At 62.0% G+C, this 54,370-nt stretch carries 47 protein-coding genes; 21 read left to right on the plus strand and 26 right to left on the minus strand.

Going from position 1 to position 54,370, the window contains the following annotated elements:
* Positions 1-160 precede the first annotated feature (160 nt).
* The gene (gene hemE / locus ACEK02_RS20080; protein WP_371423327.1) at positions 161-1,207 is read right to left on the minus strand and encodes a uroporphyrinogen decarboxylase; all 1,047 of its coding nucleotides are present in this window, start codon (positions 1,205-1,207) and stop codon (positions 161-163) included.
* 176 nt (positions 1,208-1,383) lie between these two features.
* On the opposite strand from hemE, the gene hemF reads away from it, so the two are divergent.
* Positions 1,384-2,292 carry an oxygen-dependent coproporphyrinogen oxidase gene (hemF, locus tag ACEK02_RS20085; protein ID WP_371423328.1) on the plus strand — a complete coding sequence of 303 codons (909 nt, stop codon included), beginning with the start codon at positions 1,384-1,386 and terminating at the stop codon, positions 2,290-2,292.
* 42 nt (positions 2,293-2,334) lie between these two features.
* Here the strand turns inward: hemF and ACEK02_RS20090 are convergent, their stop codons facing one another.
* Both ACEK02_RS20090 and ACEK02_RS20095 read right to left on the minus strand, forming a co-directional pair.
* Positions 2,335-3,009: a heme oxygenase (biliverdin-producing) gene (locus tag ACEK02_RS20090; protein WP_371423329.1), complete on the minus strand. Its 675-nt coding sequence runs from the start codon at positions 3,007-3,009 to the stop codon at positions 2,335-2,337.
* A 98-nt stretch (positions 3,010-3,107) separates the two neighbouring features.
* Entirely contained in the window at positions 3,108-4,082 is a 975-nt protein-coding gene (locus ACEK02_RS20095; RefSeq protein WP_371423330.1) for a LysR family transcriptional regulator, read from the minus strand.
* A 156-nt stretch (positions 4,083-4,238) separates the two neighbouring features.
* Here ACEK02_RS20095 and ACEK02_RS20100 point away from each other — a divergent pair, with 156 nt between their 5' ends.
* The 3 genes from ACEK02_RS20100 (at position 4,239) to ACEK02_RS20110 (ending at position 7,621) form a co-directional block, all read left to right on the plus strand.
* Entirely contained in the window at positions 4,239-5,249 is a 1,011-nt protein-coding gene (locus tag ACEK02_RS20100; protein WP_371423331.1) for a class 1 fructose-bisphosphatase, read from the plus strand.
* A gap of 142 nt (positions 5,250-5,391) precedes the next feature.
* Entirely contained in the window at positions 5,392-5,715 is a 324-nt protein-coding gene (locus tag ACEK02_RS20105) for a hypothetical protein (RefSeq protein WP_371423332.1), read from the plus strand.
* A gap of 208 nt (positions 5,716-5,923) precedes the next feature.
* Positions 5,924-7,621, plus strand: a complete 1,698-nt coding sequence (locus tag ACEK02_RS20110; protein WP_371423333.1) for a thiamine pyrophosphate-binding protein — start codon at positions 5,924-5,926, stop codon at positions 7,619-7,621.
* Positions 7,622-7,666: 45 nt separating this feature from the next.
* Here the strand turns inward: ACEK02_RS20110 and ACEK02_RS20115 are convergent, their stop codons facing one another.
* Both ACEK02_RS20115 and ACEK02_RS20120 read right to left on the minus strand, forming a co-directional pair.
* The gene (locus ACEK02_RS20115) at positions 7,667-8,311 is read right to left on the minus strand and encodes an alpha/beta hydrolase (protein WP_371423334.1); all 645 of its coding nucleotides are present in this window, start codon (positions 8,309-8,311) and stop codon (positions 7,667-7,669) included.
* Positions 8,308-9,249: a ring-cleaving dioxygenase gene (locus ACEK02_RS20120; protein WP_371423335.1), complete on the minus strand. Its 942-nt coding sequence runs from the start codon at positions 9,247-9,249 to the stop codon at positions 8,308-8,310. Before ACEK02_RS20120 ends, ACEK02_RS20115 begins: the two co-directional genes overlap by 4 nt.
* Before the next feature lie 128 nt (positions 9,250-9,377).
* Between ACEK02_RS20120 and ACEK02_RS20125 the strand changes: the two genes are divergently transcribed.
* Positions 9,378-10,289: a LysR substrate-binding domain-containing protein gene (locus ACEK02_RS20125; RefSeq protein WP_371423336.1), complete on the plus strand. Its 912-nt coding sequence runs from the start codon at positions 9,378-9,380 to the stop codon at positions 10,287-10,289.
* On the opposite strand, the gene ACEK02_RS20130 is transcribed toward ACEK02_RS20125, so the two are convergent.
* From ACEK02_RS20130 to ACEK02_RS20145, 4 genes are all read right to left on the minus strand, one after another.
* Positions 10,286-12,370, minus strand: a complete 2,085-nt coding sequence (locus ACEK02_RS20130) for an ATP-dependent helicase (RefSeq protein WP_371423337.1) — start codon at positions 12,368-12,370, stop codon at positions 10,286-10,288. The two genes, ACEK02_RS20125 and ACEK02_RS20130, sit on opposite strands and share 4 nt — an antisense overlap.
* Positions 12,371-12,460: 90 nt before the next feature.
* Positions 12,461-14,422, minus strand: coding sequence for a methyl-accepting chemotaxis protein (locus tag ACEK02_RS20135; RefSeq protein ID WP_371423338.1), 1,962 nt, complete (start codon positions 14,420-14,422; stop codon positions 12,461-12,463).
* A gap of 196 nt (positions 14,423-14,618) precedes the next feature.
* The gene (locus ACEK02_RS20140; RefSeq protein WP_371423339.1) at positions 14,619-15,023 is read right to left on the minus strand and encodes a response regulator; all 405 of its coding nucleotides are present in this window, start codon (positions 15,021-15,023) and stop codon (positions 14,619-14,621) included.
* Between the two features lie 68 nt (positions 15,024-15,091).
* On the minus strand, positions 15,092-15,781 hold the full coding sequence (locus ACEK02_RS20145; protein WP_371423340.1) for a Crp/Fnr family transcriptional regulator: 690 nt from the start codon (positions 15,779-15,781) through the stop codon (positions 15,092-15,094).
* Positions 15,782-16,058: 277 nt separating this feature from the next.
* Here ACEK02_RS20145 and ACEK02_RS20150 point away from each other — a divergent pair, with 277 nt between their 5' ends.
* Together ACEK02_RS20150 and ACEK02_RS20155 are read left to right on the plus strand one after the other, a co-directional pair.
* On the plus strand, positions 16,059-16,811 hold the full coding sequence (locus ACEK02_RS20150) for an ABC transporter ATP-binding protein (protein WP_371423341.1): 753 nt from the start codon (positions 16,059-16,061) through the stop codon (positions 16,809-16,811).
* Positions 16,808-18,331, plus strand: a complete 1,524-nt coding sequence (locus ACEK02_RS20155) for a permease (RefSeq protein WP_371423342.1) — start codon at positions 16,808-16,810, stop codon at positions 18,329-18,331. The genes ACEK02_RS20150 and ACEK02_RS20155 overlap by 4 nt, the downstream gene beginning before the upstream one ends.
* A 62-nt stretch (positions 18,332-18,393) precedes the next feature.
* Here the strand turns inward: ACEK02_RS20155 and ACEK02_RS20160 are convergent, their stop codons facing one another.
* Both ACEK02_RS20160 and glgX read right to left on the minus strand, forming a co-directional pair.
* Positions 18,394-19,242: a transglutaminase family protein gene (locus tag ACEK02_RS20160; protein WP_371423343.1), complete on the minus strand. Its 849-nt coding sequence runs from the start codon at positions 19,240-19,242 to the stop codon at positions 18,394-18,396.
* A gap of 139 nt (positions 19,243-19,381) precedes the next feature.
* Complete coding sequence (glgX, locus tag ACEK02_RS20165; protein ID WP_371423344.1) at positions 19,382-21,487, minus strand: glycogen debranching protein GlgX; 2,106 nt, start codon at positions 21,485-21,487, stop codon at positions 19,382-19,384.
* 127 nt (positions 21,488-21,614) lie between these two features.
* Between glgX and rocF the strand changes: the two genes are divergently transcribed.
* The 3 genes from rocF to ACEK02_RS20180 all read left to right on the plus strand — a co-directional run bounded on the left by rocF (position 21,615) and on the right by ACEK02_RS20180 (position 24,671).
* Positions 21,615-22,583 carry an arginase gene (rocF, locus tag ACEK02_RS20170; protein WP_371423345.1) on the plus strand — a complete coding sequence of 323 codons (969 nt, stop codon included), beginning with the start codon at positions 21,615-21,617 and terminating at the stop codon, positions 22,581-22,583.
* A gap of 135 nt (positions 22,584-22,718) precedes the next feature.
* Complete coding sequence (locus ACEK02_RS20175) at positions 22,719-22,991, plus strand: hypothetical protein (protein WP_371423346.1); 273 nt, start codon at positions 22,719-22,721, stop codon at positions 22,989-22,991.
* Between the two features lie 87 nt (positions 22,992-23,078).
* Positions 23,079-24,671 carry an alpha-amylase family glycosyl hydrolase gene (locus tag ACEK02_RS20180; RefSeq protein ID WP_371423347.1) on the plus strand — a complete coding sequence of 531 codons (1,593 nt, stop codon included), beginning with the start codon at positions 23,079-23,081 and terminating at the stop codon, positions 24,669-24,671.
* A gap of 125 nt (positions 24,672-24,796) precedes the next feature.
* On the opposite strand, the gene ACEK02_RS20185 is transcribed toward ACEK02_RS20180, so the two are convergent.
* Entirely contained in the window at positions 24,797-26,395 is a 1,599-nt protein-coding gene (locus ACEK02_RS20185; protein ID WP_371423348.1) for an ABC transporter substrate-binding protein, read from the minus strand.
* A gap of 234 nt (positions 26,396-26,629) precedes the next feature.
* Between ACEK02_RS20185 and ACEK02_RS20190 the strand changes: the two genes are divergently transcribed.
* The 7 genes from ACEK02_RS20190 (at position 26,630) to ACEK02_RS20220 (ending at position 33,919) form a co-directional block, all read left to right on the plus strand.
* A complete protein-coding gene (locus ACEK02_RS20190; protein ID WP_371423349.1) occupies positions 26,630-28,297 on the plus strand; it encodes an ABC transporter substrate-binding protein in 1,668 nt (555 codons plus the stop codon).
* A gap of 104 nt (positions 28,298-28,401) precedes the next feature.
* Complete coding sequence (locus ACEK02_RS20195; RefSeq protein WP_175365626.1) at positions 28,402-29,355, plus strand: ABC transporter permease; 954 nt, start codon at positions 28,402-28,404, stop codon at positions 29,353-29,355.
* Positions 29,356-29,383: 28 nt separating this feature from the next.
* Positions 29,384-30,262 carry an ABC transporter permease gene (locus ACEK02_RS20200; protein WP_371423371.1) on the plus strand — a complete coding sequence of 293 codons (879 nt, stop codon included), beginning with the start codon at positions 29,384-29,386 and terminating at the stop codon, positions 30,260-30,262.
* Positions 30,263-30,266: 4 nt separating this feature from the next.
* Positions 30,267-31,328, plus strand: a complete 1,062-nt coding sequence (locus ACEK02_RS20205; RefSeq protein WP_371423350.1) for an ABC transporter ATP-binding protein — start codon at positions 30,267-30,269, stop codon at positions 31,326-31,328.
* A 1-nt stretch (position 31,329) separates the two neighbouring features.
* Positions 31,330-31,527: a hypothetical protein gene (locus ACEK02_RS20210; protein WP_371423351.1), complete on the plus strand. Its 198-nt coding sequence runs from the start codon at positions 31,330-31,332 to the stop codon at positions 31,525-31,527.
* The gene (locus ACEK02_RS20215; RefSeq protein WP_371423352.1) at positions 31,524-32,939 is read left to right on the plus strand and encodes an amidase; all 1,416 of its coding nucleotides are present in this window, start codon (positions 31,524-31,526) and stop codon (positions 32,937-32,939) included. The genes ACEK02_RS20210 and ACEK02_RS20215 overlap by 4 nt, the downstream gene beginning before the upstream one ends.
* A complete protein-coding gene (locus ACEK02_RS20220; protein WP_371423353.1) occupies positions 32,936-33,919 on the plus strand; it encodes an ABC transporter ATP-binding protein in 984 nt (327 codons plus the stop codon). The genes ACEK02_RS20215 and ACEK02_RS20220 overlap by 4 nt, the downstream gene beginning before the upstream one ends.
* Before the next feature lie 7 nt (positions 33,920-33,926).
* Here ACEK02_RS20220 and ACEK02_RS20225 read toward each other — a convergent pair whose 3' ends face one another.
* The 4 genes from ACEK02_RS20225 to ACEK02_RS20240 all read right to left on the minus strand — a co-directional run bounded on the left by ACEK02_RS20225 (position 33,927) and on the right by ACEK02_RS20240 (position 37,789).
* A complete protein-coding gene (locus ACEK02_RS20225) occupies positions 33,927-34,409 on the minus strand; it encodes a CinA family protein (protein WP_371423354.1) in 483 nt (160 codons plus the stop codon).
* The gene (locus tag ACEK02_RS20230) at positions 34,406-35,362 is read right to left on the minus strand and encodes an MBL fold metallo-hydrolase (protein WP_371423355.1); all 957 of its coding nucleotides are present in this window, start codon (positions 35,360-35,362) and stop codon (positions 34,406-34,408) included. The genes ACEK02_RS20225 and ACEK02_RS20230 overlap by 4 nt, the downstream gene beginning before the upstream one ends.
* A 95-nt stretch (positions 35,363-35,457) precedes the next feature.
* Positions 35,458-36,777, minus strand: a complete 1,320-nt coding sequence (locus ACEK02_RS20235) for an MFS transporter (protein ID WP_371423356.1) — start codon at positions 36,775-36,777, stop codon at positions 35,458-35,460.
* Positions 36,778-36,889: 112 nt separating this feature from the next.
* The gene (locus tag ACEK02_RS20240; protein WP_371423357.1) at positions 36,890-37,789 is read right to left on the minus strand and encodes a transcriptional regulator GcvA; all 900 of its coding nucleotides are present in this window, start codon (positions 37,787-37,789) and stop codon (positions 36,890-36,892) included.
* 136 nt (positions 37,790-37,925) lie between these two features.
* Here ACEK02_RS20240 and ACEK02_RS20245 point away from each other — a divergent pair, with 136 nt between their 5' ends.
* Together ACEK02_RS20245 and ACEK02_RS20250 are read left to right on the plus strand one after the other, a co-directional pair.
* On the plus strand, positions 37,926-38,129 hold the full coding sequence (locus tag ACEK02_RS20245) for a DUF1127 domain-containing protein (protein WP_371423358.1): 204 nt from the start codon (positions 37,926-37,928) through the stop codon (positions 38,127-38,129).
* A gap of 30 nt (positions 38,130-38,159) precedes the next feature.
* Positions 38,160-38,774: an N-acetyltransferase family protein gene (locus ACEK02_RS20250; protein ID WP_371423359.1), complete on the plus strand. Its 615-nt coding sequence runs from the start codon at positions 38,160-38,162 to the stop codon at positions 38,772-38,774.
* 234 nt (positions 38,775-39,008) lie between these two features.
* Here ACEK02_RS20250 and ACEK02_RS20255 read toward each other — a convergent pair whose 3' ends face one another.
* Together ACEK02_RS20255 and ACEK02_RS20260 are read right to left on the minus strand one after the other, a co-directional pair.
* Positions 39,009-39,842: an enoyl-CoA hydratase gene (locus tag ACEK02_RS20255; protein ID WP_371423360.1), complete on the minus strand. Its 834-nt coding sequence runs from the start codon at positions 39,840-39,842 to the stop codon at positions 39,009-39,011.
* Between the two features lie 22 nt (positions 39,843-39,864).
* Positions 39,865-40,566 carry an SDR family NAD(P)-dependent oxidoreductase gene (locus ACEK02_RS20260; RefSeq protein ID WP_371423361.1) on the minus strand — a complete coding sequence of 234 codons (702 nt, stop codon included), beginning with the start codon at positions 40,564-40,566 and terminating at the stop codon, positions 39,865-39,867.
* A gap of 90 nt (positions 40,567-40,656) precedes the next feature.
* On the opposite strand from ACEK02_RS20260, the gene ACEK02_RS20265 reads away from it, so the two are divergent.
* Positions 40,657-42,414: an acyl-CoA dehydrogenase family protein gene (locus ACEK02_RS20265; RefSeq protein WP_371423362.1), complete on the plus strand. Its 1,758-nt coding sequence runs from the start codon at positions 40,657-40,659 to the stop codon at positions 42,412-42,414.
* 14 nt (positions 42,415-42,428) lie between these two features.
* On the opposite strand, the gene ACEK02_RS20270 is transcribed toward ACEK02_RS20265, so the two are convergent.
* From ACEK02_RS20270 to ACEK02_RS20305, 8 genes are all read right to left on the minus strand, one after another.
* A complete protein-coding gene (locus tag ACEK02_RS20270; RefSeq protein WP_371423363.1) occupies positions 42,429-43,583 on the minus strand; it encodes an alpha/beta fold hydrolase in 1,155 nt (384 codons plus the stop codon).
* 67 nt (positions 43,584-43,650) lie between these two features.
* Positions 43,651-44,889 carry a class I SAM-dependent RNA methyltransferase gene (locus ACEK02_RS20275; RefSeq protein WP_371423364.1) on the minus strand — a complete coding sequence of 413 codons (1,239 nt, stop codon included), beginning with the start codon at positions 44,887-44,889 and terminating at the stop codon, positions 43,651-43,653.
* Complete coding sequence (locus ACEK02_RS20280) at positions 44,882-45,637, minus strand: TlyA family RNA methyltransferase (RefSeq protein WP_371423365.1); 756 nt, start codon at positions 45,635-45,637, stop codon at positions 44,882-44,884. Before ACEK02_RS20280 ends, ACEK02_RS20275 begins: the two co-directional genes overlap by 8 nt.
* A 2-nt stretch (positions 45,638-45,639) precedes the next feature.
* Complete coding sequence (locus tag ACEK02_RS20285) at positions 45,640-46,182, minus strand: nucleoside 2-deoxyribosyltransferase (protein WP_371423366.1); 543 nt, start codon at positions 46,180-46,182, stop codon at positions 45,640-45,642.
* Between the two features lie 201 nt (positions 46,183-46,383).
* On the minus strand, positions 46,384-48,309 hold the full coding sequence (gene dxs, locus ACEK02_RS20290; protein WP_371423367.1) for a 1-deoxy-D-xylulose-5-phosphate synthase: 1,926 nt from the start codon (positions 48,307-48,309) through the stop codon (positions 46,384-46,386).
* A gap of 343 nt (positions 48,310-48,652) precedes the next feature.
* Positions 48,653-49,960: a hypothetical protein gene (locus tag ACEK02_RS20295; RefSeq protein ID WP_371423368.1), complete on the minus strand. Its 1,308-nt coding sequence runs from the start codon at positions 49,958-49,960 to the stop codon at positions 48,653-48,655.
* A gap of 101 nt (positions 49,961-50,061) precedes the next feature.
* Positions 50,062-50,313, minus strand: a complete 252-nt coding sequence (locus tag ACEK02_RS20300) for an exodeoxyribonuclease VII small subunit (protein WP_089265989.1) — start codon at positions 50,311-50,313, stop codon at positions 50,062-50,064.
* A gap of 92 nt (positions 50,314-50,405) precedes the next feature.
* Positions 50,406-51,341, minus strand: a complete 936-nt coding sequence (locus tag ACEK02_RS20305) for a histone deacetylase family protein (protein WP_371423369.1) — start codon at positions 51,339-51,341, stop codon at positions 50,406-50,408.
* Positions 51,342-51,714: 373 nt separating this feature from the next.
* On the opposite strand from ACEK02_RS20305, the gene ACEK02_RS20310 reads away from it, so the two are divergent.
* On the plus strand, positions 51,715-53,781 hold the full coding sequence (locus ACEK02_RS20310; RefSeq protein WP_371423370.1) for a putative bifunctional diguanylate cyclase/phosphodiesterase: 2,067 nt from the start codon (positions 51,715-51,717) through the stop codon (positions 53,779-53,781).
* The last annotated feature ends 589 nt before the right edge of the window (positions 53,782-54,370 follow it).

The following is a 54,370-nucleotide window of genomic DNA, read 5'->3' on the forward strand; positions in this document are numbered from 1 at the left end:
GTCATGACGACTGAGAGCGTTACGCAAGATCGTAGGATGGGCAGAGAGCAGGCGCGAAACCCATCAACTGCAGACGAAGAAAGCGATGGATTTCGCGGAGTTTATCATCACGCGCGCTTTGCGCGACCCGCTGGTTCACCCCAACAAGTTGCGCGGGGTGTTATCCGCGATAGTCCCGCACCCGCTTCACCATCTGCTCCACATGGGCGATTGGCGTTTCCGGCTGGATGCCGTGGCCGAGATTGAAGATGAAGCGGCCTGCAGCATAGTTCGCCAATACGTCATCGACAGCGCGGTCGAGTGCCGCGCCGCCGGCGATCAACACCAGCGGATCGAGATTGCCCTGCACGGCGACGTGGCTCTGTACACGTTCACGAATGAACGATGGCTCTGCGGCCCAGTCGATGCTCACGGCATCGACACCGGTGGCGCCGACATAGCTTGGCAGCAGCGCGCCCGCGCCGCGGGGGAAGCCGATGATCTTCGCATCCGGCACCTTGGCGCGCACGCCGGCGATGATGCGTTTGGTCGGCTCGACCGACCAGCGCTGGAATTCGGCAGCGGGCAGCACGCCGGCCCAGGTATCGAAAATCTGCAGCACATCGGCGCCGGCCTCGAGCTGATGGAGCAGATAGGTGATCGAGTTCTCGACGATGGTGTCGATGATTTTTGCGAAGGCTTCGGGATGCCGATAGGCCATCATCCGCGCCGGCGCCTGATCCGGCGTGCCGCGGCCGGCGACCATGTAAGTTGCGACCGTCCACGGCGCACCACAGAAGCCGATCAGCGTAATCTTCGGATCAAGTTCGGCACGCACGCGGCGCAGCGCCTCGAACACCGGTTCGAGCTTGCTGAAATCCGCTTCGGGCGAGAGTGTCGCGACCTTTTCCGGCGTATCCAGCGGATCGAGCCGCGGACCTTCGCCGACCTCGAAACGCACGGAGCGGCCGAGCGCATAGGGAATCACCAGGATGTCCGAGAAGATGATCGCGGCATCGAAGCCGAAGCGCCGGATCGGCTGCAGCGTCACTTCGGTGGCGAAGTCCGGGTTGAAGCACAGGTCGAGGAAGCCGCCGGCCTGTGCGCGGACCTCGCGATATTCAGGCAGGTAACGCCCGGCCTGTCGCATCATCCAGAGCGGCGGCACCGCCTGGCGCTGGCCGGCGAGGACATCGAGGAAGGGCTTGCGGGGCGTGGACTGGGTCAAATGCTTGGGTTCCGGAAGGTGACGCCGAAAGGCATGATTTTGCCGCCTCTGATACACCGCCGCTGCGCTCTTGGCGAGGCGCGGCAATCTCGCAAAAGCGGGCGATTCGCCTCACGTTTTTGACGCATCTCAAGGTGCCATCGCGCTGCAAGCGGCATATAGACTGTACGAACATCATGAGCGAAAAGACCATGAACATCATGACCCCGATCGTCAGTCCCGAAATCGAGCAGAACCGCACCCGCACCAAGGTCTGGTTCGAATCCCTCCGCGACCGCATCTGCGCCGAGATCGAGGCGCTGGAGCGCGAGGCGCCGCAGGCGCTGTTCCCGGGCGCGCCCGCCACCTTCACCTACAGGCCGTGGACCCGTGCGACGGGCACCGGTGGCGGCGTCGGTGGCTTCCTCTCGGGCGGTCGCCTGTTCGAGAAGATCGGCATCCACACCTCAAGCGCGAATGGCAAGCTGTCGCCGGAGATGGCGCGGCAAATGCCCGGCGGCGGATCGCAGCTCGATTACGTCTCCAGCAGCATCAGCCTGATCATGCATCCACGCAGCCCGCGCGTGCCGACCGTGCACATGAACACGCGCTTCTTGTCGACGGCCGTCGGCTGGTTCGGCGGCGGCGCGGATCTGACGCCGATGCTGCCCGAGCAGCGCAAGGTTGATGCGCCGGATACGATCACGTTTCACGACGCGATGCGCAGCGCCTGCGATGCGCATGACCCCGCTTACTACAAGAAGTTCAAGGCCTGGGCCGACGACTACTTCTTCCTGCCACATCGCGGCGTGGCGCGCGGCGTCGGCGGCATTTTCTACGACCAGCTCAATACCGGCGACTTCGAGAAGGACTTCGCCTTCACGCGTGATGTCGGCTCGGCCTTCCTCGATGTCTATCCGCGCATCGTGCGTGCACGGATGCAGGAAGCGTGGACCGAGGAAGAGCGCGCACAGCAGCTCGAAACGCGCGGGCTCTATGTCGAGTTCAATCTCCTATACGACAAGGGCACGATGTTCGGCCTGCAGACCGGCGGCAACGTCGAGAACATTCTGAGCTCGATGCCGCCGCTGGTCAGCTGGAAGTGATTTCCCTCTCCCCGCTTGCGGGGAGAGGCTAAGTAAAAAAGCTCACGCCACCTGCTCCGCTTCGAGCGCGGCCTGCACGGCCCAGGACAGATCGGTGTTGAGCTGGAACGCCACCGAGCCTTCATCGATGATCGCCTGCGGATTTGTCGCGCGCTTGCCGGCTTCATCGAGCGCGTTGCGATAGTCCGATTTCAGCACGGCCAGATCGGCATAGGCCGGGAAGTCGTAGAACGACAATTCCTCGGGCGCGAGGCCGGGTTTCTTGGCGAGAAGGCGCTTGAGAATCTGGCCGCCCGAGAGGTCGCCGAGATAGCGCGTATAGGCATGGGCGATCAGCAATTCGCCGTCGCCCTTGGCGGCATCCTCGATCCGCTTGGCATAGGCTTCGCCGGCAGGCAACATCGGCACGTCAGAGAAGTCGCCATCGCACAGCACATTGAGATCGGCCTGCATGGCCGATGTGCGATCGAGCCGATACTGGGCGAGTGCGGCGAGCACAGGCGTGTCGCGATGGCTCTCAAGTCCCGCTTCCAGCGCCTGATAGGCGGTCAGCAGATTCCGCTGCAGCAGGACATAGCCCTTGCGGCTGACGTCGCCGCGCAACATGTCCTTGATGATGCCGGAGCGCTCGGCTTCGGTGTGAAGCACCTTGGTGCCGAGATAGAGGGCGGTCACGACGCTGACGGGCGCAGTGCTATCTGCCGAGGCAGCAGGCATTGAATTCTCCGATGACTGATGAAGGGATGTGTTGGCGCTCGGGCTGATGTCATCATATCACCCTCGCCGGATGCCACAAGGCGAGGCCTGGCCTGTCGCTACAGCATCGCCTGGCTGCGGGACTTGCGGCGGACCGGCGCAGATTTTCCGGTTTCCGTCGCAGGCAGGAACTGCGCGCCCTGTGCGGCGAGGAATGCGCGCATTGCCTGCGCCGGCGGCAGCAACACCTTGTCCTTGCGGTTGAGCACGAACCATTGCCGGATGATCGGCAGGCCGGTGACATCCAGCATCACCAGTCGCTGTTGCTCCAGTTCGGTGGCCACCGTATGCGCGGAGATGAAGGCGATGCCGAGTCCGGCCATCACGGCCTGTTTGATGGTCTCGTTGCTGTCCATCTCCATGCCGATCGTAGCGCGCAGATCTGCGCTCTCGAACAGTTGCTCCATCAATCCGCGCGTGCCCGAGCCGGGTTCGCGCGTCAGGAACGTCTCGCTTGCGAGATCGCTCATGGAGAGGCGCGCCCTGCCTGCGAGGCGATGGTCGCTCGGCGCGATGATCACATGCGGATGATCGCCGATCAGGTTCACATCCATGTCGATCCCGGCCGGTGGCCGGCCCATGATTGCGATATCGAGATCGTAGCTGCGCAGACCTGCGATGGTCTCCTCGCGATTGCCCACCGTCAGCAAGATTTCGATCTTGGGATGGAGCTTCGCGAAGGCCGAGATCGTGAAGGGCACGAAGTATTTCGCGGTACTGACGGCGCCGATGGAGATGCGCCCACCGGTCTTGCCGGCCATCATGTCCAGCGAGGTCGCGCAGGCCGCCATCGCCGCCTCGATCCGTTCCGACAGCGCGAGCACCTCGCGGCCGGCATCGGTCAGGACCATCCCGTCGCCGGTGCGCTGGGTCAGCGGCAGGCCGGCGAGGCCCTGCAGGTTGCGCAGTTGCAAGGTGACAGCCGGTTGCGTCAGGCGCAGCTTCAAAGCTGCCGCCGTGATGCTGCCGCTGGCGGCCACCGCGGCCAGTGCACGCAGCTGGCGGATCGAGATGTCGCGGAACCGCTTCGTCATATAAGAAAAACTTTCCCCATCTCTCCTTTACAAAAATTCCTTTATTTGGCCCCGGAGGTCAATATCTGTGGGCAAAATGCGCCGTTTCTGCCATTCCCGGGCACTCCGGACGCGGCCATGTGCCAGAAGGAGCCCGGTATTTTTGGAGAGATTGCGATGACCGACCACATGCCCCTGTCCCGATACACGGCTGACTATGCCGGACAGGACCCGCTGCGGCTGGCTGTTGCTGCTGCGGTCGATGCCTTCGCCAAGGCGTCCATCGAAATCTCCGAGCTGATCGGCTGCGGCGCTCTGGCCGGGATCACCGGAGAGGCGCAGGGCGCACAGAATGCCGACGGCGATGTGCAGAAGGATCTTGATGTGCGCGCCGACGAGATCGTTCGCGCTGCATTGAAGCCGGTGTCCTGGTCCGCGCTGGCCTCCGAGGAAGCCGAGACCGCCGATATCCGTGACAGCGGCGGCTTGCTCGACATTGCCTATGACCCGCTGGACGGCTCGTCGAATATCGAAACCAATATGACGGTCGGTACGATCTTCTCGATCATGCCGACGTCGAAGGGCGCTGTGCCGTTCACACAGAAAGGCAGCGCACAGATCGCCGCCGGATTCGTGGTCTATGGTCCGCAGACCTCGCTGGTGCTCACGCTCGGCAACGGCGTCGACATCTTCACGCTCGATCGCGCCGTGGGGAGCTACAAGCGCATTCGGGCGCGTGTGCAAATCCCGGCCGAGTGTTCGGAATATGCGATCAACGCGTCCAACCATCGCCACTGGGAAGCGCCGGTGCGTGACTTCGTTGAGGAATGCCTCGCAGGTGCCGATGGCCCGCGTGGCAAGAATTTCAACATGCGCTGGATCGCAGCCTTGGTCGCCGAGGCCTATCGCATCCTGATCCGCGGCGGCGTGTTTCTCTATCCCTCCGATGCGCGCAAGGGCTATGCCGATGGCCGGCTGCGTCTCGTTTATGAAGCGCATCCCATGGCCTTCATCGTCGAACAGGCCGGCGGCGGCGCGACCACGGGTCGTGCCCGCATTCTCGACATCGCGCCGACGGCGATCCATCAGCGCGTGCCGTTGATCATGGGCTCGATCAGCAAGGTGAAGCGCATCGAGACCATGCATCTCGATACGAGCGCGGGACAGGCGCAAGCTGCCGCCGAGTAGCGAATGTGCGCACGACACATCCTGTTTTGACGGCTTCAAAACATGACAGGCTTGAGGGCTTCTAAGACAAGTCGGCCTGAAACCGGTTGAGCATGGCGTGACCGCGGCCTAGACAATCGCAGGGGTCGCAAAGGATACGCGCATGCTTCCGCAGCAGGTCAAGGTCTCCGATATCACCGACGAGAATTCGGCGCAGACCTATCTCAACCAGGCCATCATGACGACGTTCTGCCGCGTGCTCGACAGTTCGCGTTTGTCTCCCGATGTGGTGATGCGTCTTCTGGCAACCGCGATCGGCGCGACCTATCGCGAAGTCGCCGCGGCCCATCAGGACGGCGGGTGTCCTTGCGGATGGCGCCCGGTACCGCATGCCGATATCGAGGCTCTGCGGTCGTCGCTGGAAGACGCTGCTGCGCCGAAGATTGCCGACGATCTGCGCAGTATGGTGATCGCCGGACGGGCGTAGCCGTCAGTCGATCTGCCATGAAATAAGGCTGTATTTGCGCGAAATGGGCCACTGCGGATCACCGCAGATGGCAATTTTGCGTCTGTTCCGCTCTCCCGACCACGTGATCGGGCCAGCGCGATCAGCATATGGCAATTCCTTTAGACCTAAACTACCTTGGCCCGATCCTTGAATGTCGAGGAGATCGCGATCGGTGCAAAGTGACCTCATGACATCTTCATCCGCTGCAGTTCTCGACCACACCCCCGACAATTCGACCGTCTGGCGCGAAGTCGCACGTGCGATCGCCGATATCGGCGCCAAGCGCTGTTTCGGTCTCGTCGGCGGCGCAAATTTCAAGGTGACGCTCGGCCTCACCGAATTCGGTCTCGACTTTATTGCTGCGCGCCATGAAGGCGGCGCGGTGAGCATGGCCGATGTCGCAGCGCGGCTGACGCGCGATCTGACGATTGTCAGCGTAACGGCGGGGCCGGGGCTGACGAATGCGATCACCGGCATCGGCGAAGCCGCCAAGAGCGACACGCCATTGCTTGTTCTCGCAGGCGATGTGGTGCTTGGCGACAAGCAGTCGGCATTTGCCTTCAATCAATCCGAACTCGTTCACGCGGTCGGCGGCGAATGGCATCAGATCGCCGATGCACAGTGCGCCTACGCGGACACCTGGAAAGCAGCCTCGATCGCTCTGCGTGAGCGCAAGCCCGTCGTGCTCAGCCTGCCGATCAATGTGCAGGAGATGCAGGTGGCGGCGACGATGGGCAAGAAGCATCCGCCGATCACGCCGCGGATCGCGGTCAACCCTGCGAAGCTGGACGAACTCGTTGCGGCGATCCGGACCTCGAAACGGCCGCTGATCCTGGCGGGGCATGGTGCTGTCGTGGCCGATGCACAGCCGCTGCTGGTGCAACTGGCCGACAGGCTCGGTGCGCTGCTGGCGACGTCGTTGCAGGCGCACGGGATGTTTTCCGGCCATCCATGGAATCTCGGCGTTGCCGGCGGCTTTTCATCGAAGGCCACGGCTGAGTTGATCGCGCAGAGCGACATGATCCTCGCTTTCGGCATGTCGCTGAACATGTGGACCACGAAAAAGGGCAAACTGATTTCCGACTATGCCCAGCTCGTGCAGATCGATGTCGAGAAAGGCCGCATCGGGGTGCATCGTCCGGTCGATCTTGAACTCGAGGGCGATGCATCGGCTGTGGCGACGGCCGTGCTACAGGCGCTCGACAAGGCGCCGCCAAGCGAGGCCGGCTGGCGCACGCCAGAGGTTGCTGCAGTGATGACCGCGCGAGGCAATCACAATCTGGCCTATGATGACACCAGCACTGCCGAGCACATCGATCCGCGCACGCTGAGCAAGGCGATGGACGATATCCTACCCAGAGATCGCACCGTCGTTGTCGACGGTGGACATTTCGTCGGCTGGGTGACGCGCTATATTTCCGCGCCCGATCATCGGGGCTGGTGCATTCCCATCGCGTTCCAGTCCATCGGCCTCGGTCTTGCTGGCGCGATCGGCGCGGCAGTGACGCAGCCGGAGCGGCTGACCGTGTTGGCCGTCGGCGATGGCGGTTTCCTGATGTCGATTGCGGAACTTGAAACGGCCGTGCGGCTGAAGAAGCGCATGTGCATCTTCATCTATAACGACAGCGCCTATAGCGCCGAGGTGCATCACTTCGGCCCCGAGGGCTACAATGCCGGCATGGCGCAATTCCCGGTGACCGACTTTGCGGCCATAGCGCGTGGATATGGCGCCGATGGCGTCGTGGTGCGGACGCTCGCTGATCTCGACGCGGTGAAGGTTTGGGTCGCCGATGGCGCGCAGGGTGTGTTCATTGTCGATGGCCGGATCAATCCGAAGCTGATTGCGGACTGGTATAGCGAGATGTTTAGCGGCGCGAATTTGTAACGTAGTCGTCTTCCCTCTCCCACAACGGGAGAGGGAAGATTGAGATCAGACCGCCACGCTTTCGCGTCTTGCCGTCTCAACATTGGCCAACCACTCCTTCGCAATCGTCAGATCCGCCTGTGACAACTGATGGCCTACCGGCAACGTGCGGTGCTGCACATCGGCACCGGCTTTGGTCAGCATCACGGCCAGCCGCTGCGAATTGCTCGGCGGGATGATCGGATCGGACTGGCCCGACACGATCAGTACCGGCTTGCCAGCGAGATCTGCCGCCGGTGGTTCACGTAGAGGGACCATCGCGCGCAGCAATATCCCGCCGGCCAGCGCCTCGGGCCGCAGCAGCATCATTGCCGCGGCGATGTTGGCGCCGTTGGAATAGCCGAGCGCGATGGGCGCCGCGATGCCGTAGCGCTTGCGGGCTTCGATCACGAAGTCCGCGAGCTCATTGGCGCGTCTGATCACATCGTCCTCGTCGAACACGCCTTCGGCGAGCCGGCGGAAGAAGCGCGGCATGCCGTGCTCCAGCACCTGACCGCGCGGCGACAGCAGTGCTGCCCCTGGCGCAATGGCTTCGCCGAGCGGCAGCAGATCGCTTTCGTCCCCACCGGTGCCATGCAGCAGCAGGAGCGGCGCTGCCTCGCGCCGGTTGCCCGGCACGAAGCGATGGATGTGGGACAGGTCGTTACTCATGACGTCACCTTGTTAGTTTCGAGAACGGGCAGCACCCGTTCGATCTCGCCGCGATGCTTCTCGAGGAACGCAGGCAGTTTCAGATGCTCGCCGAGGGATTCGACGGGCTCATCCACGGCGAAGCCGGGGATGTCGGTGGCGATTTCGAACAGCACGCCGCCGGGTTCGCGGAAATAGACCGACCGGAAGTAGTTGCGGTCCTTCTGTTCCGTCGGCTGCTGGCCATGGGTCTTCACCAGTTTGTTGGCCATCACCTGCTGATCGGCATCATCGACGGCGCGGAAGGCGACGTGATGCACCGAACCGCGGCCCTGACGGCCCGGCAGGAAACCGCCGGCCTCGTAGATATCGACGATGCCGCCTTCGACACTGTCGGCGCTCAGGCGAATGATCGAGCCTTCGCGGGCGGTTTCCTTGAAGCCGAACACATCGGTGAGGATGGCGCTGGTCTTCTCGGCCTTCTCGAGCAGCAGCGTCACGCCGTGGAAGCCGCGGATCGCGTGCTCCGCCGGGACGTCGCCATTGCTCCAGCCGGGCTCGTCCTCCGCGCCGCTGATACCGACCAGTGCGAGGCTCATGCCGTCCGGATCGGTGAAGGGCAGCACCGCTTCGCCGAAGCGCTTTTCGAGCGCCTCATGGGCAATGCCCTTCTCGATGAAGCGATGCGTCCAGTAGCCGAGCGAGCGGGCCGGGACCCGGAACGAGGTCTGCTGGGTCTGACCCACGCCGCCGCGGCCGGGGGCGGCATGCTCCCACGGGAAGAAGGTCAGAATGGTGCCCGGCTTGCCGGTCTCATCGCCGTAATAGAAGTGGTAGGTGCCCGGATCGTCGAAATTGACGGTCTTCTTGACGAAGCGCATGCCCAGCGCGCGGGTGTAGAAGTCGAAGTTCCGCAAGGCGTTACCGGCGATTGCGGTCACATGGTGGATGCCTGACATGGTCTGTCTCCTGGTTGGGAAGGCGTCTCGTCTTCCGTTGCCGGGATAATTGGGCGATCCCACATCAAAGACAATCTGGCCATTTGTGACATTACTGTCTATGTTTTGAGGACAGTCAGGACGATCCCATGGACAAGCTCAACAGCCTGCGCGCCTTCGTCAAAGTGGTCGAACTCGGCTCCTTCTCGGAAGCCGGGCGGCAATTGCGGCTGTCGCGCTCGGTGATCTCGAAATATGTCGGCGAGCTCGAACAGGACCTCGGCGTTCAATTGCTCAACCGCACGACGCGTCACGCCAGCGCCACCGAGAATGGGCAAGCCTATTTCGAGCGGGCGCTGAGTATTCTCGCCGATCTCGATGCCGCCGATCAGGCGGTGGCGCAGGCGCAATCGACGCCGCGCGGACTGCTGCGCGTCAATGCGCCGATGTCGTTCGGCACGCTGCAGCTCGGCCCGGCCATCGCCGATTTCATGGCGCAGTGTCCGGAGCTGCAGATCCAGCTCGTGCTGTCGGACGACCAGGTCGATCCGATGCAGGGCGGCTTCGATGTGACCTTGCGCATCGCCGATCTGGAATCCTCCAGCCTCATCGCGCGAAAAATCGTCGCCATTGATCGCGTGGTCTGCGCGTCACCGGACTATCTCAAGCAGCACGGCACGCCGAAACTGCCGGAAGATCTGCGCAGCCACGCGCTGCTGACCTACGGTTTCCTGCTCACCGGCAATCAGTGGAAGCTGACCGGCAAGAATGGCGACGATCACTGGATCCAGCCGAGCTGGACGCTATGCGTCAACAATGCCGAGGTGCTGCGCGATGCTGCCATCAAGGGCAGGGGCGTCGCGCTGCTGCCGACGTTCATTGCCGGCGATGCATTGCGTGCGGGCTCTCTGCGCAGCATGCTCAATGCCTATAAGGCACCGCCGCTGACGCTCTATGCGATCTATCCGCCGACGCGGCACCTTGCCGTGAAAGTGCGGCTGTTCATCGATTTCCTGGTGGCACGCTTCAGCGGCGTGCCGGAGTGGGACAAGAAGCTCTAGCGCCAGATCGCGCGCATCCGGGAATTGATGTCCATGCGGACACCCTGCGCGGCCGCACGCGTCGGGTCGGCGGCGGGTGCCTGCGGCCAGGTGGTGCGTTCGAACAGATGGAGCAATGCTTCGGGAATGAAGCGCGTGCGCGACGCATAGACGTGGCGATCACCCTGCGCGTGCTGGCCGTGGGTAAAGAAACGCTGCGGCACCATCAAATGCAGATCATCCTTGGCGCGCGTCATTGCCACATACAGAAGCCGGCGCTCTTCCTCGATCTCGGCGGATGTCCCGGTGCCCAGATCCGACGGCATGCAGCCATCGACCACATTCAGCACATAGACCGATTTCCATTCCTGTCCCTTGGCGGAATGAATGGTCGAGAGGATCAGATAGTCCTCGTCGAGCAGCGGCACGCCGGATTGATCGCTGGTTGCATCCGGTGGATCGAGCGTGAGTTCGGTGAGAAAACGCTCGCGCGACGGATAGCCCGAGGCGATCGCCTCGAGCTGGATCAGATCTGCGCGGCGCGTCAGCGAATCCTCGTGAATGCGATCGAGATGCGGCTCATACCAGCGTCGCGCCAATTCCAGCTCGGCGGGCCAGTCCGCGCGGCGTGACTTGATCTCGCTGATGACGTCGACAAAGCCGCGCCAGTCGGTGGCCGCGCGCGGCGGCGCCGGTGCATGCGTCAGCGCGTCAATCGGATCGGGGGCCGCGATCATGTGATCCAGCGCGCGCTGTGCGGATGCCGGGCCGACGCCGGGCAGCAATTGCATCAGGCGGAAACCGGCGACGCGGTCGCGCGGATTCTCGACGAAACGCAGCAGTGCCAACATGTCCTTCACATGCGCGGCATCAAGAAACTTCAACCCGCCGAATTTGACGAACGGAATGTTTCGCCGTGTCAGTTCGACCTCAAGCGAGCCGCTATGTGACGAGGTGCGGAACAGCACTGCCTGTTCCTTGAGCTTCATGCCGCCTTCGCGATTGTCGAGCACGCGCGCGACGATGGCGCGGGCCTGATCGGTCTCGTCCCGAATGGTGACGAGTTGCGGCTTGGCGGAGGAGGCGCGGTCGGTCCAGAGATTCTTGGTGAAGCGTTCGCGCGCGAGATCGATCACGCCATTGGCCGCCGCCAGGATCGGCTGCGTTGAGCGATAGTTGCGGTCGAGCGTGATAATCTGTGCCGGCGGGCTGAACTGCCTGGGAAAATCGAGAATATTGCGCACGGTGGCGGCGCGAAACGAATAGATCGATTGCGCGTCATCGCCGACAACGGTGAGGCCCGCCCCGTCGGGCTTTAACGCCAGCAGGATCGCCGACTGCAGCCGGTTTGTGTCCTGATATTCGTCGACCAGCACGTGATCGAAGCGGCCGCCGATATCGCTCGCAAGCAAAGGTTCGCTGGCCATCTGCGCCCAGTACAAAAGCAGGTCGTCGTAATCGAGCACGTTCTGCTTCTGCTTGGCCTCGACATAGCCGGCGAACAGTTCGCGCAGCTCGGCCGACCAGGCCGCGCACCACGGATAGGACGCGCCGAGCACCTGATCGAGTTCGGTCTCGGAATTCACACAGCGGGAATAGATCGCAAGGCATGTGCCTTTGGTCGGGAACCGTGTCTCGGTCTTGGAGAAGCCGAGTTCGTGCCGAACCAGATTCATCAGGTCGGCGGAATCCTCGCGGTCGTGAATGGTGAAAGCGGGATCGAGTCCAATCTGTTCGGCATAGTCGCGCAACAGCCGCGCGCCGATGCCGTGAAAGGTGCCGGCCCATACCAGCGCGTCGGTCATGACGCCGGCATTGTCGCCCATCACCTTGCGCGCAATGCGTTCGACGCGGCGGCTCATTTCGCTGGCGGCGCGGCGCGAGAATGTCATCAGCAGGATGCGACGCGGATCGGCGCCATTGACGATCAGATGCGCGACGCGATGCGCCAGCGTATTGGTCTTGCCGGAACCGGCGCCGGCGATGACCAGCAATGGCGGCGCGGATGGTGCGTTATCGTCGCCAGGCCGCAACACGCCATGCTCCACGGCGCGGCGCTGTTCCGGATTCAGGGCGTCGAGATAGGAGGTTTGGGCGAGCACGAGATGTATCCGAGGTGACGAATCACGCTCGCTGATTCCCGCTTTGTTCGCAATGGAAGAGCGGCACGCCGAAGCGCGCCGCTGGAGGAATTATGCCGCCCGCACTTCGCGCAGGAACATATCGACCTGCGTGCGCAGGTCTTCGCCATTGCGCGAGAGGTCCCCGGCCGATTCCACCACGCGCGATGCGGCGAGGCCGGTCTCGCGGGCGGCGTCATTGACGCCGGCGATGTTCTGCGAAACCTCGCCGGTGCCGCGGGCGGCTTCTGCGACGTTGCGTGCGATTTCGAGCGTGGCTGCGCCCTGTTCCTCGACGGCGGCGGCGATGGTGCTGGCGATCTCGCTGACGCGGCCGATGGTCGAGGTGATGCTCTGGATCGAATCCACCGAGAGCTTCGTTGCGCTCTGGATCGCGCCGACCTGTGCCGAGATTTCATCCGTGGCCTTCGACGTCTGGGTGGCCAGCGCCTTTACTTCGGATGCGACGACCGCAAAGCCGCGGCCGGCTTCACCGGCACGGGCGGCTTCGATGGTGGCGTTGAGTGCGAGCAGGTTGGTCTGCGCCGCGATCTCGCTGATCAGCTTGACCACGTCGCCGATCTTCTGCGCGGCCTCGGCGAGGCTGTGCACTTCGCCATTGGTGATATTGGCCTGCGATACTGCATCGCCGGCCACGCGCGCGGACTCGTTGACCTGCTGTGCGATCTCGTTGATCGAGGCATTGAGCTCCTCGATGGCGGCAGCAACAGCCTGAGCGCTCTGCGTGGCTTCTTCGGAGGCTGCCGCAACGGCGGCGGTCTGCCGGGTGGATTCCTCGGCGGTCGCGGCCATCGACTGCGCGGTGTTGCGGAGTTCGCCGGCCGCCGAGCCGACGGCATTGACCACGGTGCCGACGCCGCTCTCGAAGCGCGAAGCCAGCGCGTTCATGGTGTCACGGCGATCGTGCTGGGCCCGCTCGCGCTGTTCTTCCTGCGCGGCGCGCAACTGCTCCGTCTCGATCAGGCCGGTCTTGAAGATCTCAACGGCGCCCGCCATCGAGCCGATCTCGTCCTTGCGGCCTACACCCGGCACTGCGATCGTGTGATTACCGCCCGCAATGGTGCGCATCGCAGTTTCGAGTGCGCGGATCGGCTTCGCCATCGAGCGGCCCATGAAGGTTGCGATGGTGCCGGCGAGCAGCAGCACGCAAGCAGAAATAATAGCCAGCCAATTCAGCGATGATCGCATCAGGCTATGGTATCCGCTGGTATCGCGGGTGATCTCGAAGACGGCGATGTTATCGCCCGAGAAGCTCTTGATGGCGCCGAAGGTTGTGGCAACGGGCTTGTTGTCGAGTTCGCCATATTGGGTCACGATCTCGCCGGCGAGCGCGCGACGCAGCGTCTCGACACCCGGAGCAGCCGATTTCAACGTGGAAGCCAGTGTCTTGCCGGCCTGGCCGTCGATCTGGTGGATGCCGACGTCAACACCGAAGCGCGACTTCATGGTTTCGACGAAGGTCTTGCCGAAGGGGGCGCCGACATCGATGGTGCCGAGAATGGTGTCGCCATCCATCGCTGGTGCTACGCCGAAGACGTTGAGCGCATCACGGCCGGGCTCGATGCCGCCGACGGCCTTCTTGCTGGTCATCGCCTGCACCACCATCTTGCGGCGCTCGGAAACGTTGTCGCCGAACGTGCCGGGATTATGAATGCGGGCGAAGCTGATCGCCGGAGGTGTTTGAATCGTGATCAGTTCAAGGCCGCGCGGCTTGATGCGCTGATGAGCCTCCTTCAGATGCGTGAGCGCATTGGCGCGATCCTGCGTCTTGATGGCGTCCTTGATCGGCTGCGACGACGCGATCGACTCGGCGACCGCGAGCAATGTCCGCGTCTCTGCGTTCAGCGCCGCGGTGAGGTTGGCGTAGTCGTCATGCGCTTCGCGATTGAGGGCGGTATCGATGATCGCCTGCTGCTGCCACATGCTGAAGGCCGCAAGCGCGCCGCACGATCCGGCAGCAACGAGCGTGATGGCCACAATCATACGTGCTGAAATAGAATTTAGTGCTTGCATCGATATGCCCCTTGGACCGCGGCAAGCAATTTTGCTGCGGTACTCATATTTCCCACTCAAAAAATAGGGAGGCCGAATGAAGGAGCTCTTAATTACCTTTGGATTGCAGGTATTATGGTATCATAATCCCTTTATGCCGCGGCACATCGAGACATCGGCAATGCCAATGCTGGTCGCGATTGATTTTGTGACCATTCTAGTGGAGCCGGGATGAGCCATTTCCCTGCATCAGGCATCGATCCACATGCGACAGCAGAACCGCTGATTTGAAAGGCTTGTGCAGGCTGGAGACGGCGCCGCGCCGGATGGACATTGCGGGAAAATCGGGCGCAGGCGCGGCGGCGGATGACACCGTGTGAGATGAAATAACGATGATCGGAACTTCCGGCCGGCATAGATGCGCGAGCTTCATGGTCTCCAGCCCGTCCATCTCCGGCATGACAACATCGATGATGAACAGATCGAAGTCCATATGGCGGACGATATGGAGCGCGCGCGGGCCGGTGCTCGCGCAGGTGACGCTGTGGCCTTCGCGCTCAAGCATCAATTTGGTGACGATCTGAACGGCCTTGTCATCGTCGACGATCAGGATGCTTGCCATCTGCCGGTCTTCCGAATGCCGTCGCGTCAAGGCGCTCTATGGTCTTGTCACGCGCGCATTGTTGCACGTTACGAATGCAAATGCGGTTTCCTGTTCAACACCGCAGCAAGCAGCGAGCTGTGGACCTGAATATGTCCGTCATAGCTGACGAGGCCGAGCTTGCGAAACTTGTTCATGAAGAAGCTGACGCGGGACCGCGTGGTGCCGATCATCTCCGCCAGCATCTCCTGGCTGATGTCGATATCAATGGGATGGCTGACGCCTTCCTCGCCATAGTGGGCGAGGATGAGCAGCAGGCGCGCGAGGCGCTTCTCGCTTGAATTGAACAACTGATCGATCAGATCTTCCTCGATGCGGTTGTTGCGCGCCAGAAGATAGGCGACGAAGAATTCCGCGAAAGCCGGCTCGTCGCGCAGATGGGTGAGCATCGCCGATTTGGTGATCGTAACGATCGTGCAGTCTTGCATCGCCGTCGCTGTGACGGTGCGCAGCGGATGACCATTCAGGCAACCCTCACCGAGGAACTGTCCGGGTTCGAGCAGGCCGACGACGGCTTCCTTGCCCTGTTCGGACAGGACCGTGAGCTTGATACGCCCGTTCAGGATGTAACAAACCGAATCTGCGGTCTCTCCCTGACAGAAGATGTTCTGGTTCTTCTTGTATTCGGTCGTAACCTTTCCCATGCCGCCACAGGTCAGAAAATACGCCGGATGGAATTCGGCTGGAGCAGGGACCTTCAAGGCAGCTCGCCGCGTCATCACGAATCTCCGGACGTCGATCTTTGTCAGGTTAGCGTAAATCTATTCAAGGTTGTATTGTTCCCGTCCGATTTAGTTAAATTGCTGATCGGAGATCAGAAACGCCGCGCGAGTGCAGGGATTATGGGGGCATCAATCGTGATGCACATATGGATACCACCAAGCGGGTGTGGCGGCGTGGTTACGTCGTCGGCTTCACTGCCCTGAATCGGATTCACTGCCCTGAAACAACTTCGCTCCATGTTGCTACGCAACTTAACGCGCAGATCGCCTTGTCATGATCACAACACAGGCTGCCCTCGAATTGCGAGGGTTAATGAAATGTTTCGATCGGCCCGCCGTCGACGGGCTTGATCTCACGGTTCGTGCCGGCGAGTTCTATGCGCTGCTGGGCGCCAACGGCGCGGGCAAGACGACGACATTGCGCATGGTCGCGGGATTGCTGCGTCCTGATGCAGGATCGGTGTCCATACTTGGCATCGATGCGCTTGCCGATCCCGTTGCGGCAAAGCAGGTCATGGCCTGGGTCTCCGACGAGCCGATGATCTATGACAAGCTGACGCCGCTTGAATATCTCGAATTCGTCGCCGGCCTATGGGGCTGCGATGCTGAAACGGCAGAGCGCTCGTCGCATGGACTGTTGGCATCGCTAGGTCTTGGACCACATCTGCATGAGCGATGCGAAGGCTTCTCCAAGGGTATGCGCCAGAAGGTGGCGCTGGCCGGCGCGCTGGTGCATGAGCCCCGGCTGATCATTCTCGATGAACCTTTGACGGGGCTCGATGCCGTGTCGGCACGACACGTCAAAGGCCTGCTGCAGGATCGCGTGCGCGCGGGCTGCGCTGTCATCATGACCACGCATATTCTCGAAGTCGCCGAGCGCATGGCCGACCGGATCGGCGTGATCGCCGCAGGCAGGCTGATCGCCGAAGGTACCCTTGCCGAATTGCGCCAGCAGAACGGACAGGGCGACACCAGCCTCGAGGATATGTTTGTGGCGCTGGTGGACGGCGCGCCGGTCGCCGCATGACGCCATCCGCCAATGTGATGTGGTTTGCCGGCCACGAAGTCCGGCTGGCATGGCGCGAGATGCTGGGCATGCTCACGGCGGGCCGTCGCTGGCGTCCGCGCAGCATTTCGCTCTTGCTGATCGTTTTCGTGATGTTTCTGCATCTGCCGGCCTATGCGGTGGTTGGCCGCTTTGCCGACGTGCAGACGCCGCTCGATCAATCGACGGCCATTGTCATTACCGCCAGTATCTTCCTCGCCTGGGCGCTGGTTCTGTCGCAGGCTATCGAGTCGGTCACCCGCGTATTCTATGCGCGCGCCGATCTCGATCTCATCATGTCGTCGCCTGCGCCGCTCACCAACCTGTTCTCCGTCCGCATCGCGGCCATCGCATTGACGGTGACCCTGATGGCGATGCTGCTGGCGACGCCTTTCGTCAACGTACTGGTGATTGGCGGCGGCGTGCGCTGGTTCTCCGCCTATGCCGTCGTCATCGCGATGGGTCTTTCCGCATCGGCGTGCGCGATCGCCATCACCGTCGGACTGTTTCAGCTTTGCGGCCCTGCGAAGACGCGACTGGTCGCGCAGATCATTTCGGCGGTTACTGGCGCCGGTTTCGTTATTGCATTGCAGGTCGCGGCGATTCTCTCCTACGGCACGCTGTCACGTTTCGCCGTGCTGACCTCCGATGCCGCGGCAGCCTTTGCGCCTGAGGCCAACAGCCCGGTGTGGTGGCCCGCGCGGGCGATGCTCGGCGACGTCGCGGCGCTGGTGCCGTTGCTGGCAGTTGGGTTGTTCCTGCTCGGAATCGTGATGGCGATCTTTTCGCCGCGCTTCAGCAACTACGTGGCCAGTGCCGCACCATCGGCGCAAGTTCGTCGCAAGACAGCAGCAAGACCGTTCCGAACCGGATCTCGGCGCAAGGCCTTGCGGCGCAAGGAGTTTATCCTGTTGTGGCGCGATCCGTGGTTGGTCTCGCAAACGCTGATGCAGCTATTGTATCTGCTGCCGCCGGCCTTGATGCTGTGGCGCAGTTTCGGCGAGGGGGCGGGCGCCTTCATCGTGCTGGCGCCGGTGATCGTGATGGCCGCCGGTCAGCTCGCCGGCGGCCTAGCCTGGCTGACGATCTCCGGCGAAGACGCTGCCGATCTGGTCACAACTGCGCCGCTTCCGGCCAACACGATCATCACGGCCAAGGTCGAAGTCGTGCTTGTGATTATCGCCGCCGTGTTCACGCCGATGATTGCGGGTCTTGCGCTCGTCTCGCTACGACTTGCTGCGGTCACAGCATTGGCGACCGTCGTGGCGGCAGCCTCGGCGACGGCCATCCAGCTCTGGTTCAGGGTGCAGGCACGGCGCAGCCAGTTCAGGCGACGTCAGACGTCATCACGCATTGCGACCTTCGCGGAAGCCTTCTCGTCGATCGGCTGGGCTGCGACTGCGGCGCTGGCACTAGTGCTGCCGATTGCCTCTGTGATCTCGGGTGTTATGACGGCAGGCCTCATGGCACTGACGTGGAAGATCAGTCCTGTCAGGACCTGAACCAACAAAGCCACCCGCGGACACGAGTGGCTTGGAAATTAACAACAGTCTTGAAACGACGATCAGGCCACCATCGACATCGGCGCGATGGCAGGGGTGGCTTCGCTAAAAACCTCTTCCGTGACCACCGTAAAACGCACCAGCGGCGTCGGGCCGAAGTTGGTGGAGATTGCGACGTCCGCGGCATCGCGGCCGCGGGCCATCACGATGCGCCCGATGCGCGGATGATTGTGGCGTGCATCGAACGTGTACCACTGGTTTCCGAGATAGACTTCGCACCAGGCGCTGAAATCCATCGGCGCGGGATCGACGGGCACGCCGATATCGCCGAGATAGCCGGTGCAATAGCGTGCCGGAATGTTCATGCAGCGGCACAGGGTGACAGCCAGATGCGCAAAGTCGCGGCACACGCCGATACGCTCTTCATGACCTTCAAAGGCAGTACGATCGTTGCGGGCATGGTGATAGCCGAATTCGATGCGTTGATGCACGTAATCGACAATGGCCTGGACGCGCGCTGCGCCATCCTCGACATGGCCGAACAGCGACCATGCCAGATCAGACAGCTTCTGCGTGTCGCAATAGCGGCTGCCGAGCAGGAAGACCATGACATCGTCAGGCAATTCACTGACCGGCTGCAACGGCCCCGATGGCGGAGCCGCGTCCGGCAGCCCGCTATCCGAAATCAGAAAATCGTTCTTGATCTCGATCAGTCCGGGCGGTGCGACGATCCGCGTACAGGTATTGCCGAACATGTCGAGATAGTCATGCGCCTGCACGTCGTGGGAAAACCGGATGCAGTGCGGGCTCTGCAAATCCTTCGCGCGCGAAGGATGGATGCTGAGCATCAGGATCATGGGCGTTTCCTGGGTACACTGGAATGCGATGTCATAGCCCGCGCGAATCTGCACTTTTACGTCTCCACCAGCTTGGCAAATCAGAAATAACTGCCTGACAAGTGTAGTCACCAAACTTCGTTCCGAAGTTCAGTGACAGGAATGTGCAGAAAATGTGGGCAGCGAGGCCGCGTTTGCTTCGCTGCGTCAAAAGCTATTTCTTTAAGGACAACAGCAGCAGCGATCTACCGGTGACCTGATAGATGTGGCCGAACGGGAAGTCCTCGCCGCCCTTCGTGTCCGGGATATTGGTGTCCACCAGAAGTTCCCAGGCCTGTCCGCCGAAGGCCTCGGGCATCGTGAAGTCGACCAGCCCCTCGAAGCCGTTCAGGATCATCAGCATGGTCTGATCCTCGGCGGGCTTGTGGATGCCGGTCTTCTGCGCACGGCCGTCCAGCAGCATGCCGAAGCACTTCATGTTGTCGTCTTTCCAATGCACATCCTGCATCGGGCCGCCATTGGCGTTGATCCATGTCACATCGCGAACATCGAGGTCGGGATCGTGTTCGCCCGTCAGGAAGCGGCTGCGGCGCAGGACAGAGCAATTGCCGAGCAACTTGATGAGCCGCTTGGTGAAAGCGAGGAGGTCCTTGCCCTCAGCCGTGAGGCTCCAGTTGAACCAGGAAATCTCGCTGTCCTGGCAATAGGCATTGTTGTTGCCGTTCTGCGTGCGGCCGAACTCGTCGCCGCCGAGCAACATCGGTGTGCCCTGAGAGAACAGCAGGGTCGCCAGCATATTGCGCTTCTGGCGCTCGCGCAGGGCGATGATCGCCTTGTCGTCAGTCGGCCCCTCGACGCCGCAATTCCATGAGCGGTTGCTGGAGCTGCCGTCCTTGTTGTTCTCGCCATTGGCCTCGTTGTGTTTCTCGTTGTAGCTCGCCCAGTCGTTCAGCGTGAAGCCGTCGTGCGCAGTGACGAAATTCACGCTGGCCCAGGCGCGACGCCCCTGATGGTTGAACATGTCGCCGGATGCGACGAGACGCGGTGCCAGTGCCGAGACCGGCGCCTTGCCACGCCAGAAATCGCGCGCGGTATCGCGGAACTTGTCGTTCCATTCCGCCCAACCGGGCGGGAAACCGCCGACCTGATAACCGCCGGGGCCGATATCCCAGGGTTCGGCGATCAGCTTTATTGTCGTCAGCAACGGATCCTGATCGACGGCTTTCAGGAAGCCGCTCTGTTCGGTGAAGCCGTAGACTTCGCGCGCCAGGATGGTGCCGAGATCGAAGCGGAAGCCGTCGATATGCATCTCCCGCACCCAGTAACGCAGACTGTCCGCCACCATCTGGATGACTCGGGCGTTGGACAGGTTCACCGTGTTCCCGGTGCCGGTGTCGTTGATGTAATAGCGCGGCTTGTCCGGCATCAGCCGGTAATAGCTGGCATTGTCGATGCCCTTGAAGGACAGCGTCGGGCCAAGTTCGTTGCCTTCGGCGGTGTGGTTGTAGACCACGTCGAGGATGACCTCGAGACCGCCGGCATGCAGCGCCGACACCATCTCCTTGAACTCGCGCAGCGAGTTCGGCACGTCGGACGCGTAGCGCGGGTCGGGTGCGAAGAAGCCGATGGAATTGTAGCCCCAGTAATTCACCAGCTTCTTGTTCAGCAGATAGTCGTCATTGATGAAAGTGTGGATTGGCAGCAGCTCGACCGAGGTGATGCCAAGGCCGCAGAGATGATCCACCACAGGCTTGCTGCCGAAGCCGGCATAGGTGCCGCGCAGCTTTTCCGGCACGTCGGGATGCAGCTTGGTGAAGCCCTTGACGTGGGTCTCGTAGATGATGGTCTGGTCCCATGGCACGGGCTGCCGGCCGGCCTCGCCGGCCCAGTCGAAGTCGCGATCGACGATCACGCATTTCGGCATGAACGGGGCGGAGTCACGTTCGTCGAAGGTGGTGTCGTCGCCGCTCTCCATCTTGTAGCCGAATACGGCCGGATTCCATTCGAGCTGACCGGCATGGGCGCGGGCATAGGGATCCAGCAGCAGCTTGTTCGGGTTGAAGCGATGACCTTTCTCGGGCTCATACGGGCCATGGACGCGGTAGCCATAGAAGGTGCCGGGGCCGACATCGGGGATGTAGCCGTGAAAGACCTCGTCGGTATATTCCGGAAGTTCGATTCGCGTTTCCTTGTCGCCGTCGAACAGGCAGACCTCGACCCTGGTGGCATTGGCCGAGAACAGCGCGAAGTTGGTGCCCTTTCCGTCCCAATGCGCGCCAAAGGGATAGGGAAGACCTTCTTCGATCACTCTGTTCGTCACGATTGCCCCACTGTCTGGTGATGAAAATGCGCGGGATAACTGCATTGCCGCATTTCCGTTGCAATGCAATCAGGCCATTTCGGAATATATCTTGGCCTGCGAGGGTCTCTAGCCCGGAGTTCTGCTTATGACCGACGTCTCCCATCACAAACGCATCGCATTGCTGGGTGCGCCGGTCGAAGTCGGCGCCTCACAGCGCGGGACCTTGATGGGACCGGCAGCGATGCGCACCGCAGGGCTCGGCCCGTTGCTGGAAGAGCTTGGTTTCGCGGTGGAAGACCACGGCGACCTCACGCCGCCGCCTGTGCCTCGATCGACCGATACACCGCCGGAGAACGCCAGGCATTACCGCGTGATCCAGAACTGGATTCAGGCGCTGAGTGCCCGGGCCTACATGCTGGCCCGATCCGGGGCGTTGCCGATCTTCATGGGCGGCGACCACAGCCTGTCGATGGGATCGGTCAATGGCGTGGCGCGCCACTGGCACGAGCAGGGGCGCGAATTATTCGTGCTGTGGCTCGATGCGCATGCCGACTACAACACGCCGCACACGACCATCACCGGCAACATGCATGGCATGTCCGCAGCCTTTCTGTGTGGCGAGTCCGGTCTCGACGGACTGCTCGGTGCGGAGCCTCGCGCCTCGATCAAACCTGACAATCTCGATCTGTTCGGCATCCGCTCCATCGACAAGCTCGAGAAAGAGCTGGTGCACGCCCGCAAGGTAGCCATTGCAGACATGCGGCAGATCGACGAATTCGGTGTAGGTGTTTTGATCCGCCGTGTCATCGAGCGGGTCAAGGCGCGCAACGGCGTGTTGCATGTGTCCTTCGATGTGGACTTCCTCGATCCTGCGGCAGCGCCCGGCGTTGGCACCATGGTTCCGGGGGGCGCGACCTATCGCGAAGCGCATCTGATCATGGAGCTGCTGCACGACTCAGGCCTGATGTGCTCGCTGGATGTCGTCGAGCTCAATCCGTTTCTGGACGAGCGCGGGCGAACGGCACGGATGTTGGTTGAACTGGTCGGCAGCCTGTTCGGTCAGCAGATCACCGACCGGCCGACGCCCAGCAACGCAATTATACCGCCCGGCTAGTCCGTGGTTGGCAGAAAAACCTCGATTGGTTCCGGTCTTTCGCGTGTATTGCGTATAATCGTTTTGTCATGTTCCCGGAACTAACCCTGCAGCGCGGGATTTCTACTCCATCGTTCACACACGGAGGAGCACGCCATGATTAAGCATCTCGCCATCATTGCCGTTGCTGCGGCGGGCATCAGCAGCGCAATTCCAGCCAAGGCCCAGGAGATCGGCGTCGGCGTCGGTCCGGGCGGCGTCACGGTCGGTGCCGTCGGGCGCGACCGCTATCGCGACGATTATGACCGCGGTTATTATCGCGATCGCCGCGACCGCAACGAGACCGTGATCATCAAGCGCAGCCGCGATCGCGATCGTGGCTATTACGATGGCGGTGTCGAACGTCGTACTGTCATCGAACGCTACTAATACGACGTCGACCGAAAGGCGGCCCTTCCTCGGAAGGGCCGCTTTTTCGTGCGTGATGGCAGCCTCAGAACATTGAGTGACAGGACCATGGCAATTGCAGCGACAGTCTGGTGGCAGGCCGGCACCATCTACCAGATCTATCCACGCTCGTTTCAGGATTCCAACGGCGATGGCATCGGCGATCTCGCGGGGATCGTCGGTCGGCTTCCCTATTTGCGGCAGCTCGGCGTCGACGCAATCTGGCTGTCGCCCATCTTCCCGTCACCGATGGCAGACTTCGGCTATGATATCTCGGACTATACCGGCGTCGATCCGATCTTCGGGACAATGGCCGATTTCGACGCACTTGTGGCGGCCGCTCACGGCCATGGGCTGAAGATCATTCTCGATCTGGTGCCGAACCACACGTCGGATCAGCATCCGTGGTTTATCGAGAGCCGATCGTCGCGCGATAATCCCAAACGCGATTGGTATATCTGGCACGATCCGAAGCCGGACGGCAGTGCGCCGACGAATTGGATGTCGGAGTTTGGCGGGAGTTCGTGGGAATATGATGAGGCCACAGGGCAATATTACTACCATGCCTTTCTCGACAAACAGCCTGACCTGAACTGGCGCAATCCGGCCGTCCGTGACGCCATCTATGAGGTGATGCGATTCTGGATGCGGCGCGGCGTTGACGGCTTCCGCGTCGATGTGATCTGGCATCTGATCAAGGATTCCGAATTTCGCGACAATCCCGTCAATCCGAATTTCACGGCGGGCCGGCCGCCGCACGAAGCCTTCCTGCAATTGTACTCTACCGATCGCCCGGAGACGCTGGACGTGGTCGCAGAAATGCGCCGCGTCATCGATGAGTTCGACGATCGCGTATTGATCGGGGAGGTTTATCTCCCGATCGATCGGCTGGTTTCCTATTATGGCAAGGACCTCTCCGGTGCACATTTGCCCTTTAACTTCGCGCTGCTCTCGGCGCCCTGGAATGCGTTTGTCATGGGCGATCTGATCGCGCGCTATGAAGCGGCGCTGCCGTTCGGCGCCTGGCCGAACTGGGTGCTCGGCAATCACGACCGGCCGCGCATCGCCAGCCGGGTCGGCCCAGCCCAGGCCCGTGTCGCCGCGATGTTGCTGCTGACGCTGCGCGGGACGCCAACGCTTTATTACGGTGACGAGATCGGCTTGAAACAGGTGCCTATCGCGCCGGATCAGGTGCAGGACCCGTTCGAAAAGAATGTTCCCGGCATTGGTGTCGGCCGCGACGGATGCCGCACGCCGATGCAATGGGCTGCCACGGAGCACGCGGGTTTCACGACGGCCGAGCCCTGGCTGCCGCTGGATATGGACTATCACCATCAGAATGCAGCTGCGCTTGCTACCGATCCGCATTCGATCCTGAGCCTTTATGTGAGGCTGATTGATCTGCGCAAACGGACGCCCGAACTGGTGTTCGGCAGCTATGAACCTGTCGAAGCCGCGGGGGATGTGCTGGCCTATCGGCGCGTCTATGACGGGCGGTGTCTATTGATCGTGCTAAATCTGAGCGGCGAGCCTGCATCTTTGCATGTGGAGGCCGGCGAAATCCTGCTGGCGACGGGGCTGGATCGCCATGGCGAGAATGTTTCGGGCGCGCTGGAATTATCAGGCAATGAAGGCGTGATCGTCAGGCTGCGCTCCTCTTAACCTCGTCCCGGGTGCGGGCGCAGGTCGGAGTCGCGCGCAAGCGAAACTCCGGCAGGGGAGAAAGCAAAAGCGCCGCCGGTTGCCCCGCGGCGCTTTTCTCAATCGTCGTCACATAGACGAAGCGCTCAGTCCAGACCGATCGTGGTCAGGTCCTGGAACCAGTGCTGGGCTTGCACGAACTTCTTCACTTTCGGCGACAGCGCATGCGGGTTGGTGTCGTGGACGACCCAGACCAGTACGGCATCGTCGACGATCTGCGCATGGGCCTCAGCGAGCAATTCATCCTGCTTCTTCGGATCGAAGGTGTTCTTGGCTTCGTCGATCAGTGCATCGACCTTCGGATTCTTGTAGCCGCCCCAGTTCACACCGACCGGTGCAATCTGGCCGGAATGGAAGAAGCGCACGATGGCATACAGAGGATCGGAGGTGACATAAGCGATGTTGTTGGCCGTGATGCCCTTCATGCTGTCGTCGGCCGCGCCCTTGCGCCACGCGGTGTAGAGAACCTCAAGCTCGACGACCTTGAATTCGACCTCGACGCCGATTTCCTTGAAGCTCTGCTGCAGGAATTCGTTGATCGGCAGCGACAACATCTGGCCGGTGCCACCATTGGCGATGATAAAGGTCGCCTTCAGCGGCTTCTCCGGACCATAGCCGGCTTCCTTCACCAGTCTCTTGGCCTCGGCAAGATCGTACTTGATCTTGAAGTTCGGCTTGCCGAACCACGGGCTCGATGGGTCGACCTGACCGATCGCGGGTTTGGCGAGGCCGTTCATGAGGGCCACGACCGCATCGCGATCGATCGCGAGATTGAGTGCCTTGCGCAGGCGAACATCGGTCCAGGGCGAGCCCGGCAGCACGCTGAGGTGATAATTCCAGACATGCGGCGTCACGTTGTCGACGATCTTCATGCCGGCACCCTTGAGCTGCGGTACAGCGTCGGGAGCGGGCGTTTCGATCAGATCGACCTGACCGGCGAGCAGGGCGTTGGTGCGGGTCAGCGCTTCCGGCATCGGGACGAGCACGAGCTTGTCGGCCTTTGGAATGCGCTTCTTGTCCCAGTAGTCGGGGTTCTTGCTGAGCTCGGCGAGTTCGCGCGGCACCAGCTTGGTCAGCTTGAACGGACCGGTGCCCGAGGGCTGCGATGCGAACTTGTCCCAGTCCTTGCCGACCTTCTCATATTGCGCCGGGCTGGAGACCAGGAACCAGAGCATCTGATAGGGGAAGAAGGAGTCGACGCTCTTGGTGGTGATCTCGACGGTACCGTCGTCGATCTTCGCGTAACTGGCGACTGAAGGCAGGCGAGTCTTCACCTGCGCGCTCTGGCGCTTGTCGAACTGCGGCGCCTTCTCATTCAGCACCTTGTCGAGATTCCAGATCACCGCATCGGCGTTGAAGTCGCTGCCGTCATGAAACTTGACGCCCTTGCGTAGCGTAAAACGCCACTTGGTCTTGTCGGTGTCGTCCACCTTCCATTCGGTGGCGAGACCGGGAATGAGTTTGCCCGGACGATCGGCGACATCCATCTCCCACGCGACCAGCGGATCGTAGATCGTGTAGCCGGTGAACTGGTAGCCGCCGGCGCCGCGATCGGGCTGACCGGTGGTTAGCGGCACGTCCGCCATCGAGATGCCATAGCGCACGACCGTTTCGGCTTGCGCCGGCGCGGCCGCACCCATGACGGCGGCGATGGCCGCAACAAATAACGAGCTTCGAACGCGCATAAACCGGACTCCGTATGGTGGGATATTGTCCGCCACATACCTGCAATCCTGATGCCAGATTGAGCATTCGGCACGGTTCGTGTGTGCCGGTGTGCTGCAGTGCCGCAGTTTGAGTCATTGCGGTGCAAGGTTGCGGGCCTTGGCACAAGCGTTGCATAAGAATTAGCCAGTTTAGAACAAGCCAACACTGGCGGAAGCCAACGTGTCATCCAAAGCCAAGAGGGACTGATTACGATGCGTATCGAAAAGCCGACAAAGAGCCGTCTTGCGACAGCTATCACGATGCTGACGCTCGCCACGGCCCTGACCTTGCCACAGGTGGCGCGCGCCGAGACGGTGCTGCGCATCGGCATGACAGCTGCAGATATTCCGCGCACGCTCGGCCAGCCCGATCAGGGTTTTGAAGGCAATCGTTTCACCGGGAACACGATGTATGACGGACTGACCGGCTGGGATCTCTCGTCATCGACCAAGGCGAGTGTTGTCATTCCTGCGCTCGCCACCGAATGGAAGGTGGACGACGCGGACAAGAAGAAGTGGACCTTCAAACTGCGTCCCGGCGTCGTGTTCCACGACGGTTCGGCCTTCAACGCCGACGCCGTGGTCTGGAATGTGGACAAGGTGCTCAAACAAGATGCAGTCCAGTTCGACGCCAGCCAGGTTGGCGTGACCGCCTCGCGCATGCCGACTTTGTTGTCCGCGAAGAAGATCGACGACATGACCGTCGAACTGACCACGAAGGAGCCGGACTCCTTCCTGCCGATCAATCTCACCAACCTCTATATGGCGAGCCCCACCAAGTGGCAGGCGTTGTTCGACAAGGCCGAAGGCGCCGATGCCAAGGCCAAGTCGCAGGCGGCCTGGGCGGCCTTTGCCCGCGAGGCCTCCGGCACCGGCCCGTGGAAGATGTCGAAGTTCACGCCACGCGAGCGTCTGGAATTGGTGAAGAACGACGCCTACTGGAACAAGGACCGCGTTCCGAAGACCGACAAGATGGTGCTGCTGCCGATGCCGGAAGCCAATGCCCGTACCGCGGCACTGCTGTCCGGACAGGTTGACTGGATCGAGGCGCCGGCGCCTGACGCGGTCAAGGAAATCACCGCGCGTGGCTTCAAGATCGAGAAGAACGAGCAACCGCATGTCTGGCCGTGGCAGTTCTCGCGCGTCGAAGGCTCGCCTTGGAATGATATCCGTGTCCGCAAGGCTGCCAATCTCTGCATCGATCGCGAGGGCCTGAAGGATGGTCTGCTGGCCGGCCTGATGGTGCCCGCAACAGGCACGTTCGAGCCCGGCCATCCCTGGCGCGGCAAGCCGACCTTCGAGATCAAATACGATCTGAAGGCCGCGCAGGCGCTGATGAAGGAAGCCGGCTTCGGTCCCTCCAAGAAGCTCGAAGTGAAGACCCAGACCTCGGCGTCCGGCTCCGGCCAGATGCTGCCGCTGCCGATGAACGAATATCTGCAGCAGGCGCTTGCGGAATGCTACTTCGACGTCAAGCTCGACGTGATCGAGTGGAACACGCTGTTCACAAACTGGCGTCGCGGCGCCAAGGATCCCTCGGCGAACGGCTCCAACGCCACCAATGTCACCTATGCGGCGATGGACCCGTTCTTCGCGCTGGTTCGCTTCCTGCAGTCGTCGATGGCACCGCCGGTTTCGAACAACTGGGGCTTCATCAACAACCCGAAGTTCGATGAACTGGTGACCAAGGCCCGTACCACCTTCGATCCCGCGGCGCGTGACGAGGCTCTGGCCGAGTTAAACGCCGCGTCGATCGACGACGCCGCGTTCCTCTACGTGGCCCACGACGTCGGTCCGCGCGCGCTGAGCCCGAAGATCAAGGGCTTCGTGCAGCCGAAGAGCTGGTTCGTCGACTTCTCACCGGTGTCGATCACGCCGTAAGAGCTCGGTCACGCGTCCAGCCGATCCTTGGTCCCTCTCTTTTCGCCGGGAGAGGGACCAGGTCGGTAGAGACGGCTCTCTGAATTCAGAATTAAAGGTGACCAGTGTTCGTCTATATCGCGCGACGTGTCGTCTACGTCATTCCCATCGTCCTCAGCGTGGCGCTCGTGTGTTTCCTGCTGGTGCACATTACGCCTGGCGATCCTCTCGTTGCCATTCTTCCCGCCGACGCGTCGCAGGAACTGGCGCAGCAACTGCGCGTCGCCTACGGCTTCGATCGTCCGCTGCCGGTCCAGTTCGGCCTCTGGCTGTGGCGCGCGCTGCATGGCGATCTCGGCAGCTCCATCGCCACCGGACGTCCTGTTCTGGCGGAGGTGATGAAAGCCGTCGGCAATACTGTGACACTGGCGATCGCGGCCGCTGCCATCGGCTTCACGCTCGGTTTGTTCTTCGGGCTGATCGCCGGCTATTTCCGCGACACCTGGGTCGACAAGGTCGCGACCTCGATCGCCATCGCCGGCGTTTCCGTGCCGCATTACTGGCTCGGCATGGTGCTGGTCATCATCTTCTCGGTGCAGCTCAACTGGCTGCCTGCCGTCGGCGCCGGGCCGGGCGGTTCGGGCTCATGGGCCTGGGACTGGGAGCACATCAAATATCTCGTGCTGCCGGCGATCACGACCTCGGTCATTCCGATGGGCATCGTGACGCGCACGGTGCGCGCGCTGACCGGCGATATCCTGTCGCAGGATTTCGTCGAAGCACTGCGCGCCAAGGGTCTGCAGGAAACGAAGGTGTTTCGTCACGTCATCAAGAACGCTGCGCCGACCGCACTGGCCGTGATGGGTCTGCAGCTGGGCTACATGCTCGGCGGCTCAATCCTGATCGAGACCGTGTTCTCTTGGCCCGGTTCGGGGCTTCTTCTGAACTCCGCGATCTTCCAGCGCGACCTGCCGCTACTGCAGGGCACGATCCTGGTGCTGGCGCTGTTCTTCGTGTTCCTCAATCTTCTGGTCGATATCGCGCAGGCGTCGATCGATCCGCGCATCAAGCGGAGCTGACCATGCTGGATATCCTCTCATGACCGCAATGACAGACACCGCATTGCAGGTGGCGCCCGCCACCAAGGCCCGCGGCTATTGGGCCACGGTCGGCCGCCGCATCGTGCGCGACAAGGTCAGCATGGCCTGCGCGTTCATTCTGCTGCTGATCTTCCTGTCGGCGATCTTTGCGCCCTATCTGCATCTCGCAGATCCCTATCAGGGCTCGATGATCCGCCGTCTGCGTTTCATCGGTACTCCCAACTATCCGCTCGGCACAGACGAGCTCGGTCGCGACATGCTGGCCAGGTTGATCTATGGCGGCCGCCTGTCGCTGCTGATCGGCATCCTGCCGGTGATCCTGGCCTTCATCATCGGGACGGGTCTTGGAGTTGTGGCAGGCTATGTCGGCGGCAAGCTCAACACCGCGATCATGCGCACCGTCGACGTGTTCTACGCGTTCCCGTCGGTGCTGCTGGCGATCGCGATTTCCGGTGCGCTTGGCGCCGGCATCGTCAATTCCATCGTCTCGCTGACCATCGTGTTCGTGCCGCAGATCACCCGCGTCGCCGAAAGTGTCACCACGGGCGTACGAAACATGGATTATGTGGAAGCCGCGCGTGCCTCCGGCGCGAACGCCTTCACCATCATGCGGGTGCACATGCTTGGCAACGTGCTGGGGAGTATCTTCGTTTACGCCACCGGCCTGATCTCGGTGTCGATGATCCTTGCTGCCGGTCTGTCTTTCCTCGGCCTCGGCACCAAGCCGCCGGAACCGGAATGGGGCCTGATGCTGAACACGCTGCGCACTGCGATCTACGTCAATCCATGGGTGGCAGCACTCCCCGGTGCGATGATCTTTGCGGTGTCGATCTGTTTCAACCTGCTCAGCGACGGCATGCGCAGTGCCATGGATATCCGGAACTGATGGCATGACTGATATTGTAGAAGAAATCGACAAGCTGGAGCCGCTGGAAGATATCGGCGGTGTTGCACAGCCGCTGTTGCAGGTGGTCAGCCTGACCAAGCATTTCCCTGTGCGCGGCGGATTGTTCGCGCCGAGCAAGACCGTGCGCGCGGTGGACGATGTGTCGTTCGCCATCGCCAAAGGCGAAACCGTTGGCATCGTTGGCGAATCCGGATGCGGCAAGTCGACGACGGCGCGACTGCTGATGCATCTGATGCCGCGCAATTCCGGCGATATCATCTATGACGGACGTGCCGTCGGGCGCGAGCTCTCGTTGCGCGAACTGCGCCGCGGCATGCAGATGGTGTTTCAGGACAGCTATGCCTCGCTCAATCCGCGCCTGACCATCGAGGAGTCGATCGCGTTCGGGCCGAAGGTGCATGGCATGGCCGACAATGCGGCCCGCGTGCTGGCGCGCGAGCTGCTCGGCAAGGTCGGTCTGCGGCCGGAAACCTTCGCCAACCGCTATCCGCATGAAGTCTCCGGCGGCCAGCGTCAGCGGGTCAACATCGCGCGCGCGCTGGCGTTGTCGCCGCGTCTCGTCATTCTCGATGAGGCCGTCTCGGCGCTCGACAAGTCGGTCGAGGCGCAGGTGCTCAACCTGCTGGTCGATCTCAAGCGCGAATTCGGCCTGACTTATCTGTTCATCAGCCATGACCTCAACGTGGTGCGCTATATCTCCGACCGCGTGCTGGTAATGTATCTCGGCGAAGTCGTCGAACTCGGTCCGGTGGACGAGGTCTGGGACAAGCCGGCGCATCCCTATACGCGTGCATTGCTCGCGGCGATGCCGTCGTCCGATCCCGACAAACGGACGGAAACGCCACCGATCACCGGCGATCCGCCGAATCCGATCGATCCGCCGTCCGGTTGTCGTTTCCATACACGCTGCCCGTTTGCCGAAGCGATGTGCGGCGAGGCGACGCCGAAACTGACCGAAATCACTGTGACTGGCCATCAGGCTGCCTGTTACATGGCGATCCCGGGTTCGGGACACAGCAAAGCACCTGCCGCAGGAGCGCATTGAGATGACCAAACCGACTGCCAAGCAGATCAAGGCGCTGACCGAAGTCAGCGGCCTTCCCGCATCCGACGAAGTTGTCGAGCGCATCGCCAATTCGATGGGCCCGGCGTTCGAGGGATTCGGGGCCGTGGCGGGGACGCTGCCGTTCGATCTCGAGCCCGCGACCTTCCTCGCCGTTCAGAATAGGAAGGCTGCCAAATGAGCATTACCGAACCCGCATTGCTGTCGCTGACGGAAGTCGCCGACGCCATCGCGACCAGGAAAATCTCCTCACGCGAAGCGACGCAGTCCTGCCTCGACCGGGCGGTGAAATCGCAACCCAGTCTCAACGCCTATATGTCGATCGAGGCCGATACGGCGCTGGCGGCGGCCGACGCGGCCGATGCCGCGCTTGCCAAGGGACAGAGCCGCGGCGTGCTGCATGGCGTGCCGCTGGCGCACAAGGATATGTATTACGACGAAGGACACGTCGTGACATGCGGCTCCCATATTCGTCGCAACTGGGTTGCGACAACGACGGCGACGTCGCTGCAGCGCCTGAAGGACGCTGGTACGGTGCGGCTCGGTTCGTTGCAGATGGTCGAATTCGCCTATGGTCCGCTCGGCCACAACGTGCATTACGGCGCCGTACACAATCCCTGGCATGTCGATCATGTCACCGGCGGCTCATCGTCGGGGTCGGGCTCGGCCGTTGCGGCGCGCCTGACCTTTGCGGCGCTGGGTTCCGATACCGGCGGCTCAATCCGCCTGCCAGCGCATTTCTGCGGCGTCTCCGGTTTGAAGACGACGGTGGGACTGGTCAGTCGCGCCGGCGCGATGCCGCTGTCGCAATCGCTCGATACGGTCGGCCCGCTGGCACGCACCGTCGAGGATTGCGCGCTGCTGACCGGCATCATGGCCGGTGCCGATCCGCTCGATCCGACCTGCAGCACGCGCCCTGTGCCGGACTACATGGCGGCGACGCGGGCTTCCGCCAAAGGCATGACGGTCGGCATTCCCAAGGCTTTCTATGTCGATGATCTCGACGCCGATACGGCTGCCATTCTGCAGGACACGATCGCAACGCTGAAGAATGAAGGCATCAAGATTGTCGAAGTCGACCTGCCCAATCAGGGGCAGCTCACGGCGGCCTGCCAGTTCGTACTCGCGACGGAAGCCGCGGCGATGCACAAGCGATGGATGATCGAGCGCCCGCAGGATTACGGCGCACAGGTGCTGATGCGCCTGCAGAACGGTCTCGCCGTCACCGGCGTGTCCTATATCGAGGCGCTGCGCTGGCGCGGTCCGGCGCTCGCCGCCTATCTCGCCGCTGTGACCGGCACGGACGCCGTGCTCGCACCGGTTTCGCCCGGCGCGGCTCCGACCATTGCCGAGACCGATGTCGGCAACAGTTCAGGCGCCGAAGCGATGATTCAGCGGCTGACGCGCTTCACACGCCCGATCAACTATCTCGGTCTGCCCGGTCTCTCGATTCCGGCAGGCTTCACGAAGTCGAAGCTACCGGTCGGCATGCAGCTGATCGGCCGTCCCTTCGATGAAGCGACGCTGCTGACCATCGGCGCCGCATTCCAGCGCGCAACCGACTTCCACAAACAGTGCCCGGAGTTGGCATGAGCAATCTTGTCGACGTTCGCAATCTCAACGTCCGGTTCGGCGGCGAACGCACCGTCTATGCGGTGAACGATCTCAGCCTCACACTGGGGGAGGGCGAGGTGCTCGGTCTTCTCGGCGAGTCCGGGTCGGGCAAGAGCGTCACCTTGCGCGCGCTGATGCGGCTGCTGCCGAAGAAGCGCACGCAGATCACCGGCACGGTCAATGTGCTCGGCAGGGACGTGCTGGCGCTCGATGACGACGAGCTCTCGGCATTTCGCGGCCAGACGGTGTCGATGATCTTCCAGGAGCCGGCGCTGGCGCTGGATCCGGTTTATACGATCGGCCAGCAGATCGCGGAAAGCGTGATGCGCCACGAGGGCAAGAGCCAGGCCGAGGGCGTGAAGCGCGCGCTCGAGATGCTTGAGGTCGTGCGCATTCCCTCCGCCAAGCGTCGCCTTGATGCCTACCCGCACGAAATGTCCGGCGGCATGCGCCAGCGCGCGATGATCGCACTGGCATTGGCGTGCAAGCCGAAAATCCTGCTGGCGGACGAGCCGACCACTGCACTCGATGCCACCGTGCAGATCCAGATCCTGCTCTTGCTGCGCGAACTGCAGCGCGAATTCGGCATGTCGATCATCTTCGTCACGCATGATATCGGCGTGGCCATCGAGATCTGCGACCGCGTCGCAGTGATGTATGCAGGCCAGATCGTCGAGCAGGGCACGCTGAGCCAGATCGTGCGCTCGGCCGTGCATCCCTATCCGCGTGGCCTGTTGGCCTCGACCGTACACGGCGCCAAACGCGGCGCACGGCTGGAGACAATCCCCGGCACGCCGCCGTCGCTGGACAAGCCACCGGTGAATTGCTCCTTCGCGCCGCGCTGCAAATTCGCCCAGCCGCGCTGTGTCGAGGCGCCGCCGCCGAATGTCGAACTCGCAGACAATCGCGTGGTGCGATGTATCCTGGCGGAGCAGGCGGCAGCGGCAGTGCCGGCCTGACGCCGTCCTACGCCGACAAATTCTTCAGCAGGAACGTCAACGCCGTATGCGCGAATACGTGCATGTTGCCGGATCGGTCGTTGCTGCCGGTCTCAAGCGTCATGACCTCGTTTCGCGGGCCGGCGACAGCCATGCAGCTATGACCGGCGGCGTCACCATAACGATTGCCGGAGGGGCCGCTCGCGCCGGTCTCCGACAGGCCCCAGTCACAGCCAAGCCGATCCCGGATCTGCTGCGCCAGCATCTGCGCGTAAGGCTCGGATGCCGAGCGCACGCTTTTCATGGCGTCGTTCGGAATATCCATCAATACGCGCCGTGCGTCGCGCGTATAGATCACGCCACCGCCGATGAAATAGGCGGAGGCGCCGGGCACTGCGAGCAGAGCGGCGGAGATCAAGCCGCCGGTGGAGGATTCGGCGATGCCGATGGTCTGTTTCCGCGCGATCAGCTCGATCGCAATCTTCTCTGCAAGCGGGATGAGATCTTTCATGACTTCTTGCCCCAAGGTTTAATCCACGGCTTCTTGGCCAGTGATGCATAGACCGCGCGAATGAAATTCTTGCTGGCCGTCTCGTTCGGCGCCCACTTGGCATCGAGATCGGCGAACGGCTTGGCCGCCAGCACATCGTCCTCGGTCTTGCCCTCCTTGATCAGCCTGGTCATGCGATCGCGCGCCGTCACCAGCATGGTGCGATAGTCGACCAGCGCCGCCTTGCCGGCGAGCGGACCGTGGCCGGGAACGATTTTGGTGTTGTCGTTCGCCAGCTTCAGATAGGCGTCGGTCGCTGCGATCATGCCCTTGATATTGCCGCCGTTGAGGGTGTCAATATTGGGATAACGGCCATTGGTGAAAGTATCGCCGGTCGCAATAACATTGGCGCTCTTGAAGTAGACATAGGTGTCGCCATCGGTGTGCGCGTTGTCCGGGTGCCGCAGTTCGGCGATGCGGCCGGGCAGACTGAGTTTAAGCTGATGCGTGTAGGTGTTGGTCGGCAGCGCCGCCTTCGGCGCAGGCGGATTCTGCGCGCCGGTCAGGAAATTCGGGGTGCCTTTTTTCAGGCGGGTTCTGACCTTGACGTTGGCGACGATAGTCGCGCCTTCGTTGGCGAAGGCCTCGTTGCCGCCGGTATGGTCGCCGTGGAAATGCGTGTTGACGAGATACTTGACCGGCTGCGGCGTCACCGCTGCAATGGCGGCCTTGATCTTGTCATGCAGCGGCGCGAACTGGCTGTCGACAAGAATGGCGCCGGACTTGGCTGTCGCGAGCGTCATGTTGCCGCCCTGGCCTTCGAGCATGTAGACGCCGTCGCCGAGGTCTGTGGTCTTGATCTCGACCTTGGAGAAGTCGGGCGGTGGCGGCGCCGGCGGCGTGGCGGCCTGCTGCGCGAGCGCAGGCGCCAGCGTGAGAAGAGTGATAACCGCGGCCAGTGTCGTCCCATTCATCGCAAGCTCCATCCGAAACAGGCCAGACTTCTAGCATGTTTCGGATGGCAATCTGCTCGCGAACACGTGATGTCGGCAACGCCGACAGAGAAGCGTCAGGCGGGAACAGGCTCATGTGCTTCCACGGTCTGGCCGCCGCCACGATAGATCGCGAGCGTCGCCAGGAAGCCGCTCGCTGCGGCGAACATCAGCCAGAAGCCCGGGGAGGCACGATCCGCGGTGTGTTCGATCAGCCAGGTCGAGGCCAGCGGGGTGAAAGTGCCGAACAAAGCTGCGGCCAGCGCGAAAGCCAGCGAGAAGCAGGTCGTGCGCACATGGGTCGGAACGATCTCGACCAGAGCGCCCAGCATCGTTCCGCTATACATGCCGAAATAGAACGAGAACAACATTTCCACAGCGAGCATCTTGCCGAATGTCGGGCTCGCGGTGAGCCAGAGCAACGCCGGATAGGCCGTTACAAGCGCGAGGCCCGAGATCGCCAGCAGCACGGGCTTGCGCCCGATGCGGTCTGACAGTGCCCCGCCGACCGGGTTCCAGATGAAGTTGGTGACGGCCACGGCAAGCGTCACCAGCAGGCTGTCTTGCGTCGTCAGCTTCAATACATTCTTCCCGAAGGTCGGCGTGTAAACCGTCACGAAGTAGAAGGTCACGGTGGTCATTGCGGCGAGGAACATGCCGAGCACGATGATCTTCCAGTTCACGGCAGCGGACGCGAAAATCTCCGATGCAGTCGGATGCTTCTTCATGGCCAGAAAGGCCGGCGTTTCTTCAAGCGAACGGCGCAGCACGAAAATGAAAGGCACGATCAGGCAGCCGACGAAGAACGGGATACGCCAGCCCCACGCCGCGACCTGATCCGCGGGCATGAACTCGCTCAGGAAAAAGCCGAGCAATGCGGCGACGAAGATCGCAACCTGCTGGCTGGCGGACTGGAAGGACGTGTAGAACCCGCGATTGCCGGGCGTCGAGATCTCGAACAGATAGACCGATACGCCACCGAGTTCGACACCGGCGGAGAAGCCCTGCAACAAACGGCCGATCAGCACGATGATCGGCGCAGCGATGCCTATGCTGGCATAGGTCGGGCACACCGCGATAAAGACGGTGCCGAGTGCCATGATGGCCAGCGTTACGATCAGGCCCTTGCGACGACCGATGCGGTCGATATAGGCGCCGAGAAAGATCGCGCCGAGCGGGCGCATCAACGCACCGAGCCAGAAGGTGGTGAAGGTCAGCAGCAGCGCATTCGTGTCGTTGCCGGGCGGGAAGAACGCCTTCGAGATCGCGGTGGCATAGAAGCCGAACAGGAAGAAGTCGAACTGTTCGAGAAAATTGCCTGACGTCGAGCGCAGGATGGCGCCGAGGCGCGATTTGAGCTCGGCTGGCTGGGCAAGTGTCGTATTCGATGCCGTCATTGGTCTCTCTCCCGATCGCGGACGACCGGCAAGGCGCGCGGTCGGGCAGTTGGTTGCCGTTGTGCGACAAACTGCCACACTGCGCGCGGCGCGCCAACCCGGACCCTGCAAATCAACGCGTTGGAGGAACCTGAGAGAGCAGCCAGTCGCGAAAGGCCTTCAGCTTCCGCGAGTCGGAAGAGGCTTCGGGGGACACCAGATAGAAGCCGGCGTCGGCGGGGAGACTGATGTCGAACGGCACCACTAACCGGCCTTTGGCGAGATCGCCCTCCACGTAGGTGGAGCGGCCGATGGCGACGCCGAGGCCATCGATCGCCGCCTGCAGCGTCATGAAGATCATGTCGAAGGTCAGGCCCGGCTGCTTCGAAATATCGGCCGGCAATCCGGCGGCGGTGAGCCAGAGCCGCCAGTCATCGTCATAGCCGCCGCTCGAATGCAGCAGTGTATAGCCCGCGAGGTCCTGCGGCTGTCGCAACGCCTTTTTGCCGGTCAGGAGCGCCGGGCTGCACACCGGAAACAGATGATCGGCGGTGAGCCAGTCCGCGCGCAAGCCCGGCCATTGGCCGCGGCCATAGCGGATTGCAGCATCGACATCGCCGCCCTTGAAATCGACCATGCTGGTCGACGTCGTGATACGCACATCGATATCGGGATGGGCTTTCTGGAATGCCGAGATGCGCGGCAGGAGCCACTTCGATGCCATCGACGCGAGCGTGCTTACTGTCAGCACGTGGTCGTTATCGCGACGCTTGAGCCGGTCTGTGGCAAGACGCAGATCGTTGAAGGCCGCGCGTACGCCCGGCAGGTAGTCGAGTCCTTGCGGGGTGAGTGCGAGAGCTCGGTTTTGCCGAATGAACAGTTTGAGACCAAGCTCTTCTTCCAGCCGCTTGATCTGATGGCTGATCGCCGTTTGCGTGACGTTCAATTCGCTCGCGGCATTGGTGAAACTCAGATGACGCGCGGCGGCTTCGAAGGCGCGCAGTCCGTTGAGTGACGGCAACCGGGTGCTCATCCGCGCTCTCCCCCTGGCGTTTCATCTCTCTTTCCATTCATGAGTTTGTCTCATGTGATGCAGTGCACAATGTCGTTTGTGCAATGTGAGAATGAAGCCGATATTTCCCTCATTAATTTAGCTTCAGGAGAGCAAAATGTCTAGTTGCACCCATGAATCGATGACAAATCATCATGCTTCACTGAGTCTGGCGACGATCGCCGAGACGTTTCACGTCTGGCGCGAACGCTCCCAGCAACGGCGCGAACTGGCGCAGTGGAGCGAGCGCGACATCCACGATGCCGGTTTCTCCGTGAATGACGTCATGGCTGAAGCCAGCAAGCCATTCTGGCAGGCGTAAGGACGATCCAATCGTTCGGGAGCAGCTGTCATGCAGCATCTCAACCTCGATGACCTCGGTCAGTATTCAGATGTGGTGATGTCACGGAGCGGCGCTATCGTGACGGTGCGGTTTGTTGAACTTGGCGATGCGGACGCGCTGCAGGCCTATTTCCGCAGCCTGTCGACGCGGTCGCGCTACAATCGCCTGATGGGCGCCGCCAGCGAATTGCCGGCGGCGCAGCTCGACAAGTTCGTCCATGTCGGCGAGGCCGACGGTTTTTCGGTGATCGCCACGGTCTCGCGTAACGGCTCGGAGACGGTTGTCGGCGAAGCTCGCTATGCAGTCGATGAGGCGACATCCCGTTTCGAGCTCGGTCTGTCCGTCGCCGACTCCATGCAAGGGCAGGGTATCGGCGCGGCGCTCCTCTCCAACCTGGAATGTCGCGCTGCGGCGCTGGGGGCCGAACATCTCTTCGGCGATACATTACGCTCCAACGAGGCAATGCTCGCACTGGCCCGCAAGGCCGGCTTCACATTCGCGCCGACACCGGGCGACTGGAAGCAGGTGCGGTTCGAGAAGCAGATCAACGTCGCGCCGAAGGATATTCCCTGCGCGAGCTGGCGGCTCGCGGCTATGGACAAGCTTGGTGCTATCCGCCTTTGATCACCTTGTTCGGCCACGGTTCGGCCAAGGATTGATGCCGCCGCGCGGCCACAGCAGGGTATCAAGCAGGAAGCATGTCTTGCGTGGCAAAGGTCGAACTGACCGATGGCGGTGCAGCTGAGATCGTCTGGTGTCAGCACCACTTCAGCAGCAGCTCCGCTGCGATAGTAGCGGAGTGTTCTGCGAATGGCCGCGATCGTAGCTTGCCCTGCCGGTTTGCCGCTGTCCCGCGGCTCAGTTGCCCTTGAAGTTCGGCTTGCGCTTCTCGATGAAGGCTTGCACGGCCTCGCGATGATCGGCCGTCATGGTGGTGCGGATCAGCCGCTCGGCTTCATGGTCCCGCGCCGTCGCAAAATCGAAGGCGAGTGCTTCGTCGAGATTATCCTTCATGTAGCGTAGTGCCAGCGTCGGCCCCTGCGCCATGCCTCGCGCCAGTGCGAAAGCCTCGTTCTGCAGCCTGTCGTCCGGCACCACGCGATTGAACAACCCGATGGCTTCGGCGCGGCTGGCTTCGACCTTCTCGGCGGTGAACATCAGCTCGCGTGCGCGGGCCGTGCCCACAAGACGCGTCAGCAGCCAGGCGATGCCGTAATCGCCGCTGAGACCGACGCGCAGATAGCCTGTCGAGACGAAAGCCGATTGCGCGGCGATGCGAATATCGCAGGCCATGGCGATGGCAAGGCCGGCGCCGGCGGCGGGGCCAGGCAGCGCAGCAATGGTCGGCTTGCGGACGGCGACGAGGGCGCCGGTCAGCAGGCGCTGACGCTCCTGCAGATCAGCGACCCGCTCGTCAAACGAGATCTCCAGCACGGCCTGCCTGCGATGGGCGCCCATGCCCTTCACGTCTCCGCCGGAGCAGAAGGCGGTGCCAGCGCCGGTGATCAGCAGCGCGCCCACGTTCGGATTCTCGCCGCAGACGCGGATCATTGTGCGCAATGCAGGCGTAAGATGATCCGACAGCGAATTGCGGGCGTCCGGTCGGTTCAGCGTAATGACGGCAACGCGCTCGCGAATCTCGCACAGTAATTCATCCGTGCCGGTGTTGATCGCCTCTACAGTTTCACTCATATGTCCCGCCCCCGTCTTCGTGTCAGAATTTCTCGACCCATGGACGGATTTCCAGTTCCGAACTCCAGGCACTGCGGGGCTGCTGTAGCACGTTCCAGTAATTCGCGGCGATGGCATCGGGGTCGAGCATCGAATCCGGCCTGTCCGCGGGCTCGACGCGGACCGAACTGCGAATACCGCCGTCGATGACAAAGTGGGCGACATGGATGCCCTGCGGCGCGAATTCGCGGGCCAGCGATTGCGCCATGCCGCGCAGTGCGAACTTGCCCATGGCGAAGGGGGCCGATTGCGCGAAGCCCTTGATGCTCGCGGAGGCGCCGGTGAACAGGATGGCGCCGTGCCTGTTGGGCAACATGCGCTTCAGCGCCTGTTGCGCGACCATAAATCCACCGAAGGCGCTGACAGCGATCGCCTGTGCGACATCGGCAGGGGCAAGCTCGATAAAGGCCCCACGGGCGCGCTGGCTGGCATTGTAGACGACGATATCGGGCGCGCCGAGGTCGCGTTCGACATCCGCGAACAGTCTGGTGACATCGTCGGCCTGGGTCGCGTCGCAGGCAAAGGCCTTGGCGCCGGTCTCCTGGCACAGTGCATCGAGCTTCCGGGGATTGCGCGCTGCGAGCGCGACGCGGATGCCCTGCTTGGACAATAGCCTCGCCAGTGATGCGCTGATGCCTTCACCGACACCGACGATCAGAGCGGTTTCGTAACGCGGAATTTCCATGGATCAAATCTCCGGCTGGGCACTTTATTCGTTAGCGCGGCGGGCGCATGATGAAGATGGAAACGCAACTGCCAAACACAAGAGGCCGTCATGAACGCCCATGCCCAGATTGCCGCCAATCTGATCGCGCCCGATACGTCCGGCATGAACTTTTATCGCGCCGATCCGGCGCTGACCGATCTGCTGCGCATTCATCTGCCGGAGGATGTGTTCAACCATATCGAACCGCATCTTGATCGGTTGGGCGGTCTTGTCGGTGGCCCGCTCGACGAGGCCGGGCGGATGGCGGACAAGCATGGGCCGGTGCTGCATCAGCGCGACAAGTTCGGCCAGGACGTGCAGTGGGTGGAATATCACCCGGCCTATCGCGAGCTTGAGAACGCAGCCTTCGGCGAGTTCGGCATTCACGCTTTGTCGCATCGCAAGGGGATCATGGGCTGGCCGTCGACCTATCCGGTAACAGCCAAACACGCCTTCACGTTCCTGTTCAATCAGGCCGAGTTCGGCATGGGCTGTCCGATCAACGTCACCGACGGTGCTGCGAAACTGCTGTCGAATTACGGCGATGATGCGCTGAAGGCGAAATACCTCGACGGGTTGACGCAGACCGACATGAGCAAGCTGACCCAGGGCGGCCAGTTCATGACCGAGAAGGAAGGCGGCTCCGACGTCGGCAAGCTGACGACGCGGGCCGTACAAGAGGGCGATCACTGGCGGTTGTATGGAGAAAAGTGGTTCTGCTCCAATGCCGATGCGAAAGTCGTGATGCTGCTGGCGCGGCCGGAAGGCGCAGTCGGCGGCACCAAGGGCGTCGGCCTGTTCCTGATGCCGCGCATGCTCGATGACGGCACGCCCAATCACTACCGGATCGTGCGGTTGAAGGACAAGCTCGGCACCCGTTCGATGGCGTCAGGCGAGATCAAGCTCGAAGGCGCCATTGCGTATTCGGTGGGCAAGCTCGATCGCGGCTTCGTGCAGATGGCCGAGATGGTGAATTCGTCGCGCCTGTCGAATGGCGTGAAATCGACGTCGCTGATGCGCCGGGCCTATCACGATGCGATGGCAGTCGCGCGTGGGCGTGTCGTGTTCGGCCAGCGCATCATCGACATGCCATTGGCGCGGCGGCAGTTGATGAAGATCATGGTGGCGACCGAGCAGGCGCTGTCGATGAGCTTTCTCACAGCGGATGCGCTGGACCGTGCCGAAGCCGGCAGCCAGGACGCTGCAGCGCTGCTGCGGATCCTGACGCCGACGCTGAAGTTCCGTGCCACCCGCGATGCGCGTAAGGTCTGCGGCGACGCGATGGAGATACGTGGCGGTGTCGGCTATATTGAGGAATTCGCTACCGCACGACTGCTGCGCGATGCGCATCTCGGCTCGATATGGGAAGGCACCGGCAATATCGTCGCGCTGGATGCGTTGACGCGTGCGGTCGGGCGGCATGGCGCGGAAGCCGCGCTTGCGGCAGATCTCCATGCGCGGCTCGATGACTCTCCGAGCGTACCGCAGGCATGGCGCGACCGGCTACTTGGTCTCGCTGACCGCGCCGTCGGCTTCGCGCGCGAGATTGCGGCGCGCCCGGACAACGAAGGTGATGCGCGCCGCGCAACGAGTTCGCTCTATCATGTGGCCAGCGCCATCGCGATGACATGGGAAGCGCATCGCATCCACGCACGACGCGGCGATGCGCGGCGCCTGCTGCTGTCGCGCCTCGTGATCGATCATCGCCTGATGGCACCCGATCCGTTTGCAGTGATCGAAAGCGAAACCCAGAAGGCGATCGTTGCGCATCTGCTGGGTGATCGCGATGTCAATATGGCGGAGGCAGCCCGGCTGGTGACCGCCTGACCTGATCGCAAAGACTACGACGGCGGACCGTTGTCTTTCAGGAACCCGAGCAGCAGGCGGCTGACCTCTTGTGGTTGTTCCTGCTGCACCCAATGGCCTGCGCCGTCGATCAGATGGATCGCGCGCATGTCTGTGCAGGCGGTCTTCTGCATTGCCTCAATGGCGCCGGGGCGCTGATAGATGCCCCAGTCTTGTCTGCCGGAGATAAATGTGGAGGGCACATTGATGGTGCGGCCGGAAAACAGTTCATAGTCGGCATTGAACGCGCCGGTCGTGTTGCAGCGATACCATTGCAGCCCGCCCTGGAAGCCGGTGCGGGCATATTCGCCGGCATAGAAGGCCAGTTCGTTGTCCGGCAGCCATTTGCATGATGCGATCTGCTCGGGCGTCGGCATTTCCGCGGCGACGGTCTCCGCCATGGTCTGATCGCGGTCCATCACATAATAGGTCGGCAGCTTGGCCAGTTCGCTTGCCGTCCAACCCTGCAATGGAGTGGGCTTATTGCCCGCCCAGTCCGCGCTCTTGTGGTGATAATAGGCGCGCAGGAAATCATGCACGCCTTGCGGCGCATGCTGCATGTGATCGTTCGCATCGCGCGTCGCGTAGTACCACTGATAGTGGATGCGCGGCCGCGGCAATGCGGCGAGGTCGCGATGCACGGGATCTTCGGCCTTTGGCGGCGCCGGCTGATCGGCGGTGCCCAATGGCAGCGGCGGAGGCCCGGCGAAGGGCGCGCTCATCAGCGCAACGGATCTGAAGATATCCGGCCGCACCAGCGCGCACCAGGCTGCGACCGAGCTGCCATAGTCATGTCCGACCACCGCATCCACATGGCGATAGCCGAAGGCTGCGACCAGTCCGACGGCATCGCGCACGAGGTTGAGCAGATTAAAGGGACGCAGATCGCCGTCATAATCGGCGCTCCACCCGGTGGTGCGACCGTAACCGCGTTGGTCCGGCGCGATGACGTGATAGCCGGCGGCAGCAAGCTGGGGCATCACCTTGCGCCAGCTGAAGGCAAGTTCGGGAAAGCCGTGCACCAGCAGGATGCAGGGGCGACCCTTCGTCTCGAAACCGGCCTCCAGCACATGGACGCGCAAACCGTTGATGCCCTCGACGAAGCGCGAGCGAATTCCGGCCGGCAGAATGTGGGACTCGATGGGTGTCACGTCGCCTCCATGCTGCACTGGTCCGGCAGCGTGGGCGCACTCCAGCGCAAGCAACGCGAAAAGACAACTAGCGTTTGAAGCGGGCCACCAATTCGATATGCGGCGTATGCCGGAACTGGTCGACGGGCGTAACGCTGTCGATCTTGTAGCCGCCATCGATCAGGATCTTTGCATCGCGTGCGAATGTCTGAACGTTGCATGACACGGCTACGACTGTAGGGATCTTGCTTGCTGCGAGTCGCTCGACCTGAGCCTGCGCGCCTTGACGCGGTGGATCGAACACCACGGCGTCGAAATCGCGCAATTCCTGCGGCACCAGCGGACGGCGAAACAGGTCGCGCATCTCCGCCTTGATCGGCTTCAGTCCTTTCGTGTCCTTGATGGCCTGTTGCAGCGATATGATCGCGCCACTGTCGCTGTCGAACGCCGTGACTTTGGATTTGGCTGCAAGCCGGAACGCGAAGGGGCCGATACCGCAGAACAGATCGGCGATGTTTTTCGCACCCTTGCAGAGCTTCAGCACAAGCGCTGCCAGTGTCTCTTCACCGGCCGCGGTGGCCTGCAGGAACGAGCCCGGTGGTAAGACAACCTGTGCGCTTCCCATCGTGACGACAGGCGGTACGCGCATCAGCACGAGTTCGCCATGTCGCGTCAGCCGCGCCAGCTTGTGCATTTCGGCGATGCGCGACAGCGCGGTGATGATCGAAGTCGGCAACGGACCGGTGCCGCGAACGTCGATATCGAGGCCGTTGCTGGCCGCCGTTACCTGAATATCGAGCGGCTTGCTGACGGGCTTGAGCACCTCGGCCAAGGCGCGCGCTGCATCGAGCGCGCCACCTAGCGCTGGATCCAGGATAGGGCACTCATCGATGGCGATGATCGCGTGGCTTGCTGCAGCCGCGAAGCCGACGCGCAATTCGCCGTCGCTGCCGCGGCGGGCATGGAGCGTGACGCGGCGGCGACCGGCACCATGGGCGTCGATGATCGGATCGACCGGGCAGGTGATCTTCGCCTGCGCAAGCGTGTCGATGACGATCTGGCGCTTCCAGGCCTGATAGGGATCGGGCTGCCAGTGCTGGATGGCGCAGCCGCCACAGCGCATGAAGTAGGTGCAGAACGGGTCGATCCGCTCCGGGCTGGCGATGTCGACGCGCAACAATTGTCGACGTTCGGGATGACCGTCGTCGCGTTCCGCCTCGACGATCTCCCGTGCCAGTGCGTAGGGTACGAAGATCGGCGCGCCGCCTGCGAGGCTGACGCCGTCGCCGCGCTGGCCGACGTGATCGATGGTCAGGCGTTCAGCCACGCCGTGCACCCATGAAGAATTCGATATTGCCGTCACCGCCGGTGATCGACGACGGAAAGACCTCGATATCGGTGCAACCGAGTGTCTTCGCGAAGTCGGTGATGTCGTCGCAGATCGCCTGATGCACGGCGGCGTTCTTGATGATGCCGCGCTTGGATTGTTTTCGATCCGCCTCGAATTGTGGCTTGATCAGCGCCAGGAGACTCATCGGCGCCGCCGCGAGCGACAGCGCGACAGGCAGCACCGCCTTGAGCGAAATGAAGCTGACATCGATCACCACAACGTCGGGACGCGCCGGAAGGCGCTTGTTCTCATAGCTGCGGATATCGGTCTCTTCCATTGAGATGATTTTTGGGTGGCCATGCAGGGATGGATGCAACTGGTTGTGCCCGACATCGATGGAGAACACCATGCTGGCGCCATTGGCGAGCAGCACTTCGGTAAAGCCGCCGGTGGAGGCGCCGACGTCGAGGCAGACGTGGTCCTCGATCTCGATCGGATAATGTTCGAGCGCAGCTGCAAGCTTGACCCCGCCGCGCGAGACCCAGGGATGCGCCGGTTCTGCCTCGATCGCGGCATCGAGCTGTATTGGCTCCGACACTTTGGCGACTGTTTTGCCATTGGCCTTCACAAGCCCCGCTTCGATGGCGGCTTGCGCACGCGCGCGGCTTTCGAAAATGCCGCGTTCGACGAGGAGTGTATCGGCGCGTTTGCGCGGCGCGGCAGCAGTGGTCAGAGATTTCGTCATGGTCAGTACGATGCAGCAAGTTTCAGGCAGGCTTCGAAGCTCGTCAGATCCTGCCAGAGATCATCAGGTGCTTCGCGGGGGACGATCATGGGCGCGCCATAGAGATCAAGCGCGTGGATCATCATCAGATTGTCGGCGAGGCCGAAATTTTCGACGGTGAGCCCGTTCGCATCGACCAGATGGCCATCATGACCGGTGACCTCCATCATGCGGCGGACGCGATCGAGATAGGGCGTGGGGTCGTTGCAATAACCGAAGCAGAGCTTGCCGTGACCGGCCATATAGCCAAGCTCGAATACTGTGCCGGCATCGGCGCTTGGACCGCGAAACGGCGTGAGATTGGCAATGATGATGTCGCAATGATTCATCATCGCTTCGTTGCCGTGGAAAATCTGGCGCGAGGCATCGCTGGCGCTGAGGTCGATGGTGTTATCGAGCGGGAAGAACCCGCGCGCGCCATGGCGTTTGCAGAGCGCGACCTTCTGCCGGCCGATCTCGGCGGCATTGGGCAGGAATACGTCGGGACCTGCGAGATAGATATTCATGAAGTCCCCGTCGTCATGGTGAGCTGCGCCGACATTGACGAGCCAATTCAGACGAGAACGAGGCAATCCGGCTTCTGAGTCTGGATTGCCGCGTCTTTCACTGCTTGTTGTCACCCGGCTGACCGGGTGACCCAGTAATCCCTTAGCAACCGTCTCTACTGGATCGCCCGGTCAAGCCGGGCGACGACATTTCCGTGTAGATCAGGCGAGCTTGACAGTCTCGGCCTTGAAATCCTTGCCGAGCGTCTCGAACACCTTCTTGACGATGCCCTTGGAGTCCAGACCCGCCTGGGCATACATCGCTGCCGGCGTGTCGTGATCCTGGAACATGTCGGGCAGCACCAGCGAGCGCATGCGCAGACCGCCGTCGAGCATGCCGTGCTCGGCCAGCGTGTGCATGACATGCGAGCCGAAGCCGCCGATGGAGCCTTCCTCGATTGTGAGCAGGATGTCGTGTTCGCGGGCAAGCTTGAGCAGCAATTCGACGTCGAGCGGCTTCATGAACCGCGCATCGGCGATCGTTGCCGACAGACCGTGCGCCGCGAGTTCATCGGCGGCCTTTTCGCATTCGGCGAGACGGGTGCCGAACGAGAACAGCGCGACCTGCTTGCCCTGCCGGATAATGCGGCCCTTGCCGATTTCCAGGGGGATGCCGACTTCCGGCATTTCGACACCGCGGCCTTCGCCGCGTGGATAGCGTAGCGCGCTCGGCGAGTCGTTAATGGCAACCTGGGTGGCGACCATGTGCACCAGTTCGGCTTCGTCCGAGGCCGCCATGATCACCATGTTCGGCAGACAGCCAAGATACGCATTGTCGAACGAACCGGCATGGGTCGCGCCGTCGGCGCCGACTAGGCCGGCGCGATCGATGGCGAAGCGCACGGGCAGGTTCTGGATCGCCACGTCATGGACGATCTGGTCGTAGCCGCGCTGCAGGAAGGTCGAGTAGATGGCGCAGAACGGCTTGTAGCCTTCGGTGGCGAGGCCGGCCGCAAAGGTCACCGCATGCTGCTCGGCGATGCCGACGTCGAAGGTGCGGTTCGGGAACGCCTTGTTGAAGATGTCGACGCCGGTGCCCGACGGCATGGCCGCGGTGATGGCGACGATCTTGTCGTCCTTCTCGGCTTCCTTGACGAGGCTCTGGCCGAACACGTTCTGATAGGCCGGTGCGTTGGGCTTGGACTTCGATTGGGTGCCGGTCGCGACGTCGAACTTGACCACCGCATGATATTTGTCAGCCGCGGCTTCGGCCGGACCATAGCCCTTGCCCTTCTGGGTCACGACGTGAAGCAGGATCGGGCCGGTCTCCATGTCGCGGACGTTCTGCAGCACGGGCAGCAGGTGATCGAGGTTGTGGCCGTCGATCGGGCCGACATAATAGAAGCCGAGCTCTTCGAACAGCGTGCCGCCGTTGACCATGAAGCCGCGCGAATATTCTTCGACGCGCTCGGCACGATCGGCGATCAGCTTCGGCAGATGTTTGCCAAGTTGTTTGGCGGCATCGCGCAGCGAGCGATAGGTCTTGCCCGAATACATGCGCGACAGATAGGCCGACATGGCGCCGACCGGCGGTGCGATCGACATGTCGTTGTCGTTGAGGATGACGATCAGGCGGGAATTCATCGCGCCTGCGTTGTTCATGGCTTCATAAGCCATGCCCGCCGACATCGAACCGTCACCGATCACGGCGATAACGTTGTTCGTGCCGCCGGAGAGGTCGCGGGCGACGGCCATTCCGAGGCCAGCAGAAATCGAGGTCGAGGAATGCGCAGCGCCGAACGGATCGTATTCGCTCTCGCTGCGCTTGGTGAAGCCCGACAGGCCACCGGCGGTGCGCAGCGTGCGAATACGGTCGCGGCGACCGGTGAGGATCTTATGCGGATAGGCCTGATGGCCGACGTCCCAGATGATGCGGTCGCGCGGCGTATCGAAGACGTAGTGGAGGGCCGTGGTCAGTTCGACAACGCCGAGACCGGCGCCGAAGTGACCGCCGGTGACGGACACCGCATCGATGGTTTCCTGACGAAGCTCGTCAGCAACCTGACGAACCCGCTCGATCTTGAGCTTCCGGAGATCTGCCGGAGTCTTGATGGTATCGAGCAGCGGTGTCTTACTAAAATCGGTCACGGCACTATTCCAATTTTACATGTCCGGGACTGCGTCTGGCATCGGAGCCGTCGCGTTTCCGCGCGCCCACCGGGCAACCGCAGCCTCCAGAACCGGGAAGCCTGTTTCGAGGCCTTATAATGGGCTTCGATTTTTCAGTGTGATATCTAGCATGCTTGGCGGCGACTTCATCTGATCATTTTTGCCAGATGAATGAAGCGCTTATCTACGTTAACGGCCGGCGTTTCAGCCTGATCGTCAGCGCATATTCCAAATCCCTTTACACCAAAGCGATGGCCAAAGCCAACCGCCGTGCCTGCGGGGGTGGCAGCACAAAGGCGCTATGGACATTCGCGTGGTGGGTCTAGCCGATGCGCCGGGCGACCGGTTCCGCTTCATGGGACCCCGAATGGACAGGGCTCTTCCCGCCCAAATCGAGCTTTTTCCATGCATTTTCGCGGGTAGCGGGGGCGCCATGGACTAAAGCTAAAGTTGTGGCCGGCTGACTGACTCGCTCCCTGAGAGGTACGGGTCCGCAAACGATCATGAAGAAATCGTAGGCATGCGGCCGCTCATTGGCCATGACGAACTGGAAATGCACCCGGAAGAACTTCCAGCGGAACCGATTGTAATGTTCCGGGCGGATGATTTCGCGGAACCGGACGGGGACGATGGTTGGATTCCGGCGGGCCGCACCAGCGTCGATCCCGTGACCGGCGATGGGATCGAACGGGAAGAAGTTCATCACGTCCTTGCGGGACTGGCAGTCGATCCAGTCGATGGAAGGCTCCACGGCCAGCAGTCGCAAATTGTCACGGAAGCCTTGCGCAACCTTGTGGAAGCCGACGATAGGCATATTCCCGCCGAGCGTCAGCAGCACGACACGGGGGCCGTGGCTGCCGAGTTCCGGATCGAGCTTCAGCGCGCGGGCGAGGATTTCGGAGCCAAGGAACGACCCTGAGCTGTGACCGACCAGCACGATCTCCTGCGCCTCGGTGGTCCGGGCGACCTTGACCAGATGCTGCGCGAAACGGTCGATCCGGGCGTCCCAGTCCGGCCGGTTGCCGTGGGAGAACTGCCAGGTGAAGATGGTGTCGGCCATCAGGTAAAGCAGGTAGGTGTGCTTTTCGGTGTATTTCAGCAGCGAGCCGAGCACGGCCACGAACACAGCCGCAGCGCCGAGACCGACAAGGAATCCGTGTATTCCGATGGCCTGCAGCCCTGACGCGAAAAGCCAGGCGATGGCCGCCGACCAGATCGCTCCGTTGAGCAGCAGGAAATGGGGCCAGCTGATGAAGGTGGCGAAGCGCCAATGTGCCTTCCAGAACCGGCCCATGGTGCCCGAGAAGACCAGACCCCAATAAATGGCGATGGCGTGGATCAGCGTGCGCCAGATCGGCACGGCCAGATCGCGCTGGATCATGTCTTCCCAGCGCAGGAAATCGTAATCGGTGGTGGTCTGCCAGCCATCGCCTGAGGTTTCGATGCGCCAGGAGGCGGATTCATGGGCGAATTCGCCGTCGGTATGGCCTTTCGGCCGGCTGACCGAGGTGGTCAGGCCGTAAAGCCGGCCGAACTTGCGCAGTTCGGTCCGAAACATGCGGTAATACTGCGCGAGGCCCCGCGGATCGTATCCCTGCACATAGATGACATGACGGTGCTGGACGCGCACGCTGGTTCCCCGGACTGACGGCGGACTATAAACAGGCCGCGCCATGCGCCAAGCGCTAATTCGGCCGCGGGGTGGTGCGAGGTCTCAACCCGGCGCGATTCCTACTGGACGTCCAGCGGTTCGGTGCCGACGGCCTTGCCGTTCGAATCCGTGGTGATCTTGTCCACGCGGGCTTCGGCCTGGCGCAGCAACTCGTCGCAGCGGCGCTTCAGCGCTTCGCCGCGCTCATAGATGGCAACCGACTCTTCCAGCGGCACCTTGCCGTCTTCGAGGCGCTTCACGATCGATTCCAGTTCTTCGATCGCGGTCTCAAAGGTCAGCTTCTTGACGTCAGCGTGGGTGTTCTCGGCCATTCGGTTTCCCGTGTGCGCATTTTGGAAGGACGGAGTCAAAGATATGTTTGAGGGCGTATTGTGGCGGGTATGTTTTGCGACCTGCGCTCCACTCAGCGCGATGCCCCCATCAGCGCAGAAACATGGGCCGCGGCCGATTCTTTCAGGCCCTGCAGATCATAGCCACCCTCGAGTACCGAGACAATGCGGCCACCGGCGGTGCTGTCGGCGAGATCCATCAGCTTGCGCGTCACCCAGCCGAAATCCTCGGCTTCGAGATTGAGCGATGCGAGCGGGTCGCGGCGATGCGCATCGAAGCCGGCGGAGATGATGAGCAGTTCAGGCGCGAATTTCTGCAGTTGCGGCAGGATGAGATTGTCGAAAGCGGAGCGGAATTTTGCACTGCCGTCGCCATCATGCAGCGGTGCATTGACGACCGTGTCGTGTTCGCCGCGCTCCTGGGACGCGCCGGTGCCGGGAAACAGCGGCATCTGATGTGTCGAGCAGTACATCACCGTGGGGTCAGCCCAGAAAATGTCCTGCGTGCCATTGCCATGGTGAACGTCGAAATCCACGACGGCCGCGCGGGTAATGCCGTAGGTGCGCTGCGCATATCGCGCTGCAATTGCGGCCTGATCGAAGAAGCAGAAGCCCATTGGTTTGTTGTGCTCGGCGTGATGGCCGGGCGGGCGGGTTGCGACGAAGGCATTGCTGTGCTCGCCTTTCATGACTGCGTCGGTCGCAGCCACAGCGCCGCCGACGCCCCGCATCACGGCTTCCCAGGTGCCGGGGGACATCGACGTATCGCCGTCGAGATAGACGAGCCCGCTGCTCGGTGCGACATGACGCAATTCGTCGATGTAGTGGTTGTCATGGCACAGGCTGACCACGTCGAGATCGCCCTCCGGCGCGTCGCCCCGTACCAGCGCATTGAAGCGGTCTTCGCTGAGTGCCTGCGCCACCGCGCGCATGCGGTCGGGGCGCTCAGGATGGCCGGGCGGGGTGAGGTGATCGAGCGATGCCGGATGGCTCAGAAGAAGTGTCGTCATGCAAATGATCCGCGAGCGTGGGGAGCGCTGGTATGATGGGACGATAACCTATCTCGTCGGGGCAGGTTCCGATAGGGGGCGCTGGCGAAACTCGGGCCCTCAAGCGTCTGGTGAGCGGTAGCCGGCGACGAAGGTCGATGCGATCGCGTCGCCGCGGAAGAAGCTACCGATCAAATTAGCCGATTGCTTTCTTTACGACCGATTCACAGCGATTCATCGATGCATCATCACCGTGCGGAATCGAAACGCGCGTTAAGTCGCGACTGCTATCACTGCAGGCAGCGGCATTCTGCGGAGAAGGTACGCGTATCGAGCCTGTCCGAACTCCGCAGTTGCGCTTGCGTCTGTGTCGGGGTCGTGGGCGATGAGTGCGATGAGATATCCAAGGGGCGTGCCCCATCTGTTGCGTTCGGTCTGGCCGTTCGTTGCCATCGTATTGCTGCAGGCCTTCCTGGCAGGCACCAGCATCAATATCCTGTCGTCGGTCCGCGCCTATGTCACCGGCGAGAGCCGCTGGTCGAAGGGGCAGATGGAGGCGGTGCATTCGCTCAGCCTCTATGCCGAGACGGGCGACGAGAAATACTACCAGCGCTATCAGGCGAGCATTGCCGTGCCGCTCGGGGATCTCAAGGCGCGCCACGCGCTTGAACAGCCGGTACCCGATCTGCAGGCCGCCTATGACGGATTCCTGCAAGGCGCCAACGATGCCGCCGACATCCCCGGAATGATCTCGCTGTTTCGCAACTTCAGCGAGGTCGTCTATCTCGCCCGCGCCATCGAGAGCTGGCGCGCCACAGATCCCGTGATCCGGCAGTTGGTGGATACGGCCGAGGCGATCCACGCAAGCGTCAGCGAAGGCAAGGTCGGCTCGATGCGGCTGGCGGTCCTGAAGGCCCAGATCGATCAGATCAATGAACAGACCACACCGCTTGCTGTCGCATTCTCGCAGCGTCTCGGCATCGGTTCGCGCGCCATTCAAAGCATCCTGCTCATTGCCAATGGACTGACCGCGGCGCTGCTGATCCTGCTCGGCATCTGGCGGACGCGCAAGCTGCTGATCCAGCGCCAGCGTTTCGAGACAGCCTTGAATACCGAGAAGGAGCGTGAGCAGGAATACATCTCCCGTCTGGCGTTTCAGGCCTCGCATGATGCGCTCACCGGGCTGGCGAATCGCCGCGAATTCGAGCGTCGCGTCGAGGAAACGCTGCCGCGCATCGATATCGACTCGCGGCCCCATGCGCTGATGTTCCTCGATCTCGATCAATTCAAGATCGTCAACGACACCTGCGGTCATGCCGCCGGCGATCATCTGCTGCGGCAGGTCTCCGGCATGCTGCAGAAGCACTTGCGCGTGGACGACCTGCTGGCGCGTCTCGGCGGTGATGAATTCGCTGTGCTGCTGGAACGCTGCGAGCCGGATCGCGCCGCTGCGACGGCCGAGCGGCTGCGGCAGACGGTCGAGGAATTGAACTTTGTCTGGAACGGGCGTTCGTTCAACGTCACCGTGAGCATCGGCCTTGTCTGTATTGCACAGCCTGAGGTGACGCTGGAGGAAGCCCTGCGTGCTGCCGATGTGGCCTGCTACATGGCCAAGGAGAAGGGCCGCAATCGCGTTCAGCTGCACCAGGCCAGTGATTCCGAATTGCTGCAGCGCTTCGGCGAGATGACCTGGGTGCAGCGCATTCACGATGCGCTGGAACAGGATCGCTTCTGTCTCTATGCCCAGAAGATCATTCCGCTCGGCGAGCGCGACAATGGCAGCGTGCATGTCGAACTGCTGTTGCGGTTGCGCGACGAGGCCGGTCAGCTGGTGGCGCCGGGCCATTTCATTCCCGCAGCGGAACGCTATGGCCTGATGACGCTGATCGACCGCTGGGTGGTCAGGAATGCCTTTGCCATTCTTGCCGCGCGATCGGTTCAGCGTGCTACCCCGGTCTCGACCTGCGCCATCAACCTGTCTGGCGCGACATTCAGGGATGAAAGCTTTCTGGACTATGTCCGCGAGCAGTTCCGCATCTATCGGATTCCGCCGACCATCATCTGCTTCGAGATCACCGAGACCAGCGCCATCGCCAATCTCGCCGATGCCAACAAATTCATTCATGCGCTGCAGCAGATCGGCTGCCGCTTCTCGCTGGACGATTTCGGCAGCGGCATGTCGTCCTTTGCCTATCTCAAGCATCTGCCGGTGGATTATCTCAAGATCGACGGCTCCTTCGTCAAGGACATGCTCACCGATCCGATCGACCGCGCCATGGTCGAGATGATCAGCCATATGGGCAAGATCATGGGCAAGCGCACGGTGGCCGAATTCGTGGAGAGCGACGAGATTGTCGCGGCACTCACCGAGATCGGTGTCGACTACGCCCAGGGCTATGCGGTGGGCAGGCCCGAGCCGTTCGATATCCGTGGCGAGATCGACCAACGGCATGTGGCGTAGAGGGTGGAAGGTTATTGAATGCCATCACTGTCATGGCGGGACTGAGATGTAGGATGGAGTGAGCATCTTCGCGAAACCCATCGCTTTCTTCGTCTGCTCTTGATGGGTTTCGCTCCGGCGCTTCGCGCCTGCGCTCTACCCATCCTACGAGCATGCGTAACGCTCTCATTCGTCATGGCCGGACTTGTTTCTGCGTTACCGGACATGGCGGTGCACAGCGTAGGATGGGTAGAGCGCAGCGAAACCCATCGCTTTCTGTGCACGTGAATGATGGGTTTCGCGAAGACGCTCTACCCATCCTACGGCCTCATCCGATTCAACTGTCAAACAGCCACTGCTTCAGACAACACGTGCGCTTCAGACATGCGTCATCGCCCCTGTTGTTTGCGGCGCGGGGGCGCCGTCGTCGCTTGCATTCCCGCCCCCTGGCGAGAGGGCGTGCGGAACGCCGGATGCCCGATGCACCCCTGGGCCTGATGCCGATGCGGTCTTCCGCAAGTTGGCGCATCAGGACTTTCGGAAAGCACGGGCGATTGCCCGACGTTCCGCCTGCGGTGTTTTGTCGACTTGCTGAATGCTTGCCCAAGCA

It is taken from the genome of Tardiphaga sp., from assembly GCF_041424195.1.
Lineage (GTDB): Bacteria > Pseudomonadota > Alphaproteobacteria > Rhizobiales > Xanthobacteraceae > Tardiphaga.

Bases quoted from the DNA above. Each gene is read 5' to 3' on its own strand.
- hemF (WP_371423328.1), top strand. From the start codon at position 1,384: ATGAGCGAAAAGACCATGAACATCATGACCCCGATCGTCAGTCCCGAA.
- ACEK02_RS20090 (WP_371423329.1), bottom strand. From the start codon at position 3,009: ATGCCTGCTGCCTCGGCAGATAGCACTGCGCCCGTCAGCGTCGTGACC.
- ACEK02_RS20095 (WP_371423330.1), bottom strand. From the start codon at position 4,082: ATGACGAAGCGGTTCCGCGACATCTCGATCCGCCAGCTGCGTGCACTG.
- ACEK02_RS20100 (WP_371423331.1), top strand. From the start codon at position 4,239: ATGACCGACCACATGCCCCTGTCCCGATACACGGCTGACTATGCCGGA.
- ACEK02_RS20105 (WP_371423332.1), top strand. From the start codon at position 5,392: ATGCTTCCGCAGCAGGTCAAGGTCTCCGATATCACCGACGAGAATTCG.
- ACEK02_RS20110 (WP_371423333.1), top strand. From the start codon at position 5,924: ATGACATCTTCATCCGCTGCAGTTCTCGACCACACCCCCGACAATTCG.
- ACEK02_RS20115 (WP_371423334.1), bottom strand. From the start codon at position 8,311: ATGAGTAACGACCTGTCCCACATCCATCGCTTCGTGCCGGGCAACCGG.
- ACEK02_RS20120 (WP_371423335.1), bottom strand. From the start codon at position 9,249: ATGTCAGGCATCCACCATGTGACCGCAATCGCCGGTAACGCCTTGCGG.
- ACEK02_RS20125 (WP_371423336.1), top strand. From the start codon at position 9,378: ATGGACAAGCTCAACAGCCTGCGCGCCTTCGTCAAAGTGGTCGAACTC.
- ACEK02_RS20135 (WP_371423338.1), bottom strand. From the start codon at position 14,422: ATGCAAGCACTAAATTCTATTTCAGCACGTATGATTGTGGCCATCACG.
- ACEK02_RS20140 (WP_371423339.1), bottom strand. From the start codon at position 15,023: ATGGCAAGCATCCTGATCGTCGACGATGACAAGGCCGTTCAGATCGTC.
- ACEK02_RS20145 (WP_371423340.1), bottom strand. From the start codon at position 15,781: ATGACGCGGCGAGCTGCCTTGAAGGTCCCTGCTCCAGCCGAATTCCAT.
- ACEK02_RS20150 (WP_371423341.1), top strand. From the start codon at position 16,059: ATGATCACAACACAGGCTGCCCTCGAATTGCGAGGGTTAATGAAATGT.
- ACEK02_RS20155 (WP_371423342.1), top strand. From the start codon at position 16,808: ATGACGCCATCCGCCAATGTGATGTGGTTTGCCGGCCACGAAGTCCGG.
- rocF (WP_371423345.1), top strand. From the start codon at position 21,615: ATGACCGACGTCTCCCATCACAAACGCATCGCATTGCTGGGTGCGCCG.
- ACEK02_RS20175 (WP_371423346.1), top strand. From the start codon at position 22,719: ATGATTAAGCATCTCGCCATCATTGCCGTTGCTGCGGCGGGCATCAGC.
- ACEK02_RS20180 (WP_371423347.1), top strand. From the start codon at position 23,079: ATGGCAATTGCAGCGACAGTCTGGTGGCAGGCCGGCACCATCTACCAG.
- ACEK02_RS20185 (WP_371423348.1), bottom strand. From the start codon at position 26,395: ATGCGCGTTCGAAGCTCGTTATTTGTTGCGGCCATCGCCGCCGTCATG.
- ACEK02_RS20190 (WP_371423349.1), top strand. From the start codon at position 26,630: ATGCGTATCGAAAAGCCGACAAAGAGCCGTCTTGCGACAGCTATCACG.
- ACEK02_RS20200 (WP_371423371.1), top strand. From the start codon at position 29,384: ATGACAGACACCGCATTGCAGGTGGCGCCCGCCACCAAGGCCCGCGGC.
- ACEK02_RS20205 (WP_371423350.1), top strand. From the start codon at position 30,267: ATGACTGATATTGTAGAAGAAATCGACAAGCTGGAGCCGCTGGAAGAT.
- ACEK02_RS20210 (WP_371423351.1), top strand. From the start codon at position 31,330: ATGACCAAACCGACTGCCAAGCAGATCAAGGCGCTGACCGAAGTCAGC.
- ACEK02_RS20215 (WP_371423352.1), top strand. From the start codon at position 31,524: ATGAGCATTACCGAACCCGCATTGCTGTCGCTGACGGAAGTCGCCGAC.
- ACEK02_RS20220 (WP_371423353.1), top strand. From the start codon at position 32,936: ATGAGCAATCTTGTCGACGTTCGCAATCTCAACGTCCGGTTCGGCGGC.
- ACEK02_RS20225 (WP_371423354.1), bottom strand. From the start codon at position 34,409: ATGAAAGATCTCATCCCGCTTGCAGAGAAGATTGCGATCGAGCTGATC.
- ACEK02_RS20230 (WP_371423355.1), bottom strand. From the start codon at position 35,362: ATGAATGGGACGACACTGGCCGCGGTTATCACTCTTCTCACGCTGGCG.
- ACEK02_RS20235 (WP_371423356.1), bottom strand. From the start codon at position 36,777: ATGACGGCATCGAATACGACACTTGCCCAGCCAGCCGAGCTCAAATCG.
- ACEK02_RS20240 (WP_371423357.1), bottom strand. From the start codon at position 37,789: ATGAGCACCCGGTTGCCGTCACTCAACGGACTGCGCGCCTTCGAAGCC.
- ACEK02_RS20245 (WP_371423358.1), top strand. From the start codon at position 37,926: ATGTCTAGTTGCACCCATGAATCGATGACAAATCATCATGCTTCACTG.
- ACEK02_RS20250 (WP_371423359.1), top strand. From the start codon at position 38,160: ATGCAGCATCTCAACCTCGATGACCTCGGTCAGTATTCAGATGTGGTG.
- ACEK02_RS20255 (WP_371423360.1), bottom strand. From the start codon at position 39,842: ATGAGTGAAACTGTAGAGGCGATCAACACCGGCACGGATGAATTACTG.
- ACEK02_RS20260 (WP_371423361.1), bottom strand. From the start codon at position 40,566: ATGGAAATTCCGCGTTACGAAACCGCTCTGATCGTCGGTGTCGGTGAA.
- ACEK02_RS20265 (WP_371423362.1), top strand. From the start codon at position 40,657: ATGAACGCCCATGCCCAGATTGCCGCCAATCTGATCGCGCCCGATACG.
- ACEK02_RS20280 (WP_371423365.1), bottom strand. From the start codon at position 45,637: ATGACGAAATCTCTGACCACTGCTGCCGCGCCGCGCAAACGCGCCGAT.
- ACEK02_RS20285 (WP_371423366.1), bottom strand. From the start codon at position 46,182: ATGAATATCTATCTCGCAGGTCCCGACGTATTCCTGCCCAATGCCGCC.
- ACEK02_RS20300 (WP_089265989.1), bottom strand. From the start codon at position 50,313: ATGGCCGAGAACACCCACGCTGACGTCAAGAAGCTGACCTTTGAGACC.
- ACEK02_RS20305 (WP_371423369.1), bottom strand. From the start codon at position 51,341: ATGACGACACTTCTTCTGAGCCATCCGGCATCGCTCGATCACCTCACC.
- ACEK02_RS20310 (WP_371423370.1), top strand. From the start codon at position 51,715: ATGAGATATCCAAGGGGCGTGCCCCATCTGTTGCGTTCGGTCTGGCCG.